The sequence below is a fragment of the Neolewinella aquimaris genome, assembly GCF_014197245.1.
Taxonomy (GTDB): Bacteria; Bacteroidota; Bacteroidia; order Chitinophagales; family Saprospiraceae; genus Neolewinella; species Neolewinella aquimaris.
Genome location: NZ_JACIFF010000009.1, coordinates 230,686 through 288,356, shown reverse-complemented (window position 1 = coordinate 288,356; position 57,671 = coordinate 230,686). Strand labels below are relative to the sequence as shown.

Sequence of the window (57,671 nt, the reverse complement as noted above, 5' to 3'; positions counted from 1 at the left end):
AAGGATCTATTTCTTCCGGTCAGTCTAGGATCAGCAACGAAGATCGATATCATCCACTCATAAAATTGCCAGCCGCACCAACGACTTTATCCATTCATCATCAATCATCATCCATCAATTTCAGCCGGATGGTTGTTGGGTGGCGAGAATGCCCGGCTGGCTGGCGCTGGCGTCAATCGGCAAAAATTCCCCTGCCCGGGGGGTTTTGCAGATGCCAGCCATCCCCACCCAGCCTTGCTGGTTACCGGATTGACTCTAGTGCCCAGAGGTGGCTCCATTCCAGATTTACCCATAGCTGCCGCAGTATGGATGCCACCGTCACAGATGACAGGGTAGAGGGGCCGGGATTATTTGTAAAGAACAAAACTGATATAGGTGCTTTCCCGCTTACCTTGGACGTTCGACCAGGATTAAGGATTTATCTAAAAGAAAGGCACATCCGCCAACACCGTGCATACGCCAACCCGGCGAGGGTGGGGGAGGGTTCTGTTTGGAGAAGGAGTGAGAGGTTATTGTTTCTTGGTGCTTATAGAGCTAGTTGGTGGTAGCCGGGCTGACGTCTGCACACCCGTTAGCGGCAATCAGCAACCAAACACCAAGCAGGACTCTCCGAAGCTAGCAACAAAGAATGAAATGATTTCAATGAAGTACGCATCCACTTTAAATCTATACTACTAATTTGAATTAAGCGATAGATATGACAAATAGTATTATCGAAAGAGATTGAATAAACAGTCGTTTGATATGGCTATTTATGAATTACTAAAATTTCACTCGTACTACATTGTATCAGTAAGTCTGTAACTTTACAGGATGGAAATAATGGTTATTATTCTTGGGTTGACTTTGACTTTGATAAAAGACCTATTTGATCTTTACGACAAAACTTCGCCTGAGTCCAAAACAAAGTCCTTGACACTGCCTGGTCGTATTGCGACTACATTAGGCATAATCATTGCTATTATTGGAATAGCACTTGCATATAGTAATAATAAAAGTGCAGAACTTGAAGTGCAGGCTAAAAACAATCTCATCCAATTAGACTCGTCAAGGCATAGAGAAATACTGGTTAGAGATTCAATAATAATTGAAAACGGTAAATCAGAGATTATTCTCAATGAGCGTTTATTGCAACTTAGCGACTCGATAAATGAGTTACTAGTTGATAAAATTTCTAATCAAGAAAGACAAATCGCTAATCTTCAAAACGACTTACGAGAGTCTTTGCTGCCTATACGGGATGATTTCGAATGTGATTTAGTCTTTGTACTTTCCAACGATGAATTGTCTAAAGTTATTAAAGAATATGCGCCCTCAGATTTTAATATGATGGGATACATACCAATCAATATTGGTTCAACTCAAATGGGATACAAAAACGAAAAATTAATTGCCGAAAAAGCAAGAGAATATTTTAGCGAGATACTTTTGTCAATAACTATAAGTCTTAACCCAAAATACAAAACAAGAGATGACTTGATTTTGCGTGGTGCAATGTATCCAGAAAGAGATCATATGCAAGTTGACTTCCAGACGGTGACACAGTTTTCTGAATTTACTACTTTTAGTTTGAGCTATGAAATTAAAGAGAATTTATTCAGAATACAAATCAACAATATGCCATTAAATATTTATAGAAGAACAGACAGCCATTCAACAATCAAAGACATTAAGGATTCTTATTTATCTCTTGGAATCCTTACTCCTAGATTCGACCCACAAAGCTATACAATTAAAGGGCCAGGAGACTCAGGATATTATGATTATACTGATATAGAACAAAGATTTTGGAACCTGGAGAAACTTGAAATCAGTTCAGGGCCAGTAGAAATAGGAATCTATTCATATTTTAAAGAAAAGGATGGAGCTTTACGCCCTACTCATATATTATTGTGGTAACCTCAATGAGAAAAATTATGCCGCTAACACTGCACCATCGTCAAGCCGGCAGTGGTGCGGATAGGTGTCGAGGATGCTTTGTCGGTTAGGAAATTTAGCTCTCGATCTGAAAGCTGGCTGGTGGAGCCGGCCTGCGGTGGCGCCCCCGTTCGGCGCAACCTGTACGGTCCATAGACATAGGTAACAGTTCATCATAGAGATGGGTAACACTTTTCCCCCCCGAAATTGGCTTATAAAAAAACCGAAGCCATGGGATGGAAAACTACTACGGAAATGAATGAGAAAATTGCCTTTATCAATGAGTTAGTGACCGGAGAATTCAGCATGACGGAGCTTTGCGGTAAGTACGGGATCAGTCGTAAAACGGGCTATGCTCTGAGAAATAGATGGCAGGAGGATCCGGTCACTTTTCACCTGGCGCGATCGAAGCGTCCGCACACCAGTCCGGGCTGTACGGATGAGGAAGTGATTGCTCGGATTCGCTACTGGAGACAAGGAGGAGATAGCCTGCAGCAAAAGAAGTGGGGCGCTCGCAAGATATGGGCGAAGTTACTTGGGGATTTTTCGGCCAGTCGGGTACCGTGCGAAACGACGATCCACAAGATTTTACGTCGTCAGGGGCTGATCGTTCCCCGTAAGAAAAGGCCCCGCCCGCTGGAGCCCTCCCGTCCCCGCTTCGAGACGGATCATAGTAATGAGATCTGGTCGGCCGACTACAAAGGTTATCGCCTGTTGGGCAATGGCCGCAAGTGTTATCCACTCACGATCTGCGATAACTATAGCCGCCACATCATGAAGATAGCGGCCGCTTACCGGGAAAGTCAACAAGACGTGATCACCGCCTTTCGGGCCCTGTTTCGGGAGTACGGTCAGCCGGAGCACGTGCTGACGGATAACGGTAGTGTTTTCAGCAGTGCTCAGAGTCCGTGCGGTTACGGCAGGTTTTCCTACTTTCTGATCGAACATGGGATTCGTCATCTGCTGAGCGATCCGGGCTGTCCGACCCAGAACGGGAAACACGAACGGATGCACCGGGAACTGGAAAGGGAGTGTTTCAGTCCCGCAGCAATTGATTTGCGGGTACAGAGTCAGCGCTTCGGTCAGTTCCGGTCTGACTACAATACGGTACGACCACACGAAGGACTGGATTTGCGCACCCCGAGTTCGGTGTATGAGCGTTCCGGTACGGTCTACGAAGAGCGGGTCCGCCCCTATGATTATCCCAGCGAGATGAAAGTCCGCAAAGTCTACGCTACGGGCTGCATCCGGTGGGGTAGCTACGAATGGGTGACGATTACGCGAGCATTAGCGGGTAGGTACATCGCCCACAAAACGATAGGGGAGCGATGCCACGAATTCTATTATCGGGAGGTATGTCTGGGATTCTTTCGGGAGGGGGAAGAGGTGATCAAGGAAAACTACTACCGGCTGATCTCCTCCCGGGACATGCCGGAGAAGTATCGGGACTGGGAGGCCCGCAAGAGAAAATAGGCCGCTGTGCTCCCCGCGCCCTTCCGGCCTACGGCCTCCGGGGCGCGGGGAGCACAGCGGGGACAGGATAAAAATGGTTACTTTTGAATAAATAGAAAGTGTTACCCATCTCTATGGAGAAGTGTTACCACTGTCTGCGGTACACATAAAATACCATCCTCCACCCTATATGTGTACCAAAAATTGTACTTTTGTCTCACAAATTAATCACATGGGACAATCTACACCACATCACTTACCCAAACTACCACCAAACCTTGCTGAGATTGAGACTAAGCGGGTTCTAAAGCAGGTTGCCAGATCATCCCTTGCAATCGCTGAACTTAAAGGAATAGCTGAGTCGATTCCAAGTCAGCAGATGTTGGTGAATGCCATAATTATAAAAGAAGCAAAGGATAGCTCGGAGATAGAGAATATTATCACCAGCACGGATGAGTTGTATGAGGCACTTTCAGTTAGTGACTTAGTAGTCCGTCCAGCGGCCAAGGAGGTTGTCAACTACCGACGATCCATCATGATGGGTTACGATATACTCACCAGGCAAGGCTTTATTAGGGTAAACGATATCATTAAAATTCAAAAGGATTTGATCAACAACGATGCGGGAATTCGGTCAACACCGGGCACCGTATTGAAAAATGACAAAACAGGGGAAGTCGTTTATACGCCCCCGCAGGATAAAATTGAGATAGAAGAGTTGCTATCCAACTTTATTCATTACTTCAATAATGAGGAACTACGAGAAGATGTCTCACCCCTAATTTGGTTAGGTATTCTTCATTATCAGTTCGAAAGTATTCATCCGTTTTACGATGGTAACGGACGGACTGGGAGAATATTGAATATACTTTTTCTTATTATGAATGGGCTTATCGATATTCCAATATTATACCTTAGTTCATACATAATAAAGAAAAAGGCAGATTATTATCGCTTGCTGAATGGGGTGAATAAAAAAGGGCACTGGGAAGATTGGATCATCTTTATGCTTAAAGCAGTCGAGAAAACTTCCATTGATACAATGCGCCAAATAAAGGATATCAGAGTTCTATTAAAACAAACTATTCAAAAGGTTAAAGCGGATGCCCCAAAAATATATTCTAAAGAACTGGTTGAATTGATTTTCGAGCAACCCTATTCAAAGATTGAATTTGTTGTTCAAAAGCTAGGTGTAGAACGCAAAGCAGCTTCCCGGTACTTACGGCAGCTGGAAGAGTTGGAAATTTTGAAAAGTAAGAAGTTTGGGAGGGAAGTGGTCTACGTTAACCAGCAACTCTTTGACCTTTTAAAAAGATAAACAACTGGACCCAACACTGTGCATACGTCAACCCGGTGAGGGTGGGGGAGGGCTCTGTAGGGTAAAGAATCCAGGGTTAGTGTATTCCGATGCCTATAGAGTTGGTCGGTGGTAGCCGGGTTGCGCCTGCACACCCGTTGGGCGACAGCCGCTTTAGGCGGCCGTACAAACGGTCCTGCAGTCATGTACTAACAGCATGGACTGTTTATCACCCATCACTCTTTTGCCCAATCATGATAACAGAGGAGGAAATCATAGATCTAGTCGAAGTCTCCAGCGGAGGCAAACTGGACGACCACCAAGACGTTTGGCGCTCTTCGCGAATGAGCGGGGATGACTGGCATGATTTTATCATTGAGTTTGCTCAGAGGTAACATGTCGATATGGATGGTTACAAATGGTACTACCATGGAGACGAAGAGGGATTAATTAATCCAGGTGGATGGTTTTATCCACTGCCCCAGAATCAAGTCAAGCGTATACCGCTCAGTGTCGCCGATCTAGCTCGTATTGCTACAAATGCAGTGTGGGATTTGGACTATCCATCAGAAGCGGTAGATTTGAGGAGACGCGACATGGTTATGAATCGGACTATATTTTATTTCGTGTTGACTGTAGCAAGCCTGATTCTAATAGGCAATCTATTAACCACCGCTTCGTAAGCAGATATTAACTAGATATTCGAGTAAAACTATATGGACGATATACACGCTCATCACGACCACCTAACGAAGGAGCGCATCACTTCGGATGTGAAAAAGTACGGGTGGCACATAGGATGGCTAACCAATTCAAATTATGTTCCTGATTATGCAATGACTATCGGACTCTACAAATCATTTGGTCATCCCGAGATAATAATTTTTGGCTTGAAACCGGAGGTTATGCACCATATACTTAATGACCTCGGGAATAAAATTAGGGATGGAGAAAACTTTAAGCCATATCGGGATTATAAAGACCTGATTGATAAATATTCCGTCCGTTTTGTAGAGGTGGCAAAAGACTATTATGGCGACTATCTTGGATATTGCAACTGGTTTAATGAAAAAAATATAGAATATCCTTGTTTACAGTTAGTCTGGCCAGATATAAACGGACACTTCCCTTGGGAAGAAGAGTTCAATGAAAGTTGGTATAGAATGCAGCCACTTTTAAATAGGGATCCAGGGTTCAAATTTTTAGAGAAGCCAAATTGGTGTGTGTATACTACTCAATCAGTGGTAGACGGTAAGGCAGTACTCAGAGTCTATCATAATTTGGATGGAGAGTGGCAGTTTCATCATGAGGAGTTTCCCACTGCTAGCGATGGCAGATTAGTACCAATCAAATCATTGGTCGATAAGGATACCACGCTTAATGATCTGATTCATCTTGAGAAAGGGAAATATGCTGAACGAAGGTCAGAGCATGGACCTTGGGCCGTTTTTATTGACGAGGAGGAGTAGTATAAAAAAGATTCGCCCAACATTGCGCCATCGTCAAGCCGGCGGTGAGCCATTTAGGTATCGAGGAGGCTCGAAAAAGCTATCTTAAATGTTGGTCGGTCCAGATGCTGGCCAGTGGAGCCGTCCTGCGTTGGCGCCCCCGTTGGGCGAAACGACAATGCTCAGCCTTATCTTAGAGAGTCCGGTACAAATTGAAGTAGATACCTTAAAATACCACAGAATGAGACTTATTAGTTTAATTAGTGCTTTATATCGAAAAGCACTTATCACGGTAATTCTATCATGCTCTTTTATTGCAACAGCATATGGTCATCAAGACCGATACTACAAGTTTAAAGAAGAGAATGTTTTGGTGCGAATTAGAACCGGCTATGAATACGAGGAAGTACAAAAAGCGGAGATGTTGGCAAGGATGATAAGTGACTTGGCTAAAAGTGTTACATATACGGACAATATTCTAATCGACTTCATCCATGACTATACTTATAATAGAAACACAAGCGATTTTTTTGTGAGCTATAAAAAGTCAAGAATTATTCAGAATTATGAGGATACTTATTTGTCAAAAAATATGAACAACGCAAACCTGATTATCCGTAATCTTAATACCGAAGTTAATTTTGAAGAAATTCTTAGATTGGTAGAAGCATCAATCCAGAATGAAAATTTTATTAAACGAAACCAAGATCGGCAGGAATACAAAGGCGGATATAACAGGTGGATTTTACATTCACTACCTCAAAGTCAAATCGATCAAATGCTTAATTTATCAACTTACACTTCCACAAGGGATGTATTAAACAATAGATACTATAGAAAGGGTAACGACACTATAACATACTACTATCAGAATGGATTGTTTAATTTTGTCTATGGGGAGAGAAGAGATCAAAATGTTTTTCTTCAAGCAGAGAAGCTGTTTCAATTAGAGGAAGCTGGCGATATAATTATTGTAGCTGAAACACCTTGTAATATTTACATAAGACATAATACAGAAGTAATTAAGATAGACAGTTTGAAATATTGTGAAGGTATATGGAGAAAAATGAATATTCTAACTTGCTCTGATAATGCAATGATATTGAATTATCGAACAGGAGTATCTGATACTTACAGTCACAGTACGGAAGGTATAAACGTAGAACTTAATTTTGGTCACTCGTCTACTAAAATTGTAGAGTCTTTCAATTGTAAAGAATAAATTATTCGCCCAACATTGCGCCATCGTCAAGCGGGAGTATTGCATAAAGTGTGTCAGGCGATAATTTCTTGATGGGAGTATTCTTTGCCCAAGCCCCGTATAAGATAAGGGGGATTGGGTAAAGAATACGGACGCTACCTCCCGACTCATAGGTCCAAGCGCAATCGGTCATCGTAGAGGATGGCCAGTTGAGAGAGGATCCGGTTCCAGTTGTGCATCGGCTTTTTCCACTTACTGGTCACGTCGCGCTGGACGAGGAAAAGCAACTTCATGAGTGCCGTGTCAGAGGTGAACGAGCCCTTGGTTTTGGTCACTTTGCGGAGTTGACGGTGGAACGCCTCGATAGAGTTAGTGGTGTACATCACCTTTCTGATCATGTAGCTGTAGTTGAACATGAGGCTCAGATTGTCCCAGTTGCGGCGCCAACTTTCGATCACCTTGGGGTAGCGTTTACCCCACCCCGATAGCTATCGGGGATCGAGGCGGTTGAGGGCGTGTTCGGCCTTCTCACGGGTAATGGCCTGGTAGATCGTTTTAAGGTCCGCCATGAAGTCTTTGCAGTCGGTATGGGCCAGGTACTTCTTGGAGTTGCGGATCTGGTGGACGATGCAGAGCTGTACATCCGTACGGGGATAGACCGCTGCAATGGCATCTACAAAGCCCGTCAGATTGTCTACTGAGGCGATCAACATATCCTCTAAACCTCTGCTTTGCAGGTCAGTCAATACCTGCATCCAGAACTTTGCCGATTCATGCTGTCCAATGTAGAGGCCCAGTACGTCGCGGTAACCTTCCTGATTGACTCCCAAAATACCGTAGACCGCTTTGGTAATTACGCGCCCTTTCTCGCGCACTTTGTAGTGGATGGCATCCATGAATACGAAGGGATAGACGCTCTCCAAGGGCCGCGTACGCCACTCCTCCAGTAGGGGAATGACTTTGTCGGTTACGCGGGAGATCATAGCGGGGCTCACTTCCACGTCATACATCTGTTCGAGAAAGTCGCGGATGTCGCCCAGGGAACTGCCGCGAGCGTAAAGCGTCATGATCTGGCGTTCGATGTCCCTAGGCAGGTTCTTCTGCCGTTTGGGAACCACTTTTGGCTGGAAGCTGCCGTTTCTATCACGAGGTGTAGAGAGCTCTACTTCGCCGAGGCTAGTGCGGATGACCTTCTTACCTCTGCCGTTTTTGCGATTGGATCGTTCCTCTTCCGCAATGTGAGCGTCGAGTTCGCCTTCCATGGCCTGCTCCAAAAAGGCTTTCAGTAAAGGTGTGAAGGCTCCGTCTTTACCCAGCAAGCCATCGCCGGCCTGTAGTTTGCTCACGGCCTCTTCACGGAAGGCTTCTAAATCAAATTCTGCGTCTTGCATGTCTAGTGTATTGAGATGAAAAAGTTAATGACTTCTCCCCGGACACACTTTTTGCAACGGTCTCGGCGAGGCTGCCCGGCTGGTTGGCGCTGGCGTCAATCTGCAAAAATTCCCCTCCTCGGGGGTTTTTGCAGATGCCAGCCACCCCCACCCAGCCACAATGGTAACCGGAATAACTCTAGTGCCCAAGGATGGCCCCATTCCTGATTACCCACAGCTACCGCCGCGAGGTCGGCCCGCGTCACAGATTACAGGACAGAGCGGTAGGGATTATTTGTAAGAATCAACATTGACGAAGGAACCTTTCCAGTTACCTTGGACAATCGACCAGAACGAGAGATTTATTGAAAAGACGCACATCCGCCAACATCGTGCATACGTCAACCCGGCGAGGGTGGGGGAGGGCTGTGTTTGGTGAAGGAGTGAGAGGTCAGTGTGTCTCGGTGCTTAGAGAGCTGGTCGGTGGTAGCCGGGCTTGCGTCTGCACACCCGTTGGGCGAGATGTGTGTCCTGAATACTAACCCATAACCGTTGATTAATTCAATAACTATGACGTAGTAATGCTATGAATAAGATGGTGGTAGGCCCACCGTCGACGATGTACAGGCAAGTCTACAAACCAGTCCAAGGTGCTGCGGGGGTGACCCTGGGGTACTGAGCGTTGGATGAAAAGGCCGAGCGAATCGGTCAGGTGAGAATAAAGAAGATGAACACAAGTGAACCCTCGATGAAGTGTCGAGAAAACGTACTCTCTGTCAGAACTGCCGGGTTATTTCGACCGGAGGAAGAGCATAGTGGCTACCTGTTTACTGGCTATGCGGCAGGCGTCATAAAGGGGGCATGATCTTTATTCAGGCTCATTCATGGAACAGGAGAAGTCAGGTCGGGATGATAAGGGAAAGTCGCAAGTCGGAGCAACGCCGGCAAGGACGAACACCGATGCCGGGCCTGATGGCGGATGTGGCCCTAGTAGTGTGGATGCAACTGTAATGGAAGCGGAGCGAAGGGCCACAGTTGAGCGATCCGGGAGGGTAGAGCCACCACCGCAACGGCGGAGTAAGAGCCTACCGTCCGGGATCAAGGTATTACCCATTTCATTTTCACAAGTAGTAAACGCGTATAAGAAAGTAAGGAAGAACCGGGGCGGAGCCGGGGTTGATGGACAGACACTGGAAGACTTTGCGCAAGATCTGCAAGGTAACCTGTACCGTCTGTGGAATCGTCTGACCTCGGGCAGCTATCACGCCAGCCCGGTGCGGGAAGTAGAGATCCCCAAATCGGACGGAGGCATCCGGAAGCTGAGCATACCGACGGTAGAGGACCGAATAGCGCAACAAGTCATCAAGAGCTACCTCGAACCGCGACTGGACCGACTATTCCACCCCTCGTCCTATGGGTACCGTAGTCAGAAGAACGCCCATCAGGCCCTGCGTCAGGTGCAGCGTCACTGCCGGCGGTATTTCTACTGCATCGACATGGACATCAAGAGCTTCTTCGACGAAGTGTCGCACGACCTGCTGATGAAGGCCCTGCGGAAGCACGTATCCGAAAGTTGGGTGCTCAGGCTCATCGAAACCTGGTTGCGCGCACCGATCCGGGAAGCGGATGGAAGTGAACGATTGCGCATCGGCCGGGGCACGCCGCAGGGCGGGGTGATCAGCCCTCTGCTGTCGAACCTGTTTTTGCACTACGTCCTGGACGAGTGGCTGAAGCGGACGTACAGTGGGGTGGAGCTGGTCCGCTACGCCGACGACGCGGTGGTATTCTGCCGCACGGCGCGGGAAGCCGAGTATGTTCTACGGTTGATCCGGGAGCGAATGCAGGCCTGCGAACTGCGCCTACATCCGGACAAGACCAAGATCGTGCACTGTAAGACGGAGATGAGTCAGGGACAGAATGACTATCCGGTCTACTTTGACTTTCTGGGTTACCGTTTTCAACCGCGGACGAAGCGGCGGCGTGACGGCAGTTTATTCCTTTCTTTTGACGGTGCCATCTTGCCGAAGAGCGAACGACGCATCACCGAGGAGTTGCGTCAGAGCAACTTCCAGCGGTGGGTCTTCGTAGGCATCGAGGTCATCGCGGCGAAGTTCAACGCGAAGTTGCGGGGCTGGCTGAACTACTACGGGGAGCTGGATCGGTTCAAGGTTCGCAGAATCTTCGAACGCTTTAACTTCCGCTTACTGAAATGGGCGATCAAAAAGTACGAACGGTTCAAGGGCAGCTTCCGCAAAGCCGGCAGGTGGTTGAGGAGTCTGGCGAAAAAGAAGCCGCACCTGTTCCATCACTGGAAATACGGAATAACCGCGAACCAGGGTATAGCCTAATGCTTAACAGGAGCCGTATGATGGGAGACTATCACGTACGGTTCTGTGAGAGGCTGGGGGTGAAAATCCCCCGGCCTACTCGACACAATACGCCAATGGATACCATCGTAATATTAAAAAGGCCTACTTTACATTCATCAAAGCCAGGATATTGACGGAGAGATCATTGTCATGCTTGGTAAAGACCGCTCAAGAACGGAGCAGAGAACCCGACCTATTCGACGACTTAAAACTTATACCCTTAATCAAGATTAATAATAGGAAATGATTAATTTGAAGATCTCGTGGAAAATTGATTTTGTGGAATGATCCCAATTTGATTGTAATTCAGTAGCGATCTTTTAGACTTAAAAGAAAGTTGTTATAATTCTAAAGGAAGACAAGTTGGCGAACGTTAAAGGATGATACGATTCAAATTTGCAGGTTGTATAATTTTTTTAGGGGCTCAGGTATTGCTTGCCACAATTCAATCCTGTTCCTATGAGTACATATATAAAGAATCAATTGTACTAGGCAATTTGAAAACCTATAGGGGATATATAAGAATTGAGAAGACTAAAGCGTCGCGAAATAAAACCTTGAAAATTATTGGAAGAGTTATTTCTGATGACAACTATGGCTTGCCACAAGCAAAAGTTATTGTAGGCAATGATACGGCGTTTGTAACCGATTTTGATGGGAGGTTTGATATTGAGCTAAAGTCATTGGAAGGGGAAGAAAAACTTGGAGTGGAATGTTTGGGATATAGATCAATTGAGGTGCCGATTTATCAAGTACATGGTCGAAGAATCGAAATAAAGTTGGCACCGGTGTACGTCCTGCACTAAGTAAAATAACCAAAATTAAAAATTCGCCCAACACCGCGACCACGTCAACCGGGGCAGGGTGGCCGAAGTGTTGGCTAGTTACTATCGGGGTTCGGGTTCGTCCCGTCGTCAATGGCCCGAAAGCTCCCGCTGGTCGGTTTCGGTCCATGCCGCCGTGCCGCTCCCTCGCGGGTGGGGTTAAAGTCACTACTTTCGAATTAGTGATGCCCCGGTTGCGTGGGCGCTCTCGTTCGGCGCAACCTGTACGGTCCATAGACATAGGTAACAGTTCTGCATAGAGATGGGTAGCACTTTTTCACCCCCGAAATTGGCTTTAAAAAAACCGAAGCCATGGGATGGAAAACTACTACGGAAATGAATGAGAAAATTGCTTTTATCAATGAGTTAGTGACCGGAGAATTCAGCATTGTACGGATCACGGACCTAATTTACAGTGGATAAGAGACCTGGTTGACACTTTCTAAACGAGGATATTAGGCTAAAAAGCTATGTCCTGGAAAGAGAGTTCAGCTATGAATGAAAAGATTGCCTTCATTAACGAGGTCCTGGAAGATCGGTACACTTTCAGCAGTCTGTGTGAATATTATGGCATATCCCGTCAGACTGGGTATGCAATTATGGGACGCTACCACCAGCAGGGGTACGAATGCTTGGTGGAACGCACGAGCCGGCCGCTGCACAGTCCGTCCCGGATTGCCGGGGACCTGGAAGCCCTGATTTTACACTGGCGGGACAAGTACCCGAAGAACACCTGGGGGGCGAAGAAGATTCGCCCCCAACTGGTGAGTAGTTTTCCCTTGCGGACTATTCCCAGTCTGACGACGATCACCAATGTCCTGCGTCGCAACGGGCGCATCAAGCCGGCCAAAGCACGTCGTAGGCCGAGCGAGAAGCACCATCCTAAATATTTGGCCGAGACGTGTAACGACATCTGGACAGTAGACTATAAGGGCCATTTTCGATTAGGTAACGGTAAGCGTTGTCACCCCCTAACGGTGTGTGACGCTAAGAGTCACTATGTTCTCCGGATCAAGGGGCAGTATCAGGAACGGTGGATGAATGTACGCTGAGAGCTCCGGGCGCTGTTTCGTGAGTACGGCCAACCCACTTACCTGCAGACGGACAACGGCAGTTGTTTTGCTAGCATTCAGAGTCCCTGCGGCTACGGGCGGCTATCGTTCTGGTTAATCGACCACGGGATCCATCCCCTGTTCAGCGATCCGGGCTGTCCGGGTCAGAACGGTAGTCATGAACGGATGCACCGGGACCTGAAGGTAGAGTGTTGTAAGCCGAGTTGTCAGGACCTACGGGCGCAGAACCGCTCGATGAACGATTTTGCGTATCGCTACAATCACATTCGCCCCCATGAGCAACTCGGCCAGCTTACTCCGGGGTCGGTCTACGTACCTTCTGATCACGAGTATCGAGAGCGGGTTAGTCGACCGGAGTACGACTCGACGATGGACGTTTACCAGGTATGCTCGAATGGAGCGATCCGTTGGGGTAGTAAGGAGTGGATAAGCGTTAGCCAGGCCCTGAAGGGTAAGGAGGTAGCCATCAGGCAGACGGGAGAGCGGCAGCGAGCATTGTACTACCGCCACTTCTGCCTGGGTAGTTTTGAGCTGGCTGATCGGGTGGAAGAGGGGCGCTATTACCGACTGATCTCCCCGCGCGATTCGCCACAGCGCTTTCTCGATCGCCACCAGCGTAGCCGTAAATCCAGCTAATTACTTGTCCGGACCGATTTTCCCTTACGGGCGGTCCGAACAAGTAACTAGTTTATTATATCTTTGGAATAAAAAAAAAGTGTAAGGCAGGTCTCTTATCCGCTGTCCAAACTGTCTGTTTCACTCAACGAAAACTGGCATTAGGCCGGCCCACAACAATCAAACCAAAAGTAACTTTAGGGAAAGGCAAAGTTAATACCTGCCTTAAACTTATAAAGTTATGCATTTATACAAGGCGGATGTAAGCAATAAATTCTGTTCATATCAGTTTAGAATATGTCAGAATGAGCAACCAAATGTTAATCTCTAGTACGCTAAATAATGAAAATGTAAAGCGGCTTTAATTTTATAATCTATTGTACATGTTTTCAATCTTGATAGAGATAAAGCACATTGTTGGTACAGCCTGCTTGGCATTTGGAATCTATAGCTTATTGAATCTCCGTAAAATTAAGAAGCGACAAAAAACTGCTTTCACACGTGACTATCTTTTTCCTAAAGCCATAGGAGGATTCATTTTGTTAGTTCTTGTGGGTCTATACCTCTTGTCGGTTGATTAGGACTGTAAGATTAATGCCGGCAGGCAAATGGTTCATCGCCGTAGCCTATACAAATTGATAAAATGATCGATTTAAGCAATATTGAAGATATCGTGATCACAGGGGTCGTTATAATACCTCGGCAAAATTGGACCACGAGCTAAGGTGAAAACTTAACTTGTAACATGAAGCGATCGAGAAGAAAATTAGCTCCGCTGCTGCCTTCGGCGGTCACCCCTGCCTTCAAAGCAAAAGTGGCGATTGAGGCCTTGAAAGAGAGACAGACGCTGGCCGAACTGGCGGAGAAATTCGAGCTGCACCCCAACCAGATCAGCCAGTGGAAGCAGGAGTTTATCGCCGGCTCCGAGCAGGTTTTTTAGACCGGTAAGAGCAAGTCGACCAGTGGCTCCGATGCGGTTACGGCCAGCGAAGCCGAACTCCAGCAACTCTACGCCAAATATTGGTCAGTTGCAGATGGAGCGCGACTTGTTAAAAAAAACTTAGCTAGATTGGATCACCTGCAGTAAGACGCTCCGGGGTGGAGATCCAGGCTTCCCTGTCTATTCGCCGGCAGTGCGACTTGCTTTCGGTGAGCCGTGGCAGCGTCTATTATGAGCCTAAGGGCGAGAGCGTGCAGAACCTGGCGATGATGCGGCTGATGGACGGACACATCCTGGAGGAGCCTACGGCGAGCGTGCTGACCATGCAGTCGATGCTCCGAGATAAAGGGTATTACGCGGGCTACGAACGGGTGCGTAGATTAATGCGCAAAGCCTGTATCCGAGCCATTTACCCCCGACGGCACCTGACGGTACTACGGCAGGCGAAGTACGTTCACCCTTACCTGCTGCGTGACCTGGAGATCAACCGACCGGGGCAGGTCTGGGCCATTGATATCACTCACGTCCCGATGCACAAAGGCTTCATGTATCTCACGGCCATCATTGACGTGTATTCGCGCTATATCGTAGGTTGGGGTTTGGCCAACACTCTGGCCGCCGAAGTCAGCCTGGGGGTGGTCCGACAAGCCATCGCCGAACACGGTGCTCCAGAGATCTTGAACTCCGACCAGGGTTGCCAATTTACCTGCTCCGAGTACGTCACCTACCTGCGGGAACAGGGCATCTCCATCAGCATGGACGGCAAGGGAAGAGCCCTGGACAACATCTATATCGAGCGCTTCTGGCGCACGATTAAGTATCAACACATTTATCTGAATCCCGCCGACGACGGCCGGCAACTGTACCGAGGAATCGAAGAGTGGCTGCATCGCTACCACCACCGGGATCACCAAGGGATGTGCCGAGTAAAACCTATTCAGCGGTACCGAAACGCCGCCTAACTTTCAACTAACTAACTTGGCTGCGTGGTCTGAAAACCCGAGGTATTATAGTCGGCTGGCCTGACCACGAGGAAGAACATGGAATGGGAAGCTCGACATCTTCAAGATCGGTGCTTCTCTACTTTTTACAAACAGTGCCTGCGCTATTGATATAATTTTGCACTGATGGGCTAAGTAAAGCAGCCAAGGCGGAGATTCCAAAATTGTTTCTAGTATGGCTATGATCGACTGTGCAGCTCATGGAAATCAATCAGTAGTTTTTGTTTTTTCAGAAGATGCGAAGCACTTTTTAACCCGTACCAACTTCGAAGATGCCGAAGATTGGACTGTTTACGTTATCCTTCTTGATGAGTTGATTGAGTGGCATGTTCTGATGAAGACAGACACATTTCATTTGTCCGCCAGTAGTTTAGGAACGCTCGGAGAAGAAATTATCGATCGAAGTATGCCTGTTTGTAAAGCTTGTGTAGAAAGTGTATTTGGTAATTTATGGACAAATCTCTCTATAAAACAATACAAATCGAGCAGCTAAACATACGCTGCCCGGCCTACTACGGGAGGTGGCTAGTGGAGTGGCATACTTCTCGGATAGATGTAATCCCACCCACAATACGAAGACCGGCAGGAGTTGGATCCGTAAGGGGCAGGAATGGGATAATTATTTTCTAGTCGAACCGAATGTAAACGCAGGAATAAAATATTGATCTGGCGTATGAAAGCAGGTATCCGCCGAAACTACTGCAATCCCGACGGGATAAACCTTGAATCAGTAGCCTTGCCACAGTGTGGAGATAAGGAGGTCCTGATCCGGGTAGTAGCTGCGACTGTAAATAGGACGGATTGCGCAAACCTCGCCGCCAAACCATTCCTCATGCGGTTTGTCCTGGGTTTCTTTAGACCAAAAGAGATAATACTAGGGACGGACTTTGCGGGTGAGATCGTATCAGTAGGAAAAAGCGTGTCATCCTGTAGCGTAGGAGATAGCGTATTTGGTTTCAATGATACGGGCTCAAGATCACACGCTGAATATACGGCAGTAGCTGAAGAAAACGTGTACGCTATTCCTGAAAACATTGACTATAGAAGGGCTGCCGCAAGTTTAGAAGGCGGTACCTACGCTTACTCCTTTCTTCGGAAGGTAAGTGTCCGTCCCCAGCAACGAATTCTGATCAATGGCGCAAGCGGTGCAATCGGTTCTGCCCTGTTGCAGTTTTTAAGAGAATATGATGTTCGCATAGCCGCGACTTGCAATGCAGAAAACATTGAACTTGTAAAGTCTCTGGGTGCCGACAGGGTCTATGATTATACCAAGGAAAACGTTCTACACGGTGGGGAGGTGTATGATCACATATTTGATGCGGTTGGTAAATGGACGTTTGGTAAGTGTAAACCCCTGCTGAAAAGAAACGGAACTTATACATCCTCGGAATTGGGTCCTTATTTCCAAAACGTGATCTACTCACTCCTTACCTCATCGGGTAGTAAAAAAGTCATATTCCCAATACCCTGTAGTCAGCGAGAATTTATGCCTTTCATCGAAAGTAAGTTAGTATCAGGAAGGTTCAGTCCCGTTATCGATAGAGAGTACTCCTTAAGCGATATTTCTAACGCTTATGCATACGTGATTACGGGGCAAAAAACGGGAAATGTTATGCTAAATATTTGGAGGTGAGTGCCCAACTTCGCGCCAGCATCCGCCAGTTATACCCACCATGAAAAGGTAAACTTCGTGGCTTGTACCAACATGGGTTGCCGAAGATTTACCTCGTTTAAAGGGTATTGCCGCTGCTTCGCTACCTCGAATGTTGACTGTCTGGAGCAAGTGCCAAGTTGAAATTTCACAGGCTAACGTCACGCAACGGGAAGTCTACGGGGACATCAACAATGCCAAAAATTACGCGCGCGATTTCAGAAGAGTTGAGACTGACTTACCCCCTTCGTTCGCTTGCCACCCCATGCCAGCCTCAACTGCTTGCAAAAAATTACCCTCTCATTCGCTTCCTTGGCGCTGATTCAATCACCTGAATGTACTGCCGGTTTGTCTTTTACGGGCAGCTGCGTCAAATAATATGGAGCCATCCGCTAAAAGAGGCGTATATTGTGGTTTGGTAGAGTTAGTAAGCTATTATCTCGCCTCTGTACAACGAATATGATTTTATAATGACCAACGGAACAGTCAAATTTTTCAATCAGAGCAAAGGATTCGGATTCATTACCCCAGACGATGGAGGTAAGGATGTTTTCGTCCACGCAAACGATTTGAATGGCGACACAATCACTGAGGGAGACAAAGTCTCTTACGAAGTTGAGGAAGGAAAGAAGGGACTGAATGCGGTGAACGTATCCTTGGTACAATAGGTACATTCCATTTCTTAAAAATAAAGTAGGCTCATCAACGCGTTGATGAGCCTACTTTATTTTTAACCGTATATACCCCGATACATCGAGGAAAAAATGCCACTGAATTTATCGTGGCCACTCGTTCAACGCAACGCAAAGCTACAGTACTTTGACCGAAACAGCTATCGGACCCTTCGGCCCCTTTCCTGTTTCAAAGCTTACGTTATCGCCATCTTTAATGGTGTCCTCGATATTGTCGACGTGGACAAAGTAGCTATCCTTGGTTTCGTTGTCTACGATAAAGCCGTAGCCTTTCTCAGAATTGAAAAATTTGACGACGCCCAATTTTTCAAACTTAGACTCTGATGATTTGCCCGTTTTGCGGGTACTGATATCAATTTCGTCGATGCTCACTTTCTTCCTACGCGCCGGATCGGGTGCCTCTGTGGTCAAATGACCGTCCTCGTCCAGGTACATGAACTCGGCGGGCTTGGTCGAACTCAGCTTCTTTTGCTCCCTCTTGTGTTCCTTGTCCCGCTTCTTCTTTTGCCGCTTCTTCTCCCTTTCTTTTTTGTTAAAACTATCTGCCATTGTAAATACTTGTGTGAAAAATTCGGTTTGTTGCCGATGAGAAGACTCTGCAATGCACTGATTACTAATGCAATATCCTGAACAATATTTCAGCAGAAAAGTTACACAGCCTTGCCCTGGCAACCTCCCCCACCTGCCGTTGTGAATCCTATTATGGGATCGGGTTTTGCTCAATCTAATTGACCCGCAATAGCGTCTTCCACGGCAATGGCGGTCTTCATTCTACCTGAGCCGTAGTTCCGCAGCCGCGTCAAAACCTCGCCTGATCATCAGGAAACGCATCTCCGACCTTCGGAAGTTAACGAGCAATCGGTTTTACGATAAAGCCTGCTTGGTTACCTTAGGCCAATATTCTGGACCGAAGCGGGGTACGTCCTAGTCGTTTTCATTTCGGAAGATTTCTAACAACACCCGGGTGTTGATCACTCCCTACTCAGTATAATGAATGAGACCGCCGAATTTGCACAGTTTGAAAAATTGCACGAGGAGCAGCTGCCGGTTGCTAAACACAAACTTCACGGCTGGACGCATTTTGCCGGACTCTACGCCGCGGAACACGTAGCAGCCACTGAATTTGTTATCGGTGCCACTTTCGTCGCGCTCGGGGCCAAGACGATGGACATTGTCCTGGGCCTCCTCATCGGAAATATACTGGCGGTGCTCAGTTGGACGCTGATCACCACGCCGATCGCCGTCGATACCCGCCTGAGCCTCTACACCTACCTCAACAAGATTGCGGGCAACTCCATGTCGAAACTCTACGACTGGGCGAACGTCATCATCTTCACGGTCATATCCGCAGCGATGGTAACCGTATCCGCAACGGCGGTGCGCTTTGCCTTTGACATTCCCGCACAGTTAGACTGGTACCCAACGAATCTTTGGTTCGTGTTGATCGTACTGGCCGTAGGTACGGTAGTGGTGTTCGTCGCCATGTACGGATTCAACGCCGTCTCCGACTTTTCCGGTATCTGTGCGCCCTGGTTGTTTACGATGTTTACGAGCGGCGCGCTCGTGCTACTACCGGTCTTATCGTTGGCAGTGTTGGGCGAAACGCTCCCCGGCAGCTGGGCGGATCTCGTTGCGATCGGGGATCAGTCCATTTGGACCGGGGTAGACAGTACGGGACAACCGGGAATCGGCCTCTGGGAGGTCGTCGGTTTTGGTTGGGCGGCAAATACGATCACCCACTTCGGACTGATCGACATGGCCCTGCTGCGCTTCGCTAAGAAGAAATCCTACGGCCTGGCAACCAGTACCGGAATGCTTTTCGGCCACTACGTCGCGTGGATTTCCGCGGGAATCATGGGGGCCGGTGCCGCCGTAATTCTGGGCAAAACAATCGTGGAACTCGATCCGGGCGATGTTGCCTACTATGCCCTTGGGCTATCCGGTTTCGTAATCGTGATTGTTGCGGGATGGACTACGGCAATCACAAATCTGTACCGAGCGGGTCTTGCCGCTCAGGCTATTTTCAGCAATAAGTCAAGAAGTACGACCACCCTGGCGGTCGGTATCGCCATGGTGGTCATCGGGTGCTTCCCCTTCGTGTTTTCCCAGATTCTACCCTTGCTCACCTACGCGGGTCTGTTGGTCGTACCCGTCGGAGCGATCGTGTTTGCGGAGCACCAAATCTTTCCCCGAATCGGCTTTACCAGATACTGGTCCCAGTACCAAAACTACGCCCATTCCGTGCCCGCGGTAGCATCCTGGGGGTTGGGCCTGGTCTTCGGTTTCGGACTGAATATGCTGAACCTGATGTCGTTCTACTACCTCTTCATCCCCACCTGGTTCTTCACAATTGCTGTTTACACCCTACTGGCCGGGCGATACGGTGCTAAGGAGAAGTACCCCGTGGAGGAAGCGAAGGAACAACGTCGCAACCGGGCAATTGAGGAGTATCAACAAGATCAAGCAAGCGAGGAACCCCTGGTAATAAAGGACACCTCCGCCTTCTCCAAATTACTTAGAACGGTTGCCCTTCTCGCTCTCGGAATCACCCTGGCACTCGCGGCAAACGTCCTGTTCGGAAGTGCGGATGAAAATAGTTATGACGCCAACCGGGAAACCTTCTACTTCTATGGCTTCATTTGCACCGTTACCTATTTCATTACCGCCTACTGGGCGATGAAAAGAGGGAAGGCAACCGCCGTCAACTAGTACATCAAAAAATACCATGGAACCCATTCAGTTAAATCACCGAAATCTCGGTCAGATTGCCTCGCGCATACCCTGTCCGACCTACGATCGACAGGAACTCAAGCTGGGAATCGTCCACATCGGCGTGGGTGGATTCCACCGATCCCACCAGGCATACTACATCCATCAGTTGCTAGAGCGTCACGGTGCAACGGAATGGGGCATCTGCGGTGTAGGCCTACGGGAGGCCGACCGAAACATAGCTGACGTCTTCGCAAAACAAGATTGCCTCTACACCCTCATCACCCAACACCCGGATGGGACGGAGGAAACCGAAGTCATCGGCTCCCTGAAGGAGTTCTTGCTGGCGGTCGACGATCCCGACCGGGTCATCGATCGCATGGCTCACCCCGCTACTAAGATCGTTTCACTGACCATCACCGAAGGCGGGTACAACTTCAACTCGGTTTCGGAAGCCTTCGACTTTGGGAACCCCGATATTCAGCACGAACTACAGCATCCGACCGAGCCCCGCACCGTATTTGGATACCTGACCGCGGCCCTGAGAAAACGACGGGATGCCGGACTGCCCCCCTTTACGCTGTTGTCCTGCGACAACATTCAGCACAATGGAGATATGGCCCGCAAAATGGTGCTGGCCTTCGCCCAAAAGCAAGACCCTGAGCTTGCCGAATGGATCGAAGAGAAGGTCCGCTTCCCCAACACCATGGTCGACCGCATCACTCCGGTAACGAAATCGCGGGACATCGAGCAACTGAAAAATAACCATGGCGTGATCGACGAATGGCCCGTCGTATGTGAGCCGTACCTACAGTGGGTAGTGGAAGATAAATTTTCGGGCGATCGGCCCCCACTGGAAAAGGTCGGCGTACAGTTCGTGCCGGACGTAGCCCCCTACGAAAGGATGAAAATCCGGTTGCTAAATGCCGGGCATTCCGTGCTGGGCATTCTGAGCGCGATTCACGGGCACCCCACCATCGATGCCTGTATGGGCGATCCCGTCTTCGCCGCATTTACCCGCGAGTTCATGGACCGGGAGGTAACCCCCGTTCTCGGTACCGTCGAGGGTGTCGATATAGAGCAGTACAAAGACAGTCTGGAGGAGCGTTTCGCCAACCCGAACATCAAGGATAGCGTAGGGCGTATATGCTCGGAAAGCTCCGCTAAGCTGCCCAAATTCTTGATCCCTACCATCAGGGAAAACCTGGCCGCAGACGGAAGCATCGAGTTTGCTACCCTGGTCCTGGCGGCATGGTGCTACTACAGCGACAAGCAGGTCAACGAAAATGGCGAACCCCTCGAAATTATCGATGCGATGCAGGCCGAACTGAAGGAAGCAGCGCAGGATACACCGGCAAACTCCCTGGCCTTCCTCCAACAACCCGCCATCTTCGGTAACCTGACTAACGATAAGCGCTTTACGCAGGAGTACGAGCGCATGGTCCGCACGATCTACCGGGGAGGACAGATCCGGCAACTGATGAGCGACCTGTTGTAACCGATTCATTTTTAGCATATATTCGGTAGCGGAGGGCGGCGGAGCGCAGGAGCTTTGTAAACCCATGAAGCTATACGACGAACTGGCTCACTGGTGGCACTTACTTTCTTCCCCGGACGATTACCGCGAGGAGGCGGAAGTTTACTGGCAAATCATTTCGAAGCACCAAAAGGATACCAAAACACTTCTCGAGCTGGGTTCGGGAGGCGGAAACAATGCGTTTCACCTAAAGAAGAAATGTACCCTCACGCTTACCGATCTTTCGCCGTCCATGCTTGAGGTGAGCAAAGCGATCAATCCGGAATGCGAACACCTTATCGCCGATATGCGGACGATGAATTTAGACCGGAAATTCGACCTGGTATTCATTCACGACGCCATCATGTCCATCACGAACGAAAGTGACCTGATCCGGGTCTTCCAGGTAGCAAAACGTCACCTGAATTCCCGGGGAATACTATTCGTCGTGCCGGATTTTTTCCGGGAAACCTACCGTCCTCGCACCAGCCACGGGGGCCACGATGCGGAAGACCGGAGCATCCGGTACCTGGAGTGGACGTACGATCCCGACCCCTCCGATTCCGTGGTATGGACAGACTACGCCTACCTGATGAAGGAGCGGGGACAGGAGACCGTCTGCATCAGCGACAGTACCGTCGACGGCATATTCCCGAAATCTGTTTGGGAAAGCCGGCTTGCCGAGGCGGGATTTTCCGTATCGTTCGAGGCCATTAGGCTCCACGGATTGGAAAGCGAAGACTACACCGGTATTGTCGGCAAGTTGCTTGCTTGAACTGTACTTCACTGCACCCGCGCGCCGCCGCCCCGGTGTGACGCTACTTAAGTTGGATGGTTTGGCCCGACGTTGCGCTCCGAACTGCGGCATCTAGTATTTCCATCACGATCATATTATTCTGTAGGGCGGAAAGGTCCGTGGGCTTCACTTCAACCCGTCCGTCGATCACGGCAGCGAGGTAGGAAAACGGGTCGTCGTAGGGGGTAGAGCGATCGTCCAGGGTGTATTCTTCTTCCGTAAAGCCATCGTATCCTACGGGCTTGCGGACCCGCAAATCCTGGCGGTTATCGGCATAAATTACTCCCTGCAGTCCGTATATTTCCATGTCCTTCCTGCCGATGGGCCAGTTCCACGACGCCTGAATCACGGCCACTGCTTCGGGGTAGGTAAGGATGATCAGGGCTTCGTCGTCGACCAGTGGATTATTCTCCGCCTGTTGCTGCTGGGTAACTGCCGTGACGGTCAGCGGGCGCTCGTTGTCCATCAACCAGGTCATCAGGTTGGCGCCGTAGCAGCCGAAGTCAGTGAGCGCCCCCCCGCCGTTTAGCTCGGGGTCGGTGAGCCACTCCAGAAATTCCGGATCGACGCCGATCTTCTTTGGGCCCCGGTGTCCGTCGCGGACGATCACCTTGCGTAACGCTCCGATGAGGCTGTCCTGTTTGAGCAACTCGTAGGCCCGGTGGTTCGTGGGGTACCAGGTGGTTTCGTAATTGGTAAGCAGGTGAATGTCGTGCTGCTCCGCCAATTCCTGCATACGGCGGGCGTGTTCGAGGCTTACGGCCAGCGGTTTTTCCACCATAACGTGAATGCCGAGGGGGGCACAAACTTCCACGATACCGAGGTGGTCATAGATCGTACCGAAGGCGGTCACGGCAGTAGGCTGTTGTGCCGCGAGCATCGTTTCCAGGGTAGGGTAGACCAACTCCTTGGCAAATCCGTACTGGTCGGCGTAGCGTTGGGCCAGCGTGTCATTCGGTTCGACGATGCCGACGATCTCGATGTCGCCCCGGCCCTCGCTGTTGAAGATGCCGTGCACGTGGGTGTGGGTCAGGCCTACCACTCCCACACGAAGGGGAGATGGTTGACCGCTGGCGGTAGGTAGCGTCATCGACAGGGTAATCAGGAGCAGAAGTAGATAGCGCATGGCGACCGGGTTAGCGCCCCGCTTAAAACTCACGGTAATCCCCTTCCAGGTATTGATTGGCATCGTTCTCCGCGAAGCGGGCCGTTTCGGCGTTCCAGTGCAGCGTTTGTCCGGGGAAGCGACCGGCGATCACACCCAGCAGAATTACTTCCGTCAGTCGCGCGGCGTAGCTGAAGGGGGCACTCGTCTGTCCCCTGCCGAGGCAGGCATCGACGAATTGGTGATAGTGCTTGGGACTCTCCGTTTCGTAGTTCCGGATCGGCGTACCGAGCTGGAGGGTCTCTGCGGCACTCGCCACCTCGGTATCGATGTTCTGGTAGGCACCGTCGACGATCAGGCGGGGCTCCTGCATGAAGTGGGGGAGGAGGAGGCGTCCGTTTTCACCGATGAAGACCGCGCCCTGGTCGGGCAATTCGTCGCCGTTGGGGAGCTCGAGATCGGGGTGGTCGGCCGGGGCGCCGGGGCCGTCGTACCACACCCACTTAAGGCGCTCGGCGGTGTGGGGAGTGCCGGGGAATTCGTAGGTGACCACGTTGTTTTCGGGGAAACCGTAGCCGGTGGGCGGACGACACTCGTTCACGATGGTGAGGGGCACGTCGAGTTCCAGGGCGTTGTAGGGGGTGTCGAAGATGTGGACGCCCATGTCGCCGAGGGTACCGCAGCCGTAGTCCAGGATTTGCCGCCAGTTGCTGGGGTGGTACCGACCCTCCACGTAGTCCCGCTGCGGTGCGGTGCCCTGCCAGAGGTTCCAGTCCAGCGTAGGCGGTACCGGATCGCTCGTCGTGGGTTCGGGGGCGTCGTAGCCCCAATTTTTCGGCGACCAGGCGCGCACGGTATGCACCTTGCCGATGATCCCCGACTGAATCAGCTGGGTAGCCAGTCTGTAGTCGTAAAAACTGTGTACCTGGATACCCATCTGAGTCACCAGTTTGCGTTCCCGGGCCACGCGGTCCATCTCCCGGGCCTCCGAAACGTGGTGGGTCAGGGGCTTCTGGCAGTATACGGGCTTGTCCATATTCATGGCCAGCAGGGAGGCCGGCGCGTGGGTATGGTCGGGGGTGGCCACGACCACGGCATCGATGTCGTCACCCATTTCGCGCAGCATCACCCGGTAGTCGGCGAAGGCGCGGGCGTCGGGATGCTTGGCCTGGGCGGCGGCGAGGAATTTGGTGTCGACGTCGCAGATTGCTACTACGTCCACCGATGCATGGGAAGCGATGGCTTTCATGTCTTCGGCCCCCTGGTAACCGAGTCCGATGTGGGCGGTGCGGAGGCGCTGCTTTCCGGCCGGCAACCGGACCGCGCAACCCGGTAAAAGGGCGGCTGCCGCCAGCGCCGTGCTGCTCTGAATGAATGTTCTTCTTTTCATGCTGATGATCTACTTAGGTGGGGGTTAAAGCTCCCGAATTTTAATGTTGCGGAACCAGAGGGGGCTGCCGTGGTCCTGCAGCGCAATATAGCCGCTGCGAAATTTGCCGTAGTCGGGAGCGTCCTTCCACTTGCCGGAATCACGCTTTTTTTGCCAGTCGTCGGAGTATGGTTCGAAGGAAAGGACAAGTTGACCGTTCAGCCAGTGCTCGACCCGTTCGGGGGTGTACACGATGCGGGTGGTGTTCCATTCGCCGGCGGGATTCAGCTTCTTCTTCGCGGGATCGGGGGTATGCATGGCATAGTTTGCCGCGGTGCTCTGCCAGTCCTGGAGTTGCTCCGGGTGCTCGGCACCGAATTGACTGTTGTAGCCCGTCAGGTCGTGTATTTCCGCATACCCTTCGTCGTCAATGAGCTGGTATTCGGGTGCGATCTCCGAGGGGGCTCCGTACCCTTCCTTCACGTGGTAGAACACCCCGCTGTTGCCGCCGGGTGGTATCTTCCAGTCCAGCGACAGCTCGAAGTTGTCGAATTCCCGCTCCCCGTAGATGATGTCGCGGCCGCCGGTGTAGTCCTGCTCCAGTTCGACTTCGGTATCGAAGTAGAGTACGCCATCCTGGGCCACCCAGCCGGGGGGCATTTCCTGGGCGTTGTAGCCCCGCCATCCTTCGGTTGTTTCTCCGTCGAAGAGGCTGATCCATCCGTCGTCCGTGGTTTGGTTGCGGGGTGCGCAGGAGCAAAGGAGGAGAAGAAAGAGCAAAGAGCTCAACAAGTGGTTCATGTATGATCGTTTGTGCGGTAGTGGGGGAAGCGCCCCGGATGGAAAGGTAATAAAACCACCGATAAGGGTGGGATTAGGTCGAGGCGTTGCACGCCGAGGGTATGGGGTGTGCGTGGAAGGTTCAACCGCGGATTACGCAGAACACGCAGATTACTTCGCAGATACAGCTCGAGCGGCCTCTGGTCCGAGACGGTCTCTACGGCATCCCCTCCAAGCCCTCCCAGCGCACCGCCCACCCCGCCGGAAAACCGTCGAGTACGGCCATCTGGGAGAGGGCGGTAAGGAAGCCACCGTTGCCGGGCAGGTACAGCCGCAGGTTGTCGCGCTGGTAGTTGTGGCCGTTTTTAAGGTACACGTTCTTCGGGACGTCCATGAGCAGGGCGGCGACGGCGCGTTCGGCCTGTCCGAGGCGGGTGGCGGTCAGGGCCGTCATGGGAAAATCCCAGCCCCAGGTGTCTTCCCAGTGCCAGACGCGCCAGATGGTGTCGAGGGTGCGGCGCATCGTCGCGGTGTCCAACCCCTCGGTGGCGGGCAGCAGCCCGTAGGCGGCCAACACGCTGGGGTGATCGGTGAGGTAGCGCGCGTTGGTGTAGGAGTCGGGGGAGGTTTCCGCAGCCAGGTAGATGCCATTGCGCTCGGGGAGGGGAGCGAGTTGGGTGAGTACCCGGTCCCAATCGGGTTGCCGCTCTTGTCCCAGCCGCTCGCGCCACTGCTGGGCGGTTTCCAGTCCCCACCGCCAGTAGGCCAGTTCGAAGGTGGTATTGACGGTGGTGTCGGCGCCGAAGCGTTCCTGGGCGGCAATGATGCCGGGGCCGAGTACCCGCTCCTGTCGGGTGGAGTCGTAGTAGGCGAAATCGGCCATGAACTCTGCGGTGGCTTCGATTAGGGGAGCATACTTTCGGAGCAGGGAGTCGTGGGGATTCAGCCGGTAAAGCAGCTCGGCAAAGTAGATTGGGTGGGGTTGCTGCCAGAGTAGGTAGGAGCCGATGGAGGAAGCCGTTTCGCCGCCGTCCGGGTCGGTCATTTTTTGCCAGCGCACGCCCGCAAAGCCCTGTCGTTCGGCGATCGCGCGGGCACCGGGCAGGGCGGTAAAGTACCAGTCGAGGTGCCGCGCCAGTACCTCCGGCTCGCCCCATAGCGCAAAGTGTACCCCGTGCCACCAGGCCATTTCTAGGTGGGGCTTTCCGTACCAGGAGTTGTAGGTGAGGCCCGTTTCCTGCGGCGGCATGCTGCCACTCGTATTGACGTGGGTGAGGTAGCGGGAAAGCACCATGCGGCGTTCCAGTTCTAAGGCGCGCGGGTCAGTAACCGCGCCGAAATCGATGATGCCGTGGTCGTTCCAGAAAGCGTGATACGCACCGGCTATTTCCTCAAAGGACTTGGGCGGGACCGCAGGTGCCGTGTCAATTCGGGAAGGAGCAAAGGCTACTCGGAAAAACCAGTCGTCCCCACCGCCACCCCCGGGTCGCCACCGGTAGCCGTGGGGTAGGGAGTCGATGCGGGTAAGGGGGCGGTCGGAGGTTAGGTCGGTGTAGTAAGTGGTAGTGTCAACTCGGCGAATGACTTCCCACCAGTCGTTACTGACGCGACGGGCAGCTAGCCGATCCTGCTCGTTGGCAGCGTAATCTGCGGCCTCGTCTAACCACGCGCCGGTAGGGTAGGGGTAGTTTATGGTGAGCGATAGGCGACCCGCTGCGATCAGCGGACTGGTCACACTAACCACTAAGGCATCGGTGGTCTGTTCCGCCGCGGTGCGTACCTCGACCTGAGTGCCCTCGACCGCAAAGGAGCTTACAATTGCCCCGTTCCACATATCGAGTTCCTGACGAATATCGGTAATATCACTGACCGTGATCGGTGAGCCGTCCCGCTTGCGAAGGTCCCAGCCCAACTGACCGAGGTGGAGGCGGTGAGGGTTCTGCCGGAGATAGTCGGCCGCCGCGCCCTGGGGCGTACCGCTCGGCCACTGCACGGCGTAGGGCACCTGGCGACCGTGGGAGCGCGTGTACCGTAAGGTCTGATCGATGGTGTAGGCGGAATCGGCCGGAAAGCTGTGCCAGCCCCACTCCGAGAGGGTGCCGAGCGGGATGCCGTGCTGGTAGTGTTCGGGGAAGGTCTGCAGTCCGGTGGCGTCTACCGTCACCGCGAAACGCCCGTTACCCACCGTCAGCGCGCTCATTGTATCCAGGCTATTTAATACCACCCGGTGGCGGTCGACGATGGGTTGGCGATCGATGGACTGGGCGGCTAACGGATGGGAACCAAAGAGGACAACCGTCAGGAAAAGGAGAGTGAAAGAGCCTGTCTGCATACCCGAATATACCCGATTTGGTTGCTCCTTTTTCCAAGTGGCCGGCTCCTGCGTCCCCGCCCAAGGAAGTGACGGCAAAAAGTTAGTTTCGGCATATTACCTTAACGGCAGCATAAACCAACGATCATGACCCACAGCCGCCGCGCCTTCGTGCGCAATGCCGCCCTGCTTCCCGCCGCCTTTGCCGGTAGCGTCGCCCTGCATTCCTCGCCCGCCCCAAAACCGGCCCACGTGCCGGAGCAACTCACGGTCCTCTTTCAGGGCGACTCAATCACCGACGCCGGTCGCAATCGTGAACGCACCCAGGCCAACGATTTCGGACACACCGGTACGGGCTACGTCCTGCTCGCCTCCGCCGCGCTACTCGGTACCCACCCCGAAACGGAACTGACGAGCTACAACCGCGGCGTCAGTGGCAACAAGGTGTACCAGCTGGCCGAACGCTGGCAGGAGGAAGCGCTGGACCTACAGCCCGACGTCATCAGCATCCTGATCGGCGTCAATGACTTCTGGCACATGCTGAACGGTAAGTACGACGGCACGGTCGATGTCTACCGTACCGACCTGAAGAACCTGCTCCAGCGCACTAAAGATGAGTTGCCCGACGTGAAGTTCATGCTCGGCGAGCCCTTCATCATCCGGGGAGGCAAGGCCGTAGAGGACGCCCGCTGGGCCAACGAATTCCCCGCCTACCAGGAAGCCGCCCGGGAAGTGGCCGACGAGTTCGATACGGGGTGGGTGCCCTACCAGCGGGTGTTCGACGATGCGCTGGAGGAAGCCCCCGCCGCCTACTGGGGAGCCGACGGCGTCCACCCCAGCCTGGCCGGGAGTTACCGGATGGCACAGGCGTGGATGGAGACCTTCGATAAGCTGTGGTAGGCTAGGCGCTAGCCGGTGAAGTAGCCGTAAGCGATCAGGATCAGGACGACCACCAGGACCGACACGACGATGTCGGCGGTACGGACGCTGGCCCGGGTTTCGGCCCGCTGCTCGTCGGATACCGTCGACATCGTTAAGCCGCGAACCTTCTCCAGCGGGGGCGCTTCCGTAGCGTAGCTGACGACGACCATCGTGAGGGCTGAGATCAGGAAGATCAGCAAGCTGTAGTACTGGAAGAAGGTATTGTTGATGATCCAGAAAAACGAGCCTTCTTCGTACGCAAATCCTTCGTTGAGCATCACCGGGGTGTCGATCATGAGCCGGAAGAGGCCCAGGGTAAAGCCCACGAGCATGGCCGCCAGGGCTCCCTTGGCGTTCAGTCGTTTATTGAATACCCCAAAGAAGAAGACGACAAAGATGGGCGGCGCCAGGTAGCCCTGAACGCTCTGCAAGTAGTCGTAAAGGCCCCGACTGCCCTGGATCACCGGAATCCACAGCAGGCCGATGACCACCATCACCGCCGTAGCGATGCGGCCGACGCGCACCAGCTGCCGTTCACTCACGTTGGGCCGGAACTTGGAGTAGAGGTCCATCGTGAAGAGGGTCGAGGAGGCGTTGAATACGCCGGCCAGGGAGGACATGAGGGCGGCCAGCAGACCGGCCACGACCAGTCCGCGAATACCGGCGGGCAGCACCTTGGCGACGAGCAGGGGAAAGACCTGCTGAGCGTTGGCGTTGATGATGTTGCCGTCCGCGTCGAGCAGGGTTTCGGCCAGTTCGGGCATCTTGCCGCTCGCGGCCAGGGCGAAGGTGATGATGCCGGGAATGATGAAGATGAAGACGGGCAGCAGCTTGAACAGGGCCGCGGCGATTGTGCCCCGGCGGGCCTCCGTCAGGTTAGCGGCTCCCAGCATGCGCTGCACGATGTACTGGTCGGTACACCAGTACCACAGGCCGATGATCGGGGCGCAGAAAAGCATGCCGATCCAGGGGTAATTGCTGTTGAAGTACCAGGCCATGCGTGTTTCGGTCAGTACCGGTTCCCAGGTGCCCTCCACGCCCTCGGGTACGAGGGGTTTCCAGAGGTTAAACATTTCGGAGCCCGCGATGCGCTTCAGTTCGCCCCAGCCGCCGAGGGCATCGAGACCGTAGACCGTGACGGTGACGGCCCCGAAGATCAGGATCACCGTCTGGATGGCCTCGGTGTACGCCACGGCCTTGAGTCCGCCCATGATGGTGTAGGCACCCGTCAGCAGGATCATAAGAATCGAGCCGACCCAGAAGCTGTCGAGCCCCATAAAGCTCACCTCCGGCAGCAACACGCCGAACACGATGCCCCCCGCGAAGATGCCGACGGCCACCTTGGTGAGCACGTAGGCGATCAGGGAGATGATCGACAGCACGTAGCGGGAAGCAGCACTAAACCGTTTCTCCAGGAACTCCGGCATCGTATAGATCTTGGAGCGCATGTAGAAGGGGGCGAGCACCCACCCCAGCACCAGCAGGCACCAGGCGTGGAGTTCGTAGTGGGCCATCGCCACACCGTCGGTCGCCCCGGAGCCGGCCAGACCGACGATGTGTTCGGAGCCGATGTTGGAGGCGAAGATGGACGAGCCGATGACGAACCAGCCGAGGTTGCGCCCCGCCAGGAAGTAGTCGTCGGAGGTGTCGTTTTTCTGCCGGATCACCCACCAGGCGATACCGAGAATGATGACGAAGTACAGGGCAATGATCACCCAGTCGAGGGTAGCGAGTACGGACATTGCAGTCGGCAGTTACTTAGTGGAGAACTTGTAGGTCGTAGTGGTCGCGTAGGTTTCTCCGGGCCGCAGCACGACGGAGGGGAAGGCCGCCTGGTTGGGCGAGTCGGGGTAGTGCTGGGTTTCCAGGCAGAGGCCGGTCCGCCGGCCGTAGGTGCCGCCACCCAATGCGGGCAGCGTACCGTCGAGGAAGTTGCCGGTGTAGAACTGGATCGCGGGCTCGTCGGTAAACACCTCCATGTACCGACCGGTGGCGGGGTGGTAGACTGTCGCTACGGCGTTCCCCCCACCGGGGGAATTGAGTATCCAGCAGTGATCGAATCCTTTGCCCTTGGTCAGCTGATCGTCGGACTGCCCGATGTCGCGGCCGATGGGTTTGGGCTTGGTGAAGTCGAAGGGGGTGCCGGCAACCGGCTGTAATTCGCCGGTGGGGATCAGGGTGGCGTCGACGGGGAGGAACCGGTCGGCGTCGATCTCCACCACGTGGTCGAGGATGTCGCGGGAGAAATCACCCGAGAGGTTGAAGTAGGCGTGCTGCGTCAGGTTGACGACGGTCGGCTGGTCGGTCGTCGCTTCGTAGCTTACTTCCAGGCTGTTGTCGTCCCGGAGGGTATACACGACCGTTGTGCTCAGGTTGCCGGGGTAGCCGCCCTCACCGTCGGGGCTCAGGTAGGTAAGGCGCAGGCCGGGCTCGGTGTCCGAAGGCACTTCGCTGGCTTCCCAGACGACCTTGTCGAATCCGGTGACCCCGCCGTGAAGGTGGTTAGGCCCGTTGTTGGCTTCCAGGGTGTACTCCTTACCGTCCAAGGTGAATTTGGCGCCGGCAATGCGGTTGCCGTAGCGACCGATGAGGGCACCGAAGTAGGGATTATTGGCCTGGTAACCTTCCAGGTCATCAAAACCCAGGGTAACGTTCGCGAAGTTACCGGCCGAGTCGGGGGCGGTGAGCGAGGTGATGATGCCGCCGTAGGTGATCACCTCCACTTCCATGCCCCGGGCGTTCCGGAGGGTGTACTTATCGACCGCCCCGCCGGCGCTCGTGGTGCCGTAACCAGTTTTGGTGATCGAGGCGGTGGTTGCGGCGGGTGTGGAATCCGCTTCCGTGGCCGGCGGGGTTTCGCTGCTGCCACAGTGTGCGAAGCAGAGGGAAATGACCAGAAGGCAGAAGAGGGGGAGGCCCGTAACTGTTGGGTAGCGCATGATGGTAGATTTTTCAGCTTAGTAGCCGTGTTGGAAAAGGTGGTAGTAAGCCTCATTGGCGTTGAGGTCGTCCTTGAAGTCGCGTACGCGGGTGCGTTCGTCGATCACCAGCAACTCGATACCGGCAATGTCGGCCAGGTCTTCCAGGTATTCCGTAGTGAGCGATTGGGTGTAGACGGTATGGTGCGCCCCCCCGGCCAGGATCCAGGAAGTAGCGGCCACATCCAGGTTAGGCTTGGGATCCCAGAGCACCCGGGCGACGGGCAGTTTGGGGAGGGGGTGTTGGGGAGCGATGCTTTCGACCTCGTTGACCAGCAGGCGGAAGCGGTTGCCCATATCGATGAGGGAGGCGTTGAGGGCACTGCCGGGCTTGCCGTCGAAAACCAGGCGGACGGGGTCGCTCTTTCCCCCGATGCCGAGCGGATGGATCTCGCAGGAGGGCTGACCGCTGGCGATGGACGGGCAAATTTCCAGCATGTGGGAACCGAGGACGTAGGACCGCTCGGGGGTAAAGTGGTAGGTGTAATCCTCCATGAAGGAGGTGCCGCCCTCCAGTCCTTCACCCATCACCTTCATACACCGAAGCAGGGCGGCGGTTTTCCAGTCTCCCTCGCCGCCGAAGCCGTAGCCCTGTTGCATGAGGCGCTGTACCGCGATGCCCGGCAGTTGCTTGAATTCGCCGAGGTTCTCGAAGGTGTCGGTGAAGGCACCGAAATTGTTCTCTTCGAGGAAAGACTTCAGGATCAGCTCAATGCGGGCCGCTTCGAGCAACGACTCCCGCTGCGCACCACCGGACACCAGGGCGGGGGGGAGGTCGTAGGCGCTTTCGTATTCTTCCACGAGTTGGGTCGTGGCGGCGTCGGATGCGGCTTCCCGGTGGGCCATCACGTCCGCGACGGAGTAGCCGTTCACCCCGAAACCGAAGCGCATTTCGGCCGAGACTTTATTGCCCTCCGTCACGGCCACCTGCCGCATGTTGTCGCCGATGCGGGCGACCTGGAGATTTTGGAATTCCGACCACCCGAGAGCGACGCGCGACCACACATTGAGCTTGCGCTGTACGGCGGGGCTCTGCCAGTGACCGACGATCACCTTCCGTTTCTTGCGCATTCGCGACATGAGGAAGCCGAACTCCCGATCGCCGTGGGCCGACTGGTTGAGGTTCATGAAGTCCATGTCGATGCTCTCCCAGGGGATCTCGGCGTTAAACTGGGTGTGGAGGTGGCAAAGCGGTTTGCTGAGACAGGTGAGTCCGCGGATCCACATCTTGGCCGGGGAAAACGTGTGCATCCAGACCACTACGCCGATACAATTGCGATCAGCGTTGGCTTCCAAACAGACCTGCAGGATTTCCTCCGAGGTGGTGACCACCGGCTTTTGCCGAAGAGCGACCGGCAGTTTGGCCTGGTCGTTAATTCCATTTACTACCGTAGTGGTATGGTTGGCCACCTGCTCCAGGGCGGCGGCACCGTAAAGGTGTTGACTTCCGGTGATGAACCAGAGTTCTTTATTATTTATCATGATGTGCTGGGTTACTGGCCGTAGTAAGCGTTTTGGCCGTGCTTTCTTTCGTAATGTTTGCGGATGAGGGCATCCTTGAGGCGGGGTGCGGCCGGATTGATCTGGCGGGCGAGGTAGGCCATACGGGCGACTTCCTCCAGGACCCGGCTGTGGTACACCGCCTGAGCGGCATCCTTGCCCCAGGCGAAGGGACCGTGGTTGCCCAGGAGCACCATGGGCACTTCCCGGTAATCTAGTCCCCGCTCCCGGAAGCAGTCGGTGATCTGGATGCCCGTGTTGTGCTCGTAGTTGCCCGCGATCAGTTCGTCGCTCATGGGGGGGGCACAGGGCACGTCTTCGGTGAGGTGATCGGCATGGGTGGTGCCCATGATCGGTATGTCCATTTGCGCCTGGGCCCAGGCTACGGAGTAGGTGGCGTGGGTGTGGGCGATCCCGCCGATGTCCTCCCAGTTCTTGTACAGCCAGGCGTGGGTCTTGGTGTCCGAGGAGGGGCGCAGCTTGCCTTCCACGACCTGGTTTTCGAAGTCAACGATGACGATGTCCTCCGGCGCGAGTTGCTCGTAGGCTACCCCGCTGGGCTTGATGGCGAAGGTGCTGGTGGAGCGGTCGACGGCGCTGACGTTGCCGAAGGTGTAGATGACCAGGCCGAGGGCATTGAGCCCCATATTGGCCTCGTAGCACGCTCGTTTCAGTTCTTTATAGGAGGGCATGGGTGGGGGTTTGTGCTTCGACGAAGTGACCGAGCGCCACGTAGCGTTCGAAAAGCGGGCGGAACTGCCGCACCTGCTCCGGGTCGGGACGGTATTCGGCTTCGTAGTCGCTCGCGAGTTTGGCGCTGGCGGTTAGGATATCGGGATAGAGTCCGGCGGCGACGGCGGCGTAGATGGCCGCGCCGAGGGCGGGAGCGTAGTCGGAGGTTGCGACGACGATCGGGCGGTCGAGCACGTTGGCCAGCGTCTGCATGATGTAACCGGATTTGCGGGCCACCCCGCCGATACCGATCACCTTGTCGATCCGGATGCCCTCGTCCTCGAAGCGCTCCACGATCTTGCGGGAGCCGAAGCAGATGGCGTGCACCAGGGCCTTGAAGAGCTCGGGTGCGCCGGTGCCCAGGGAGATGTTGGTGATGGCACTCTTCAGCGACTGGTCCGCATCGGGGGTGCGGCGACCGTTGATCCAGTCCAGGGCCGTGGGCAGTTGGTCGGAAAGGGGGAGCGCTTCGGCGCGCTCGGTGAGTAGGCGGAGTAGGTTGCGGTCCATTTCCTCGCTCAGTGCCTCCTTTAGTTCATCGGTCAGGAAGGCGCTTCTGGAGAGCAGCTCGCGGGTGGGGCCCATGATGACCCCTTTGAACCAGGCCAGTACGTCACCGAAGGCCGACTGACCGGCTTCGAGGCCGACCATGCCCGGCAGGATGGAGCCGTCGACCTGTCCGCAGATACCGCGTACCGCATGATCCTCAACCACCTCCCGGGAGGCAACCATCATGTCGCAGGTGGAGGTGCCCATCACCCGCACCAGGCAGTGCTCGGTGATTCCCGCACCGATGGCTCCCGCGTGGGCATCGAAGGTGCCGACGGACACTACGGTCGCGGTGGTCAGTCCGAGTTTTTTCGCCCATTCCTCGCTGAGTTTGCCGGCCACCGCGTCGGAGGTGTAGGTATTCTGGTATAGTCTAGCGCGGAGCTCAGCAAGGTAGGGGTGGAGCTGGGCGAGGAATTCGGTGGGCGGCAGACCGTCCCATTCCTCGTGCCACATGGCCTTGTGGCCGGCGGCGCAGCGACTCCGCTTCAGCTGGTCGATGTGCTTACCGCCCGTGAGCAGGTGGGTCATCAGGTCGCAGTGCTCGACCCAGGAATAGGCTTGCTCCCGCACGGCGCTGTCCTCCCGAATCACGTGCAGGATCTTGGCCCAGAACCACTCTGAGGAGTAGATGCCGCCCGCGTACTTGGTGTAGTCGGGGCCGCCCCAGTTGCGGGCCAGCTCGTTGATCTCCTCCGCTTCGGCGATGGCCGTGTGGTCCTTCCAGAGCACCATCATGGCATTGGGGTTCTCCTCCAGGCCGGGGGAGAAGCACAGCGGCATCCCCGCCGCGTCGACGGGTACGGGAGAGCTGCCGGTGGTATCCACGCAAATCCCCCTGACGCTTGCGGGAGCGACGCCGGATGTGGTGACCACGCCCCGAATCGTGCGTTCCAGTCCTTCGAGGTGATCGAGGGGATGCTGGCGAAACTGGTTACGCGCCGGGTCACAGTATTTACCGGCCTTCCAGCGGGGGTACCAATAGACCTCGGAGGCCATCTCCCGGCCGGTTGCGGCGTCGATGAGCACCGCCCGCACGGAGTCGGAGCCGTAGTCGAGGCCGATGACGTAGTTGTTCGTGTCGGTCATGTTCGGAGGACTATAATTGGATGGTGTACACCACGAAAGCGTGGGCCGGAACCTCGACCCGAAGTTCGTTCTTCTGTAGATTGACGCTGCTTTCGATCGGGCTAAGTTTCATCGGCTCGGCGAAGGAGTTGACGGCTTCGAGATCGTCGGAGGCCATGGTCAGGACGGTGGCCGTAGTGGACGGTTCTGCTCCGGCGATGCGGATGTTGAGCGACTGCGGCTCGGCGCCGGTGTTGGCGACTTTGATGTACAGCTCATTGGTGGTAGCATCCTTAGCGGCCGTAGCGTAGAATGCTTGCTGACCCGTTAGCGGCTCACCTCCCTCGGTGATTCGGAGCAGGTCGGTACCGGCGTGGGTGGCGTAGAGTTTTTGGACGTAGTAGTTGGCGGTGCCGTAGGACTGCAAATTATTAAACCAGATCATGTCGGGCGTCCACTGCCAGCCTTCTTCGTGGGCCATGAGCGGGGCGTAGGAGGTCATGACGACCACGTCGGCGTTGCGTTCCATGCCGGTCATGTAGGCGGCTTCGGAGAGGGCGCAGTTCCAGTTGTTCTTGTTCTCGGGACTGGCGATGGCAACGCTCTGGGCGGCGTATTCTCCGGCGAAAATCTTGGGTCCGTTGCGGTCGTAGCTGTCGTAGCGGGTGGCGTTTTCGCGGAACCATTCGGGGGAGCGGTAGTAGTGCTCATCAACGAGTTCCGTGCCGAGTTCGGTCAGCTGCTGCATGCCGTAGTCGAAGAATTCCCCGTCGGGGAAGGGTCCGCTGCCGGAAACGATCACGATGTCGGGGTACTGTGCCGTAATGGCCTCGTTGAATACTTTGTAGCGCTCGATGTACTCCGGCCCCCACTGTTCGTTGCCGACGCCGATGTACTTGAGGTTGAAGGGTTCGGGGTGGCCCATGTCGCGACGCACCTTGCCCCAGGCAGTGGTGACGTCACCGTTGGCAAATTCGATCAGGTCCAGGGCATCCTGTACGTAGGGGTCGAGCTCGTCCATCGGCACGAGTTCGCCGGTATTGAACTGGCAGGCCATGCCGCAGCTGAGGATGGGGAGGGGTTCGGCGCCCATGTCCTCCGATAGTTGGAAGTACTCGAAAAAGCCGAGTCCGAAACTCTGGTAGTAATCGGGTGCCGGCCGGTGGTCAAATTCGGTGTTCCAGCGGTTGATGAGGTATTCCCTTTCGGCGATGGGGCCCACGGTTTTCTTCCACTGGTAGCGTTGGGCCAGGGTTCGTCCCTCCACGATACAGCCGCCGGGGAAGCGGAGGAAGCCCGGATTCATGTCGTCGAGCAACTGCACAAGGTCCTTACGCAGACCCTTTTTGCGTCCCTTCCAGGTGTCCTGAGGAAAGAGGGAGATCATGTCGAGGTCAACCGTACCAGTGCCCGTAAAGGTGAGCTTCAGCTGCGCCTTGTCGAGGGTCCGCTCGGCCGTGAGGGTGGCGGCGTAATTCTTCCAGTCGCTTCCGTTGAGGTCGATGGTGGCCTCGCCGAGGGCGGCACCGTCCGGGTCGATCAGCTGCACCTGGATCCGGCTGATGTTGCCTTCGCCGACTGCCGCAGCGAGGGTGAGGTCGTAGCGGTCCCCTTCCTTCACGCCCATGCCGCGGAAACCTTCGTTGATCAGGACGTAGTCGGGGCCCATGACCGTCACGCGCAAGTAGTTGGAGTTGGCCCGGTCCTCGCCGATCTTGATCACGTCGCTCTTGCCGGAGCTTTCGTTGAGTGAAAACTTGTCGGTGCCGGGTTCCAGCCACCCGGTCTTGGGGAGGGTGAATTCGAAGCTGCGGTTCTTGACCAGCTCGGCGTAGAGCCCCCCGTCGGCGGCGAAGTTGATGTCTTCGAAAAAGAGGCCGTACATGGTGGGCTGAATGGTCGCCACGCTCGTGCTTGCGTCCAGGTTCAGGGTCCGGGTGCCGTCGGCGGTAGACTGTGCCGTAAGGACTTTCGGGCTACACCCGCTCAGCAGGAGCAAAGCCAGGCAGGCGGTAAGGATCGGTTTCATAATCTGTTGCTTTAAATCTGTTCTGCAATTACTGACTTTCCGTGGCACGGGGCAGCCATACGTTCATTTTTCCCACGCCCCGGTTCGACCAGGCGTAGTAGGGGATGGCGGTCAGGTTTTTGTTGGTCACCACCCGAATTCCGTCCAGTAGATCGGGCCGGTCTTCGACGACGAATTCATCCGCCGTACCGAGGCGAATGTCGCCGAAAGCCCGCGGATTATCTACCTCCTCCACGGCGTAAACCAGGGGCCCCCGCTCCAGGGCCAGTTTGCCCCGGTCGTCCGCGACCCGCTCGTCGGCTCCGACCTTGCGCACGGGCATTGGGAAATCCAATTCGATACGGTCGCCGGCCCGCCAGGCGCGGTCGATGGTGAAGTAGCCGTCCGCCGGGGTAAGGTCGAGGAGCTCCCCGTTCAGGCGGATGGTCGGGGCGTCGTTCAGCTGCCGGGCATACTGGTACAGTCCGCCGGGCATGGGCTCGTTGCGCGCCCAGGAGGGTATCCGCAGTTTAAGGGTGGCCCGGGTAGTTTTACCGGGATCGACGTTTAGGGTTACCCGCCCTTCCCAGGGGTAGGCCGTCTGCTGACGTAGGGTAAAGTTGACGCCGTTCAGGTCGATGTCCGCCGTGCTGGCGGCGTAGAGGTTGGTGTAGATGGTCCGGCCGCTCTTCGAGTACAGCAGCCCTGGAATGGCGGGGATGAAGCGAATCAGGTTGGTCGGACAGCAGGAGCAGTCAAACCAGCTCTGGCGGGTACAGGCGCCCCGGTTGAACTCATAGACGCCGTCTGACTCCAGGGCATTGGGGTAGAAAAACTTCGTCCCGTCCAGCGAGAGGCCGGAGATCAGGCCATTATACAGTGTGCGCTCCAGCACGTCGAGGTACTTTACCTCGCCACTCTGGCGGTGCAGCCGGTGGTTCCAATACACGCTGCCGATGGCGGCGCAGGTTTCGTTGTAGGCCGTCAGGTTGGGGAGTTCGTAGTTATCCCCGAAGGCTTCCCCCTCGTGGCGGGCGCCGATGCCTCCCGTGAGGTAGGTTTTTTTCTCCACCATGTTGTCCCACAGGGCGTGTACCGCACGGTCGTAAGCGGCATCCTGCATCAGCACGGCGATGTCGGTCATGGCGGCGTACATGTACACGGCGCGTACGGCGTGGCCGACCACCTCGTCCTGTTGGGTGACCGGCACGTGATCCTGGGAGTAGGGCCCGTAGAGGGGATGATTGTCGGGATTGCCGCGGTTGTCGAGGAAGTAGCGGGCCAGGTCCAGGTAGTCCTTCCGGGCCGTTAGTTCATACAGCTTCAGCAGGCCGGTTTCGACGATCTGGTGGCCGGGCACGTTGTGGATCTTTCCCGGACCGTTGCCGAAGGTGGACACCACGAGGTCCGCGTTCTTCAGGGCGATGTCGAGGAAGTTGCGCTTGCCCGTCGCCAGGTGGTGGGTGTAGGCGGCTTCGTAGAGGTGACCGGCGTTGTAGAGTTCGTGGCTGGCACCGAGGGATTCCCAGCGTACGCCTTCCTTCACTTCCACCCAGGGAGCCGGGGGCGCGGCGGGGTCGATGGTGCGCCAGGTGGTGAGGTAGCCGTCCGCTTCCTGGCCGACCGCGATGATGTCGATCAAGGTATCCAGCAGGCGACTCAATTGGGGATTGGGGGCACTGATGAGGGAGTTGGAAGCGCCCTCGATAATCTTGTACACGTCCGTATCGTCGAAGGGGAAGTCCCCCCTCACCTTACCCTCCAGTTGCTTGCCGGCGATGAGGAAATTGTCCATCCGTCCCTCCTCCTCGCACTTTTGGATGGCGTACTCGATGGTCTTTTCCTGCACCCGCCGGATGATGGGCAGCCAGAAATCGTCTTCCATTTTGACGTGGCGGATGTCCACCGGCGTAATCGGGTAACCCATGGCTGCCGCCGTAGCTTTTTCGGGCGGGGACGCGGGAGCCGTACCGGAACAGGAAATGAGCCATGCGCTCAGGCACAGCAGGCAGGCGGTTATCGGGCGACTCATGTGTATCAGTTTAGGGGTTCTACCTGGGGCCAACCGTCGGCGGTCCAGCTGATCGGACTCATGCCCAGTTTAGGTCGGGCATTATCCGAAGCGTCGTAGGCGTGGAAAAACATGTAGTCCGTCCCGTCGAATGTGTAGACGCTGCAGTGACCGGCACCGTACCAGTTTTTGTTGCCCTGTAGAACGAGGGTGCCGCCTCCGTAGAATAGATTCTTTCCCTCCCGGTCGAAGTAGGGGCCCTCCACGCGGCTGGAACGGCCCACGACGACTTTGTAGGTGCTGTTCTCGCCGCGGCAGCAGAGGTCCCAGGACAGGAACTGATAGTACCAGTCTCCCTTCTTGAAGATGAAGGGGGCTTCCAGGGCCGCATCGCCGGGATTGTAATCGCCGAGCTCGAAACTGCGTTCCCGGCGCGCGATGGTGTGCCATTCCTGGTCGTCGGCCAGGCGGGTGAGGGAGCCGTCCAGCTTGGTTAGTTTTAATCCGTTCCAGAAGGAGCCGAAGGACATCCAGGGGGTGCCCGCTTCGTCGAAGATGACGTTCGGGTCGATGGCGTTCCAGAGGTCGCGGTTGGGGTAGGAGCGGATAACGATGCCGTGGTCCGTCCACCCATAGTCGGCCGCGTCGGGATCGAGCGTTTTGCCGGTCGCCACCCCGATGGCCGAGGTGTTCTTGGCGAAGGCGGAAACGGAATAGAAGAGGTAGTACAGCCCGTTGTGTAGCAGCACGTCGGGTGCCCAGATGTGGTTGCCGAAGTCGGGGACGACGGTATCGGTCCACGTCGGCTTTTCCGGGAAGACGGGTGCGGCTTCGGTCCAGTTCTCCAGGTCGGGAGAGGTAAAGTGAGCTATTCCCCGACCGGTGCAGAACAGGTGGTAGGTATTGCCTTCCCGGATGACGACCGGGTCATGGACGCGGATATCGGCGATGTTCTGCGCTCCTGCGTTCCCGCCCCAGAGAAGTGCGAGCAGCAGGCAGCAGCCGAAAAGGGTATGCATTTTTGTACGCACGTCAGGGTTGTTTTTGAATGCCTTCCGAGGTCATGATGACCCGTTGCAGGGTGCCGTCGGAATTGTAGTGCAGGCGATCGATGCTGACGGAGCGCCGAAAGCTGCCGCCGTGGGGAGAAATGCCGCCGGTGTGGTAGATGAAGTAGGGTACGCCCCGGTACTCGATGATCGACTGGTGGTTGGTGTTGGAGTTGCCGGCCAGCTCGTTGAGGATGCCGCCGTACTGCCAGGGGCCCTGAATGGAACGGGACATGGCGTAGGCCGTCTTTTCCGGAAACTGCTGGGCGTAGGAGAGGTAGTACCAGTCGCCCCGCTTGTGGATCCAGGGTGCTTCGGTGAAGTGGGGCAGTCCTTCCACGACCTTGATCTCGCCGGCGAGTTCGATCATATTGTCTTTGAGGGGGGCGTAGTAGCAGACGGTGTTGCCCCAGAAGAGGTAGGCCTGCCCGTCGTCGTCGGTGAAGACGGTGGGGTCGATGTCGTCCCAGCTGATGTCGGTGGCCGTAGTCATGTCGTTGGTGACGAGGGCCTCGCCGAGGGCATCGCGGAAGGGTCCGGTAGGCTGATCGGCGACGGCAACTCCGATGGCCTTGCCGGGTACCGTGGCGTGCTCGACCGTGACGTAGAAGTAAAATTTGCCGTCGCGTTCAATCGTCTGCGCCGCCCAGGCGTCGGCCTTCGCCCAGCTGAAGTCGCTCACCCGCAAGGGGACGGGGTGTTCCTCCCAGTGGACCATGTCGGTGGAGGAAAAGACCAACCACTCGTTCATCTTGTAGAAGTGGAAGTCGAGCGGGGCCTCGTCGTGGCCGGTGTAGAGAAACACCGTGTCGTGGTACACCAGGGCGGCCGGGTCGGCGGTGTACTTGTCCTGAATGATGGGGTTGTTAAAGGTGGGGGTAGCAACATCCTGACCCTGAACCACTGGGGACAGCAACGACAAACCGAGGGAGAGAAGAAGTACTTGCTTCATCACTCGCCGGCTTTGAGTACGACCAGGGTGAAGGGGGCAAGTTCGAGGGAAATCTTACCGTTCTGCAAGGTGGCTCCGGTGAAGGGGGCGGTCTTTACGTGATCGGGGCGCTCGAAGGTATTGTGATCCTGGAGGGCGGCGGAGGTCAGAATCTCCCCCGTCAGACTGCCCAGATTGAGGGCGGCAACGTCGAGCTCGACGGTGTGGGCTTTGCTGGCGTCGATGTTTACCAGGGAGATGTGCACGTTCCCCGAAGAATCACGGGAGGCCGAGGCGGAGATGGCCGGCAGGGATTCGCCGTCGTGGGTGTAGGTGGGGGATTCGAATTCCAGTGGGATGAGGGTCGCATCGTGGTGGACGGCGTACATCTTCATCACGTGGTAGGTGGGCGTGAGCAACATTTTCTCCCCTTCGGTCAGGATCACGGCCTGGAGGACGTTCACGGCCTGGGCCAGATTGGCCATTTTGACGCGGTCGGCGTGATTGTTGAAGATGTTGAGGGTAGTGCCGGCGATCATGGCGTCGCGCATGGTGTTCTGCTGGTACAGAAAGCCTTCGTTGGTGCCGGGTTCCACGTCGTACCAGCCGCCCCACTCGTCGACGAAGAGGTCGACCTTCTTTTCGGGGTCGAATTCGTCCATGATGGCCACGTGCTTTGCAACGAACTCTTCCATTTTGAGCGCTTCGGCCATGGTGGCGAAGTACTGGTCTTCGGTGAATTCCTTAGCTGAGCCCTTGTTGCCCCAGTCGATCACTGAATAATGGTGGAGCGCGATGGCATCGATCAGATTTTTGGGGATGTTCTCCATGAGCACTTTGGTCCAGTTGTAGTCCCCGCCGCTGGCGCCCGAGGCGATTTTGTAGATGCCGTCGGTGTTGTTCCAGTCGCTGGCGTAGGTGGCGAAGCGCCGGTAGAGGTCGGCGTAGTATTCCGGGCGCATGTTGCCGCCGCAGCCCCAGGCCTCGTTGCCGATGCCCCAGTACTTGACCTTCCAGGGTTCTTCCCGGCCGTACTCCGCACGCAGACTGGGCATCGGGCTGGTGCCGGCGGGGTGATTAGTGTATTTGATCCAGTCGGCAAACTCCTGAGGCGTGCCGCTACCCACGTTGGCGGAGAGGTAGGGCTCGGTGTCGAGGAGCTCGCACATGTTCAGGAATTCGTTGGTACCGAAACTGTTGTCTTCCTTCACGTTGCCCCACCAGACGTTGAGGATGGACGGCCGGTCTTCCTTCGGGCCGATGCCGTCCTTCCAGTGGTAGGTGTCGGCGAAGCAGCCGCCCGGCCAGCGCAGGTTGGGAATTTTGAGGTCGCGTAAGGCCTCTACTACGTCAAGTCGTACGCCCTCCCGGTTAGGGATATTGCTGGTGTCTCCAACGTAGAAACCGCCGTAGATGCAGCGTCCGAGGTGTTCGGCGAAGTGGCCGTAGATGTGGCGGCTGATGGTCGGCGCGTCGTCCTGGGGAGCGGCACGCATGGTGACCGTCTGAGCGAAGGAAGTCCCGCCGAGCAGCAAGAGAAGGAGAGTAGGGTAAAAGATTTTGTGCATTGCAGGGATCGATTTACGGTTTAGATTTTTTGCCCCAGAGGGTAGTGTGGCTGTCGTTGAGGCCGGTGAAGAGGATCGTCTCGACGACCTCATTTTCCCAGTCGCGGCCGCGTTCGACCCGGAGTCGGGCGCGGTGGTTCTCGTATTCGAGGGTGAGCCACGGCGCGGCGTAGCTCCAGGTGCCGGTTAGGGTGCCCGACAGGTTGCCGCCGTCTTCGAGAATAATGGCTTGCGCGGTGCTGAAATCCGCCGCCGTTTGTTCCTCGGCGTATCCGGGCACGACGCGGTAATCGAAAACGATCGCTTCCCACGGGCCGGTGAGTTCACTGGCCGTCACCGGGCTTTCCGCCTCTGCGGCAAAGCGTTGGGGACTGACCAGCGGCCATCCGTCCTCCGTCCAGAAGAGCTGGCGTACGTGCATGACCATAAAGAACGAATTTACTCCGGGGCGGCCCTGGTGACCGATGTAGAAGGTATCGCCTTTTTTGAATACCCCGGGATGGGATACGCCCTGCCACCCGCCGTGGCCGTCGAAGCGGTAGGGGGCCAGGATCATCGGCAGGTCGTCGGCTTCCTCGTTCATGTTTCTCCCGGTGATGTCGAAGAAGGGGCCTTCGGCGTGGTCCGATCTTCCGACCCTTACGTTGTACTTGGTCTGTAGCCAGTCGTAGGAAAGAAAGAGGTAGTACTGATCAAACTCGGGGTTATAGATGATCTCGGGCCCTTCGATGTTTCCGTTTACCCGGTTGCCGGTGAAGCCACGCTGGGCCACGCGGACGCCCTTGTCGTTTGCCCGCTTAGCGAGCCCGGTTGCGGGGTCGAGCTCGAGGCGGTAGATTCCGTCCCAGGCCGAGCCGTAGTACATATAGTGAGCGCCGGATTTATCCACGATCACGGTGGGATCGATAGCGTTGGTCTGCACCGTAGCATCGTCGAGGGAGGTGACCGCCAGTCCCTGCTCTACGAAGGGGCCCCGGGGAGAATTTGCGGTGGCCAGGCCGATCACGCTGAGCCGCGGGGTGGAGGAGGAAAGGGAGTAGTAAAGCCGGTACTCCTCGCCTACCTTCAAGATGTAGGGTGCCCACAGGGAGTTGAAGGGTTCGCCGCCGTTGCGCCGGATGAAGTTGGCCCCCTGAGTCGGCAGGCCGGGGAAGGCCCAGCCGACGAATTCCCATTCGACCAGATTTATGCTCCGGCGAATCTGGATGCCCGGGCGGATCTCGTGGCCGAAGGCTACGTCGGTGTTGTAGCAGTACGTGAATTCCCCGTCGACCAAGTAACTGGGGTCGTGTACGTTGTAGTGGGCCCACTGCCCGGTCTGATCGGCGGAGGCGAGGTGACCGTAAGTATCCGGCAGGGCGGAAAAATCGATCGGGCCGTTGCCCAGCGTAGTCGTGTCTACGGGGGTAGGCACGGGTGGGGTAGTGAGTACCACGGACTCTTCCTTGGCACAGCCGGAGAGGAGTCCTACTACGACTGAGCAGGAAAAGAGAAATCGGCGAGTGGTCGGCGTGTGCCTCATGTTCATCGGCTCAGTTGGTGGGGGGATAAATCGATTGTCCGGACGGCTCGTCCGGCAGCGTCGTAGAAGGTGACGGACCGCGCACCCACGGGAATGCGGATCGTCCCGGAAGTTTGGCTCAGGTAGCCGCCGCCGTGAGAATGCTCCACTTTTCTGGCCCGCCCGTCCGCGAACTGCAGGGTGGCGGAAATTTCTCCCGGCCGAAAGGCTTCCAGTACTACTGCCGGGGAGGTGCCGATGGTGTAGCACTCCGGTGCCGCCTGGTTGTTGGTGAGGACGATCATGTCCCCCCGCTTGCCCCGGGACAGGCGCACGGCCGCTCGGTTATTGCCAGTGGTATGCAGCCCCGTGACCGAGGATGGGACGACGCGAAAGTTCAGCCCGCCGGTATTTTCGAGCACGGTTCCTGTGGGAGCGTCCAGGCTGCCGCAGATGACCTCGCGTTCGCGGTCGTTGCCGACGAGCAGGAGATCCAAGTCGCCGTCCTCGTCGAGGTCCTCGGCGATCACGCCCAGCACGGGCCCGGCCTGGGCCCCTAACGGAAGCGGATGTATGGCGAATTTTTCTCCACCGAGATTTTCCAGCAGGACGGAAGATTGCACCGCGCAGGTGAGGGTTTGCATCCCGGTAGTGTCGAGCAGGGCGAGGATGTCGCCGGTCGTTGCCCTAGCGTATTCGTGGTAGTAGAGAATGTCCTTTTTGATGCGCGGGAGCTGCTCCGCCAGCAGATCGAAGGGTGCGGTGGGATAATACTTTCCTTCCTCAAAATGCGAGAAAATCGGGTCGGTGGTACCGTTTCGGTCGAAGTCGGCGTAGTGGAGCTGCAGGGGGTAATCGGGAGATGCGTCGAAGGGGGTATTGCGTCCGATGTTCCCAACGACGTAATCGGTGTCCCCGTCGTGGTCGAAATCGCCGGCGGTGAGACTGTTCCACATGCCGGAAGATTGGGACAGCCCAAACTGGTCGGTCACCTCCGTCAGCCGTGCACCATCATTGCGAAACACCCGGATGCGCATAAATTCTCCCACCACGACCAGGTCCGGTAGGTGGTCGTTGTTGTAGTCGGTCCAGAGGGCGGAAGTGACCATGCCCGGAAACTGTAGGGCCGGACACACCCGGGCGGTCACGTCCTCAAAACCAGCGCCGGTGTTGCGGAGCAAGTAGCTACGGGGTGCCGTGGGGTACTGACCGGGAACCACCCGTCCGCCGACGAACAGATCCGTCCGGCCGTCCCGGTCGAAGTCTCCCCCCGTGACGGTAGCGGTGCTGGTCAGTAGAGTAGGGAGTTGCCCTTCCGCTAGCGTGAAATTACCCTTGCCGTCGTTGCGGTAGATCCGGTCCTGGTAGTTGGGGTGATCGGCGTAGCGCTCTGTACCGCCGCTGGTGACGTAGAGGTCCAGGTCGCCGTCGGCGTCCACATCCAGGAAGAGGGCACCGAGGTCTTCGTAGTCTTCGGTGGGAAGCGATCTTTCCTCAAAGGAGCCCTCCGGAGTTTGCAGCAGTAATCCGGCAGGGCTACCGTACGCTCCCCCAAGGAAGAGGTCATCGAGTCCGTCGCCGTTGACGTCGCCGACGGTCACGCCCGGACCCTGAGTGGTCAGGCCGTGTTGTAGCAGGGGCTGGTTGCTGAAGTCGCTCGGGGCGATCACTTCCCGGTGTGCGAAAGCCAGCGGCGGCAGGGATTGAAGCAGCGTCGGAGGCCGGTCTGCTCTGACCCGGGGCGGGGATGCGGTGGCGTAGTCTACGGTGACCAGACGGTCGGCCGGAATGCTATAGAGCACGTTTTCCCGCTCGTCCGGCCAGACAACGCGGAGGCTGTCGATGATTGAATCCCTGCCTAAGCCCAGATGTAGCCGGGTGGACCCCGTGCTCTGGTAGCCGCTGGCCGGCTGCTGGTAGCGGTGCTGCTGGGTGGCTCCGGCGTATACGATGACCCGTGCTCCGAGACCGGCGGCATTCGCCGGTGGACCGTTTAATTCCACCTGTACGTAGTGTCCGTTTTCGCTAGCCTGCTCCCGCAGGGTGTTGCGGTACACGAATGCCGCCGCGTTGAGGTTGTTGGTTACGATTTCAAGATCCCCGTCCAGATCCAGGTCGACGTACACCGCCCCATTGGAGATGGAGGGTTGGTTGAGTCCCCATGCAGCGGTGGCATTGTCGAAGGTGGCGTGTCCCGTATTGCGGTAGGCGTAGTTGGGCAGGACGATCGCCGGTAATTGTTCCAGGCTGCGCAGCAGCAGCTTCTGGACATCTTCCGGGCTGGAGAACGGGTCGACGGCATCCTGGCGAAACTTGACGAAATCCAGGTCGGTGATGTTCTTGCCGTAGCCGTTGGTGATGTAGAGATCCTGGAGGCCGTCGTTGTCGAAGTCTGCGAGCAGTGGGGCCCAACTCCAGTCCGTGCGATCGATACCGGCCAGTTGACCGACTTCCCGGAAGCGGCCCGTGGGTTCCCCCAGCTGCAGCATGTTGCGCATGTACTGGTGGCCGTACCCGTAATCGACGGCCCGCCGGAACCGGGCGTGCTGGTTGGGACCGAACATGGTCATGCGGCGGAAGTGATCCTCCGGCAGCATGTCCAGGGTGATGAGGTCGAAGTTGCCGTCGTTATCGACATCCCCGACGCAGTTGCCCATGGAGAAAAAACTGGTGTGGGCGAAGTAGCGGTCGGCCGCTTCACTAAAGGTCCTGTCCTGATTATTGAGGTAAAGCAGGTCACGGGAGAGGTAATCGTTCGAGACGTACACGTCCGGCCACCGATCGTGATTGGCATCGATGATGCCGACTCCCAGGCCGAAGCCCTCGAAGGATATCCCCGCCCGGCGCGATACGTCCGTAAATACCGGATGGCCGAGCGAATCACTGTAGATGTTCTCGTAGAGCACGTCGGTATTGCGGGCCGACCCATCGGTCAGAATTGGTTTGATGGTGACCGCCGACCGCTCAAACCCGCCGCCGTTGAGGAGGTACATATCCAGGTCGCCGTCGCGGTCGTAGTCGAAGAATACTGCATGATTGGATTCACCGGGGTTGGCCAGGCCGTATTCCGCGGCGGCTTCCCGGAAGGTGGCATCTCCCCGATTGACGTACAGTAGGTTGGGGTAAATGCTTCGCCGGGCCGGTCCGCCTACGCTGACGTAAATATCGTCGAATCCGTCGTTGTTGATGTCTACTACGGTTACGCCGGTGCACCAGGTTCCGGCAGTACTGATCCCGGATTCTATGGTGACGTCCGTGAACCGTAAGTCCCCCTCGTTAAGGTACAAGTTGCTGCCGGTGACGTTGCCCGTGAAGAACAAGTCGGGCCGGCCGTCGCGATTGAAGTCGCCCACGCCCACGCCGCCTCCGTTGTACAGGTATTCAAAGCTCAGGAGATTCATGCTGTCGTCGGCGATCACGGTGTTTTGAAAGTTGATGCCGGTGTGGGTGGCATCCAATAATTGGAAGAGGGGCGGAGAGGAATCCCGTGAGCCGCAGGATCCCCAGCACATCATGGCCACGCCGAGTCCGAATAGCAGGACGAGGGGTGGAAATAGATCGGGCCGGGGGAGGTGACTCACGGGAGGGAAGCTCAGTTGGCGGCGTTGCCCACCAGATTGGGGTTGCGGTCGATCTCGGTTTGCGGAATGGGCAGGTACTCGTCCTCGCCGGGCGTGAAGGTGTTGAACTCGAAATCGTGGGATTTAAGCTCCTCAAGTTTTGTGCCCTGGAGGTAGTCCCACCGCTTCAGGTCGTACCACCGTTTGCCTTCGATGGCCAGTTCCATGATTCGCTCGTGTTCGAGCTGGTCCATAAACTGCTCGGGGCTGTAGGCGGCGAACTCAGCTTCCCGGTCCGGAAGGTTGGCGCGGTTCCTGACCTGCTGTACGTAAGCGGCCGCCGCGGCGATGTCCCCGGTTTTGGCCAGGCTTTCGGCGTACATCAGCAGTACGTCGGCGTAACGAATGATGTGGTAATCGAAGCCCGCCGAGAAGGCGTCCGATCCGGTCGCGGCGTTGGTGTACTTCTTGATGAAGTAGTCGTTCTCCCCGTAGCCGCGTTCGAACCAGTCCTGGCCGTAGGCGGTCGTGTAGCCTTCATCGGGCTCGTACGACAGCAGGGTGGCGTGGTAGCGGGGGTCGAGCTTGCCGTCGACGGTCCGCTCCTTGCGCATCTCGGTGTAGAGGAAGTTGGTGGGGTAAAAATCGAAGAAGTCGCCCACGGAGTAGGTGGGGGTCAGAGCCAGAAACTGCCGCCAGTTGACGTTGGGGTCACCGCCCCAGTTGAATTCGGAGCTCGTGCTGGTCGTGAAATCAGCCCAGAAAATCTTGCCCGGATTGGCATTTTCCACGCCAGGATCCTGGGAAAACAGATCCGCGTAGTTTGCGGCCAGGGCATATTCGCCGGAATTGATCACGGCGGCAAACAGGGGCAGGGCTTCCGCGTAATTCCCTTCGTAAAGGTATACCTGACCGAGCAGCGCCTGGGCGGCCCCCTTCGCGGCGCGACCTTCCTGGCCCTGATCGGTGCCGCTTACGTTGTCGTAGTTGACCGGCAGGCGGGAGATGGCGCTTTCCAGGTCGGATTTAACCTGGGCGTAGACCATTTCGTGGGTAACGGTTTCGTTGCTGGGGTAGAATGACTCGACCCCGTCGGGCGTTTGGAGGACCAGGGGTACGTTGTCGAGGGCATTGGTCAGATTAAAGTACGCCAGTGCGCGGAGGAAGTAGGCCTGTCCCATCAGGCGCTCCCGCAATTCGGTGTCGACGTCGTCAATGTTTGGAATGTTTTCCAGCGCCTGGTTGGCCCGGGAAACCATGATGTAGTGGCCCGCCCAATAAATTTCCAGCGCGCCGTCCGTACCCGGAACGACGAACGAACTGAGGCCGGTCAGGAACGGCCACGGGCTCCGGCTCGAGATTTCGTCGCCCCGGCCGTCGGCGTAGATGGGCGTCATCCGTTGGTACATGCCATCGATGATGAGGGCGTTGTAGATGGCATCCACCGCCGCAACCGCCTGGGTTTCGTTCTGGTAATACTGGCCGGTGGATAAGCGGTTGGGGTCGACGACATCCAACTGGTCGGTGCAGGCGGTGATGCCGAGGAGCAGGGCCGCCAGGGTGCCGAGGGTGATATTCTTGATTTGCATGACTTAGAATTTGAGTTGAACACCGAGCATGGTGGTTTTGGGCCGGGGGAAGGTGCCAAAGTCGAAGCCCGGGTTCAGGATGCCCGCCTGGAAGTCCGGATTGTAGCCCTTGTAGGCGGCGAAGGTGTGCACGTTCTGCAGGGTGACGTAGATGCGCGCGCTCTGCATATTGGCCCTGCGGAGGAGATCGCCCGCGAAGGTGTAGCCCAGGGAGACGGTGTTGATGCGGAAGTAGTCCCCGCTCTGCAGCCAGCCGGGCCGGTCGGAGTTGCGCTGGTTGTTGTTGGGATCGTTGATGACCACCCGGGGAATGTCGGTATCGGTGTTGGTGAGCGTCCAGCGATCCAGGATGTCCTCGTGCCAGTTGGTATAACCCGAGGTGGGCATCAGGCCGCGGTACAGGTTGCTGTTGATGAGGTTGCCGCCGCTGCCCTGACCGAAGACGGTGAAATCGAAGCTCCGGTATTCCGCCACGAAGTTCAGGCCGTAATAGTAGGTAGGCATACCGGAGCCGAGGTACTGCCGGTCCTCGTCGTTGACGACGCCGTCGCCGGTCAGGTCGGCAAAGCGGATGTCGCCGGGGGCCGTGTTGGCATTCTGGAACGGCGCCTCGGCGATCTCCTGGGCACTCTGAAAAATGCCTTCGTACACCCAGCCATAGTGCTGCCCGATGGGCTCACCGACCTCCGTTCTGGAACCGGCGCCCGAGATCAGATCGAGGGTGCCGATCTCCAGCACCTTGTTCTTGACGGTATAGAAGTTGGGAGCAATACTCAGTCGAACGTTCCCGATGGTGGGGCGCCAGATACCCGAAAGCTCGATGCCGGAGTTCTCGATGGAGCCGGCGTTGGTGGTCAGACCGGCCAGGGAGCCGTTGGAGAGGGGGATGGGCAGGTCGATGAGGACGTCCTTCGAGGTGTTGGAGTAGTACTCGGCCGTAAATTCTACCTGTCCGTCCAGTAATTCCAGGTCCAGTCCGACGCTGCGGGTAACCCGCGTTTCCCAGGTGATGGCCGGGTCGACGAGGATGGTGGTGGCGGCTCCGAAGACCCGTCCCGTGGAATACTCGTAGGGAATGGCCCGGTTGATGGTGGCCTGGTAGCGGAAGTTGCCGATCTCCTGGTTGCCGAGCTCTCCGTATCCGCCGCGCAGTTTCAGACTGGTGATGGTTTCCGGCAGAGCGAAGGTCTTGTGGAGTTTCCAACCGAGACCAATGGAGGGAAAGATGGCGAAGCGGTCCGCTTCCCGGAAGCGGGAGGAGCCGTCTCTGCGGACGTTGAGAGTAAGCAGGTAGGTATCGTCGTATGCGTAGGCCACGCGACCGAGGAAGGAGGCCAGGGTGGCCGGCTGCTGGTTGTCGGTAACGCTGAAGGTAGCGGCGTTGGAGAGGCTGCGGATGTAGGGCTTCTCCAGTCCCGAACCGATGGCGGTGAACTGGCGGAAATTGAACTCCTGGAAACTCTGGCCGGCCAGGACGGTGAGGTCGTGCTTGCCGATGACGTTCTTGTAGGTCAGCGTATTCTCCACGAGGAAGGAGTTGCTTGAGCGGTCGCCGACCTGGAGTTCGGCCAGGGGCCGGGGGAAGAAGTAGCCGAGATCGTACTGGGGCGCGAAGAGCTCGTCGGAAATGTCGGTGTTGTCGTACTGCAGGCTGGTCTTGAAGGTGAGTGATCTGGCCAGGTCCAGTTCTCCATAGACGTTAGCCAGAAGGCGATTGACCTTACTGGAGTTGGTAACCAGGGTATTGAAGCCCGGCACGTTGAGCGTGATCGACTGGTGGATCACCGCGTCGGCCCCACCGAAACTGCCCTCGCGGTTGGGGTCCTCGACGGGAATGGTCGGGATCGCCTGGAGCAGGTCGTTGACGAGGGTAGGGCGGCCACCGGGAATGAAGAGGGAGAACGCACCGTTGTAGAAGAGCGGATTTTCATCCGAGCGCATGGCGTAGATGTTTTCGCCGATCCGGACCTTGCCGAGGTTGATCTCAGAATTGACGCGGGCGGAGTACCGCTTGTAATCCGGTCCGGAGCCCACCAGCGTACCGCGGTTGTCGAGGTAGTCGAGGGAGACGAAGTAGTTGAGCAGCTCGGTACCGCCGCTGAGGCCGAGATTGTAGTTCTGGATCGAGCCATCCTTGTAGCCCGCGTCCTGCCAGTCGGTATCGATGTTACTGATGAAACTAGGGGAGGCGGGGTCGTTGCCGGGTACGGCTGCCTGACCGCCGTTCGTCAGGAGTTCGTTGCTGATGGTTTGGTAACCCACCCGGTCGAGGACGGGCAGCCGCTGGGGCACGGTCTGCCGGCCGGCGTAGGCGGAAAAGTCGACGTTGAAGCCTTTGTTCTTACTGCCGGATTTGGTGGTAATGATGACCACTCCGTTGGCGGCGCGGTTGCCGTAGATGGCCCCCGAGGTGGCATCCTTCAGGATCTGGATCGACTCGATGTCGTTGGGGTTGATGTCGCGGATGCCGCCCGCCAGCGGAAAGCCGTCGACGACGTACAGTGGTTCGGCGCCCGCGCCGAGGCCGAAGGTGCTCACGCCCCGGATTCTTACGTTCGGCGCCGCCCCCGGCTGACCGTCGCTCGTGATCGATACGCCCGCCACCCGGCCCTGGAGCATCTGGGTGACGTCGTTGGAGGCTTGCTTGGTCAGCTCTTCGGCATTTACCACGCTAACTGCTCCCGTGAGATCCTCCTTGCGTTGCGTGCCGTAACCCACCACAACCACTTCGTCGAGCAGCGCTACGTCGGTTTCCATGGTCACATCGATTTGGCTGCGATTGTTGATGGCTACTTCTACCCGGCGGTATCCGGTGTAGGAGAAGACAAGCGTCTCGTCGGGAGGTACGGAGAGCCGGTAGCTGCCATCGAGGTCCGTAACCGTACCGCCGGTTTGGCCCGGTACCGTAATACTCACGCCGATCAGTGGCTCTCCTTCCGTGGAAGTCACCGTTCCGGTTACTGCCTGCGCCCGGGCTGCCGAGGTGAACTGCAGCAGGCAGATGGTTAGGGTGGGCACCAGCCACCTCGGGTGAAGGACCCCCGGAGCTTCGGCCGTCCCAAATAGTTTGCATATCGACATAGGAGACAGGTTATAATTATAAGTGTGTAAAGTACACTTACAAATGTATGCCCTGAATCCTAGGAATGCAAATATTAATTCTGTTAAAGTTTATAAATCTTATAAATAGTCTGATTAAGGTGAATATTCAGAAGAAGATTTTTTGTGTTTGTATCACACTTATTTATCTTCCGTGATCCCCGCGAAAATCTCTAGGTTTGTGGATATAAAAACATCCAGCAACAAGATTCTAGGTGGCCATGTACGAAGACTCGGATAAGGAAAGGCTACTACTGGCAGTCGATTGCATCGTTTTCGGCTTCGACGGCGAGAAGTTGAAAATCCTGCTCATCAAGCGGGGATTTGAACCGGAGCGGGGCAAGTGGTCGCTGGTCGGCGGATTCCTGAAACAGAACGAGGTGCTCCAGGCGGCGGCAATCCGGATTCTCCACCGCTACACCGGCCTCGACAATATTTACATGGAGCAGGTCGGCACCTTCAGCGACATCGATCGGGATCCGCAGGAGCGAACCGTATCGACCGCGTACTACGCGCTGATCAACATCGAAAACCACAGCAGGAACCTCGATCACCAGTTCTCCGCCCAGTGGTTCAGCGTAGAGGAAGCCCCGCGGCTGATCTTCGACCACGATCGAATGGTCCGTCACGCCCTCAAAAGACTGAAGGTCAAGGCAGAAACGGAACCCATCGGATTCGAACTACTCCCGGAAAAGTTCACGATGCTGCAGCTGCAAAAGCTGTACGAAGCGATCTACAACGTGTCGCTCGACAAGCGCAACTTCATCAACAAAGTGCGCTCGCTGGATATCCTGGAGAAGCTCGATGAGAAGGACAAAACCTCCTCCCGCAAGGGCTCTTTCCTGTACCGCTTCGATGCCGACAAATACCACCGCGCGGAACGAAGCCGGCTGATGCTAAACCTCTAAATCATACCGCAGGCGGCCTACCGCTTCGTGGCTTCCAGCCGCGGTCACTGTATCGGTTCGTGGCCTCTGGCCGCGGTATCGGTTCGTGGCCTCTGGCCGCGGTATCGGTTCGTAGCTTCTAGCCGCGGTCACCGTACCGGTTCGTGGCCTCTGGCCGCGGTCACTTTCGGCACCGTCAGCCTCGGAACCCATACCATTGTTTATTTTACCCTTCCATCCGGAAAAGCGGACCACCCATGGAAAAACCGATCGTAATCATCACCGGCGCGGGCCAGGGCATCGGCCGGGCCACCGCCGGCTACCTGGCCGAGCGAAATTACCGCGTTGCCCTCCTAGAACGGGACGCGGAAGCCGGCCGGGAAGCCCTGGCAGAAGTCGAACAACTGGGCGAGGCCATGTTCGTGGAAACCGACGTAGCGCGCGAAGAGGAGGTACGGCGGGCCGTATCCAAAGTAGCCGAACGGTGGGGTGGCGTAAATTATCTGGTCAACAACGCGGGATTTGCAATCAACAAACCCCTGGAAGAGCTCTCGCTGGAGGAATGGAATGCGGTGATCGGGACCAACCTGACGGGTGCGTTTCTTTGCTCTAAATATTGTGCTTCGCACCTGCGTCCCCGCCACGGTGCTATCGTGAATCTGTCTTCCGTCCGCCGCATGATGGCCGAACCACACATTGAGGCCTACGCGGCCGCGAAGGGCGGTGTCCACTCCCTTACCCAGGCAATGGCCATAAGCCTCGGTCCGGAAGTGCGGGTCAACAGCGTCAGCCCCGGCTGGATCGACGTGACCCCCTGGCAGAAGGAAAGCGCGCGCCAACCCGCCGAACTCCGCCCCGCCGACCACGCCCAACATCCCGTCGGCCGAGTCGGCGTACCCCAGGATATTGCCGCCATGATCCACTACCTGCTCTCGGACCGGAGCGGCTTCATCACCGGCCAGGATTTTGTGATCGACGGGGGCATGCTGCGCAAAATGATCTACGTATAAATTCTCCACCCCGATGACTCCGAAAGCCGTTATTTTCTTACTCCTGCTCCTGCCTTTCCTGATGCACGCGCAATCTCCATCCTACTCCGATGTTGTACTGACCGATATCTTCGACGAGCCCGTTACGGCGAGCTGTCACGCGTCGACGATCGTGGAGCTCGGACCGGACCACCTCCTCGCCGCCTGGTTCGGAGGCACCCAGGAAGGGGCTAAGGACGTGGCCATCTACGCCAGCGATCGGGAGGGAGAAGAGTGGTCCCGACCCCGGCAACTGGTGGCGCCGCTCGTCACCGACGGGGATACCCTGCCGTGCTGGAATCCGGTGCTCTTCCGCAGCGCGCGCGGACGGCTGTACTTGTTCTATAAGGTAGGCAAGAACCCCCGGGAATGGTTTGGCGCCCTGCTGACTTCTGACGACGACGGCCGGCACTGGAGCGACCCCCGGTACCTGCCGGACGGCATTCTCGGTCCCATCCGTAACAAACCCATCGAAACCGAAGCGGGCATCCTCCTCTGCGGCAGCAGTACGGAAGATCCCGCAACCGACGCTTGGCGCGTCCACCTCGAACGCTATTACGAAGCCGACGACCGCTGGGAAACGGTAGCCGTACCCAATCCGCGGGAGTTCGAGATCATCCAACCCACCTTCCTGGAGCACGGCGGCGATACGCTACAGATCCTCTGCCGGAGCAAGCACGACCGCCTGGTAGGTAGCTGGTCCTACGACCGCGGAGACAGCTGGACGGAAGCGGACACCCTCGCCATCCCCAATTCAAACTCAGGCGTCGATGCCGTTACCCTGAACACCGGCGATTTCCTCCTGGTCAATAACCCCCTCCCCCGCGGCAAAAATTGGTGGAACGGACGTAATGTGCTGGATGTAGAATACTCCGCCGACGGCCGGCAGTGGGAACCGCTCTTCGACCTGGAACGTCACCCGGAAGGGGAGTACAGCTATCCGGCCATTATTCAGGCGACCGACGGAACTATCCACGTGGTATATACCTTCGATCGCCGGATAATCCGTCACGCGAGCTTCCAGATTTCCCCGGCTAAACGGTAGCACACTGCACCTGCGTCCCCACCATGGGAACCTCCACGTAGTGGGTCATGGCGGCTCGCTAGTCGGTTACTTTAAGCTCCTGGCGCAGCTCCCGCAGTTCGGTTTGCAACCGTTCCTTTTCCGCCACCAGTTCAGGGTCATTGATCCGGTTCTCCATCTCCTGGGGATCTTCCTGCAGGTCGTAGAGCTCGTAGCCCTCGAAACCCGGCTCGGTGAAGTGAATGAGCTTGTAGCGATCGCCGCGGACCCCCTCGTGGCGGGCCACCCGGTGGAAGCTGTTCATTTCCTGGTAATAGCGGTAATAGATGTGGTCGCGCCAGTCGTCGGGGGTAACACCGTTGAACAGCGGCGTCAGGCTGTTACCCTGCAGATCGGCGGGTGCTGCGACTCCGGCGAGCTCCAGTAGGGTGGGGGCCAGGTCGATGTTCATTACCAGCGCGTCCGAAGTGGTGCCGCCCGCGATGCGTGCGGGGTACTTTACCATGAGGGGGGTGCGGTGACTTTCCTCGTACATGAATCGCTTGTCGTACCAGCCGTGCTCGCCCAGATAAAAGCCCTGGTCGCTGGTGTAGATGACGATGGTGTTCTCGGCCAGTCCGCTCTCCTCGAGGTAGTCCAGCACCCGGCCCACGTTGTCGTCGACGCTCTTTACGCTGGCCAGGTAGTCTTGCATGTAGCGCTGGTAGCGCCAGCCGAGCTCTTCGTCCGTGCCCTTGACGGACTGCCACTCCTCGCCGACCCGCTTGAGGAAGGGTTCGTAGGCGGCCCGCTGGGCAGGGGTGAGGCGGTCGATCTCCCGGTAAAAGTACTCGGCCATGTATTTCGTGCCGTCCGGCCAAAAGGTCGCTCCTCCGGTACCGGGGTCGTTGGGCTCATACTCCTTGAGCACCTTGAGGTCCTGGCTGACGAACATGTCGGCGATGCGCATATCGGCGTTGGCTGCGGCGGGCCGGCCGGCGTAGTCGTCGCGTAGATTGGAGGGTTCGGGGTAGCGCTTATCGAGTAAGCCGGGCAGGTCACCGGTATCGGGCATCCAGTTGCGGTGGGGAGCCTTGTGCCAGTACAGCATCATGAAGGGCTGGTCGCTCTCCGCGTTGCGCTGGAGTTCTTCGAGGGCGTAGTCGGTGATCAGGCTGGTGGTGTAGCCTTCCGTAGGTGCCAGGGTGTCGCCGTTGTGGATGAACGTGGGGTTGTAGTAGTCTCCCTGCCCG

42 protein-coding genes and 1 pseudogene (1 of these 43 running past the window's edge) are annotated in these 57,671 nt (G+C 56.1%); 22 read left to right on the top strand and 21 right to left on the bottom strand.

Going from position 1 to position 57,671, the window contains the following annotated elements; genetic code table 11:
* Positions 1-813 precede the first annotated feature (813 nt).
* From GGR28_RS16915 to GGR28_RS16890, 6 genes are all read left to right on the top strand, one after another.
* A complete protein-coding gene (locus GGR28_RS16915) occupies positions 814-1,899 on the top strand; it encodes a hypothetical protein (protein ID WP_183497005.1) in 1,086 nt (361 codons plus the stop codon).
* Positions 1,900-2,148: 249 nt separating this feature from the next.
* On the top strand, positions 2,149-3,390 hold the full coding sequence (locus tag GGR28_RS16910) for a DDE-type integrase/transposase/recombinase (RefSeq protein ID WP_183497004.1): 1,242 nt from the start codon (positions 2,149-2,151) through the stop codon (positions 3,388-3,390).
* 211 nt (positions 3,391-3,601) lie between these two features.
* Positions 3,602-4,687, top strand: a complete 1,086-nt coding sequence (locus tag GGR28_RS16905) for a Fic family protein (RefSeq protein WP_183497003.1) — start codon at positions 3,602-3,604, stop codon at positions 4,685-4,687.
* 383 nt (positions 4,688-5,070) lie between these two features.
* Entirely contained in the window at positions 5,071-5,349 is a 279-nt protein-coding gene (locus tag GGR28_RS16900) for a hypothetical protein (protein ID WP_183497002.1), read from the top strand.
* A gap of 33 nt (positions 5,350-5,382) precedes the next feature.
* A complete protein-coding gene (locus GGR28_RS16895) occupies positions 5,383-6,135 on the top strand; it encodes a DUF4262 domain-containing protein (protein WP_183497001.1) in 753 nt (250 codons plus the stop codon).
* Positions 6,136-6,223: 88 nt separating this feature from the next.
* Positions 6,224-7,336: a hypothetical protein gene (locus GGR28_RS16890; RefSeq protein ID WP_183497000.1), complete on the top strand. Its 1,113-nt coding sequence runs from the start codon at positions 6,224-6,226 to the stop codon at positions 7,334-7,336.
* Positions 7,337-7,482: 146 nt separating this feature from the next.
* On the opposite strand, the pseudogene GGR28_RS16885 reads toward GGR28_RS16890, so the two are convergent.
* A pseudogene (locus tag GGR28_RS16885) lies at positions 7,483-8,706 on the bottom strand (IS256 family transposase).
* A gap of 863 nt (positions 8,707-9,569) precedes the next feature.
* Between GGR28_RS16885 and ltrA the strand changes: the two are divergent.
* The 9 genes from ltrA (at position 9,570) to GGR28_RS16840 (ending at position 17,826) form a co-directional block, all read left to right on the top strand.
* Positions 9,570-11,033, top strand: coding sequence for a group II intron reverse transcriptase/maturase (ltrA, locus tag GGR28_RS16880; RefSeq protein WP_319936744.1), 1,464 nt, complete (start codon positions 9,570-9,572; stop codon positions 11,031-11,033).
* A 401-nt stretch (positions 11,034-11,434) separates the two neighbouring features.
* A complete protein-coding gene (locus GGR28_RS16875; RefSeq protein WP_183496998.1) occupies positions 11,435-11,860 on the top strand; it encodes a peptidase associated/transthyretin-like domain-containing protein in 426 nt (141 codons plus the stop codon).
* Between the two features lie 512 nt (positions 11,861-12,372).
* Positions 12,373-12,930 carry a helix-turn-helix domain-containing protein gene (locus tag GGR28_RS16870; RefSeq protein WP_183496997.1) on the top strand — a complete coding sequence of 186 codons (558 nt, stop codon included), beginning with the start codon at positions 12,373-12,375 and terminating at the stop codon, positions 12,928-12,930.
* 12 nt (positions 12,931-12,942) lie between these two features.
* Positions 12,943-13,587: an integrase core domain-containing protein gene (locus GGR28_RS16865; protein WP_183497041.1), complete on the top strand. Its 645-nt coding sequence runs from the start codon at positions 12,943-12,945 to the stop codon at positions 13,585-13,587.
* Positions 13,588-14,311: 724 nt separating this feature from the next.
* Entirely contained in the window at positions 14,312-14,506 is a 195-nt protein-coding gene (locus tag GGR28_RS16860) for a transposase (protein ID WP_183496996.1), read from the top strand.
* Between the two features lie 158 nt (positions 14,507-14,664).
* Entirely contained in the window at positions 14,665-15,468 is an 804-nt protein-coding gene (locus GGR28_RS16855; protein ID WP_183496995.1) for an IS3 family transposase, read from the top strand.
* Positions 15,469-15,682: 214 nt separating this feature from the next.
* Positions 15,683-16,000, top strand: a complete 318-nt coding sequence (locus tag GGR28_RS16850; protein WP_183496994.1) for a hypothetical protein — start codon at positions 15,683-15,685, stop codon at positions 15,998-16,000.
* A gap of 180 nt (positions 16,001-16,180) precedes the next feature.
* Positions 16,181-17,140 carry an NAD(P)-dependent alcohol dehydrogenase gene (locus GGR28_RS16845; RefSeq protein ID WP_183496993.1) on the top strand — a complete coding sequence of 320 codons (960 nt, stop codon included), beginning with the start codon at positions 16,181-16,183 and terminating at the stop codon, positions 17,138-17,140.
* 488 nt (positions 17,141-17,628) lie between these two features.
* Entirely contained in the window at positions 17,629-17,826 is a 198-nt protein-coding gene (locus tag GGR28_RS16840; RefSeq protein WP_183496992.1) for a cold-shock protein, read from the top strand.
* A 141-nt stretch (positions 17,827-17,967) separates the two neighbouring features.
* Here the strand turns inward: GGR28_RS16840 and GGR28_RS19395 are convergent, their stop codons facing one another.
* Positions 17,968-18,399: a cold-shock protein gene (locus GGR28_RS19395; protein ID WP_183496991.1), complete on the bottom strand. Its 432-nt coding sequence runs from the start codon at positions 18,397-18,399 to the stop codon at positions 17,968-17,970.
* 441 nt (positions 18,400-18,840) lie between these two features.
* Here GGR28_RS19395 and GGR28_RS16830 point away from each other — a divergent pair, with 441 nt between their 5' ends.
* From GGR28_RS16830 to GGR28_RS16820, 3 genes are all read left to right on the top strand, one after another.
* Complete coding sequence (locus GGR28_RS16830) at positions 18,841-20,559, top strand: purine-cytosine permease family protein (protein ID WP_183496990.1); 1,719 nt, start codon at positions 18,841-18,843, stop codon at positions 20,557-20,559.
* 16 nt (positions 20,560-20,575) lie between these two features.
* Positions 20,576-22,057 (top strand): mannitol dehydrogenase family protein, encoded by a 1,482-nt coding sequence (locus tag GGR28_RS16825; protein WP_183496989.1) that lies wholly within the window; start codon positions 20,576-20,578, stop codon positions 22,055-22,057.
* Positions 22,058-22,121: 64 nt separating this feature from the next.
* Positions 22,122-22,850, top strand: coding sequence for a class I SAM-dependent methyltransferase (locus GGR28_RS16820; RefSeq protein WP_183496988.1), 729 nt, complete (start codon positions 22,122-22,124; stop codon positions 22,848-22,850).
* Between the two features lie 43 nt (positions 22,851-22,893).
* Here the strand turns inward: GGR28_RS16820 and GGR28_RS16815 are convergent, their stop codons facing one another.
* The 4 genes from GGR28_RS16815 to GGR28_RS16800 form a co-directional block, all read right to left on the bottom strand.
* A complete protein-coding gene (locus GGR28_RS16815) occupies positions 22,894-23,997 on the bottom strand; it encodes a Gfo/Idh/MocA family protein (RefSeq protein WP_183496987.1) in 1,104 nt (367 codons plus the stop codon).
* 22 nt (positions 23,998-24,019) lie between these two features.
* Positions 24,020-25,366, bottom strand: a complete 1,347-nt coding sequence (locus tag GGR28_RS16810) for a Gfo/Idh/MocA family protein (RefSeq protein WP_183496986.1) — start codon at positions 25,364-25,366, stop codon at positions 24,020-24,022.
* A gap of 24 nt (positions 25,367-25,390) precedes the next feature.
* Positions 25,391-26,146 carry a 3-keto-disaccharide hydrolase gene (locus GGR28_RS16805; RefSeq protein ID WP_183496985.1) on the bottom strand — a complete coding sequence of 252 codons (756 nt, stop codon included), beginning with the start codon at positions 26,144-26,146 and terminating at the stop codon, positions 25,391-25,393.
* A 196-nt stretch (positions 26,147-26,342) separates the two neighbouring features.
* Entirely contained in the window at positions 26,343-28,457 is a 2,115-nt protein-coding gene (locus GGR28_RS16800; RefSeq protein ID WP_183496984.1) for a hypothetical protein, read from the bottom strand.
* A 126-nt stretch (positions 28,458-28,583) separates the two neighbouring features.
* Here GGR28_RS16800 and GGR28_RS16795 point away from each other — a divergent pair, with 126 nt between their 5' ends.
* On the top strand, positions 28,584-29,336 hold the full coding sequence (locus tag GGR28_RS16795; protein WP_183496983.1) for an SGNH/GDSL hydrolase family protein: 753 nt from the start codon (positions 28,584-28,586) through the stop codon (positions 29,334-29,336).
* An 8-nt stretch (positions 29,337-29,344) separates the two neighbouring features.
* On the opposite strand, the gene GGR28_RS16790 is transcribed toward GGR28_RS16795, so the two are convergent.
* Genes GGR28_RS16790 through GGR28_RS16725 form a run of 14 tightly spaced genes read right to left on the bottom strand, consistent with a single transcriptional unit; the run spans position 29,345 to position 53,482 of the window.
* Positions 29,345-31,099: a sodium:solute symporter gene (locus GGR28_RS16790; RefSeq protein ID WP_183496982.1), complete on the bottom strand. Its 1,755-nt coding sequence runs from the start codon at positions 31,097-31,099 to the stop codon at positions 29,345-29,347.
* Between the two features lie 12 nt (positions 31,100-31,111).
* Positions 31,112-32,296 carry an aldose epimerase family protein gene (locus GGR28_RS16785; protein WP_183496981.1) on the bottom strand — a complete coding sequence of 395 codons (1,185 nt, stop codon included), beginning with the start codon at positions 32,294-32,296 and terminating at the stop codon, positions 31,112-31,114.
* 18 nt (positions 32,297-32,314) lie between these two features.
* A complete protein-coding gene (gene araA / locus GGR28_RS16780; RefSeq protein ID WP_183496980.1) occupies positions 32,315-33,817 on the bottom strand; it encodes an L-arabinose isomerase in 1,503 nt (500 codons plus the stop codon).
* An 11-nt stretch (positions 33,818-33,828) separates the two neighbouring features.
* Positions 33,829-34,527 (bottom strand): L-ribulose-5-phosphate 4-epimerase, encoded by a 699-nt coding sequence (locus GGR28_RS16775; RefSeq protein ID WP_183496979.1) that lies wholly within the window; start codon positions 34,525-34,527, stop codon positions 33,829-33,831.
* Positions 34,514-36,205, bottom strand: coding sequence for a ribulokinase (locus GGR28_RS16770; protein WP_183496978.1), 1,692 nt, complete (start codon positions 36,203-36,205; stop codon positions 34,514-34,516). Before GGR28_RS16770 ends, GGR28_RS16775 begins: the two co-directional genes overlap by 14 nt.
* 10 nt (positions 36,206-36,215) lie before the next feature.
* A complete protein-coding gene (locus GGR28_RS16765) occupies positions 36,216-38,213 on the bottom strand; it encodes an alpha-L-arabinofuranosidase C-terminal domain-containing protein (protein ID WP_183496977.1) in 1,998 nt (665 codons plus the stop codon).
* Between the two features lie 28 nt (positions 38,214-38,241).
* Positions 38,242-40,224, bottom strand: coding sequence for a glycoside hydrolase family 127 protein (locus tag GGR28_RS16760; RefSeq protein WP_183496976.1), 1,983 nt, complete (start codon positions 40,222-40,224; stop codon positions 38,242-38,244).
* Between the two features lie 5 nt (positions 40,225-40,229).
* Positions 40,230-41,222: an arabinan endo-1,5-alpha-L-arabinosidase gene (locus GGR28_RS16755; RefSeq protein WP_183497040.1), complete on the bottom strand. Its 993-nt coding sequence runs from the start codon at positions 41,220-41,222 to the stop codon at positions 40,230-40,232.
* A gap of 13 nt (positions 41,223-41,235) precedes the next feature.
* Positions 41,236-42,204 (bottom strand): glycoside hydrolase family 43 protein, encoded by a 969-nt coding sequence (locus GGR28_RS16750; RefSeq protein WP_183496975.1) that lies wholly within the window; start codon positions 42,202-42,204, stop codon positions 41,236-41,238.
* On the bottom strand, positions 42,204-43,751 hold the full coding sequence (locus GGR28_RS16745; protein WP_183496974.1) for an alpha-N-arabinofuranosidase: 1,548 nt from the start codon (positions 43,749-43,751) through the stop codon (positions 42,204-42,206). Before GGR28_RS16745 ends, GGR28_RS16750 begins: the two co-directional genes overlap by 1 nt.
* A gap of 13 nt (positions 43,752-43,764) precedes the next feature.
* On the bottom strand, positions 43,765-45,279 hold the full coding sequence (locus GGR28_RS16740; RefSeq protein WP_183496973.1) for an arabinan endo-1,5-alpha-L-arabinosidase: 1,515 nt from the start codon (positions 45,277-45,279) through the stop codon (positions 43,765-43,767).
* On the bottom strand, positions 45,276-48,833 hold the full coding sequence (locus GGR28_RS16735; protein ID WP_183496972.1) for a VCBS repeat-containing protein: 3,558 nt from the start codon (positions 48,831-48,833) through the stop codon (positions 45,276-45,278). The genes GGR28_RS16740 and GGR28_RS16735 overlap by 4 nt, the downstream gene beginning before the upstream one ends.
* Positions 48,834-48,844: 11 nt before the next feature.
* Entirely contained in the window at positions 48,845-50,401 is a 1,557-nt protein-coding gene (locus GGR28_RS16730; RefSeq protein WP_183496971.1) for a RagB/SusD family nutrient uptake outer membrane protein, read from the bottom strand.
* A gap of 3 nt (positions 50,402-50,404) precedes the next feature.
* Positions 50,405-53,482 (bottom strand): SusC/RagA family TonB-linked outer membrane protein, encoded by a 3,078-nt coding sequence (locus GGR28_RS16725; RefSeq protein ID WP_183496970.1) that lies wholly within the window; start codon positions 53,480-53,482, stop codon positions 50,405-50,407.
* A gap of 239 nt (positions 53,483-53,721) precedes the next feature.
* Here GGR28_RS16725 and GGR28_RS16720 point away from each other — a divergent pair, with 239 nt between their 5' ends.
* From GGR28_RS16720 to GGR28_RS16710, 3 genes are all read left to right on the top strand, one after another.
* Positions 53,722-54,408, top strand: a complete 687-nt coding sequence (locus tag GGR28_RS16720) for an NUDIX hydrolase (protein ID WP_183496969.1) — start codon at positions 53,722-53,724, stop codon at positions 54,406-54,408.
* A 236-nt stretch (positions 54,409-54,644) separates the two neighbouring features.
* Positions 54,645-55,397, top strand: a complete 753-nt coding sequence (locus GGR28_RS16715) for an SDR family NAD(P)-dependent oxidoreductase (RefSeq protein WP_183496968.1) — start codon at positions 54,645-54,647, stop codon at positions 55,395-55,397.
* Positions 55,398-55,410: 13 nt separating this feature from the next.
* Positions 55,411-56,460: a sialidase family protein gene (locus tag GGR28_RS16710; protein ID WP_183496967.1), complete on the top strand. Its 1,050-nt coding sequence runs from the start codon at positions 55,411-55,413 to the stop codon at positions 56,458-56,460.
* Between the two features lie 58 nt (positions 56,461-56,518).
* Here GGR28_RS16710 and GGR28_RS16705 read toward each other — a convergent pair whose 3' ends face one another.
* Positions 56,519-57,671 carry the 3' portion of a sulfatase family protein gene (locus GGR28_RS16705; protein ID WP_183496966.1) on the bottom strand. It continues 446 nt past the right edge of the window, so the window shows 1,153 of its 1,599 coding nt (coding positions 447-1,599); the start codon falls outside the window, past its right edge; the stop codon is at positions 56,519-56,521.

Bases quoted from the DNA above. Each gene is read 5' to 3' on its own strand.
- GGR28_RS16860 (WP_183496996.1), top strand. From the start codon at position 14,312: ATGAAGCGATCGAGAAGAAAATTAGCTCCGCTGCTGCCTTCGGCGGTC.
- GGR28_RS16725 (WP_183496970.1), bottom strand. From the start codon at position 53,482: ATGTCGATATGCAAACTATTTGGGACGGCCGAAGCTCCGGGGGTCCTT.
- GGR28_RS16900 (WP_183497002.1), top strand. From the start codon at position 5,071: ATGGATGGTTACAAATGGTACTACCATGGAGACGAAGAGGGATTAATT.
- GGR28_RS16715 (WP_183496968.1), top strand. From the start codon at position 54,645: ATGGAAAAACCGATCGTAATCATCACCGGCGCGGGCCAGGGCATCGGC.
- GGR28_RS16805 (WP_183496985.1), bottom strand. From the start codon at position 26,146: ATGAACCACTTGTTGAGCTCTTTGCTCTTTCTTCTCCTCCTTTGCTCC.
- GGR28_RS16800 (WP_183496984.1), bottom strand. From the start codon at position 28,457: ATGCAGACAGGCTCTTTCACTCTCCTTTTCCTGACGGTTGTCCTCTTT.
- GGR28_RS16820 (WP_183496988.1), top strand. From the start codon at position 22,122: ATGAAGCTATACGACGAACTGGCTCACTGGTGGCACTTACTTTCTTCC.
- GGR28_RS16750 (WP_183496975.1), bottom strand. From the start codon at position 42,204: ATGAAGCAAGTACTTCTTCTCTCCCTCGGTTTGTCGTTGCTGTCCCCA.
- GGR28_RS16875 (WP_183496998.1), top strand. From the start codon at position 11,435: ATGATACGATTCAAATTTGCAGGTTGTATAATTTTTTTAGGGGCTCAG.
- GGR28_RS16720 (WP_183496969.1), top strand. From the start codon at position 53,722: ATGTACGAAGACTCGGATAAGGAAAGGCTACTACTGGCAGTCGATTGC.
- GGR28_RS16785 (WP_183496981.1), bottom strand. From the start codon at position 32,296: ATGCGCTACCCAACAGTTACGGGCCTCCCCCTCTTCTGCCTTCTGGTC.
- GGR28_RS16765 (WP_183496977.1), bottom strand. From the start codon at position 38,213: ATGAAACCGATCCTTACCGCCTGCCTGGCTTTGCTCCTGCTGAGCGGG.
- GGR28_RS16790 (WP_183496982.1), bottom strand. From the start codon at position 31,099: ATGTCCGTACTCGCTACCCTCGACTGGGTGATCATTGCCCTGTACTTC.
- GGR28_RS19395 (WP_183496991.1), bottom strand. From the start codon at position 18,399: ATGGCAGATAGTTTTAACAAAAAAGAAAGGGAGAAGAAGCGGCAAAAG.
- GGR28_RS16905 (WP_183497003.1), top strand. From the start codon at position 3,602: ATGGGACAATCTACACCACATCACTTACCCAAACTACCACCAAACCTT.
- GGR28_RS16775 (WP_183496979.1), bottom strand. From the start codon at position 34,527: ATGCCCTCCTATAAAGAACTGAAACGAGCGTGCTACGAGGCCAATATG.
- ltrA (WP_319936744.1), top strand. From the start codon at position 9,570: ATGGAACAGGAGAAGTCAGGTCGGGATGATAAGGGAAAGTCGCAAGTC.
- GGR28_RS16745 (WP_183496974.1), bottom strand. From the start codon at position 43,751: ATGCACAAAATCTTTTACCCTACTCTCCTTCTCTTGCTGCTCGGCGGG.
- GGR28_RS16890 (WP_183497000.1), top strand. From the start codon at position 6,224: ATGTTGGTCGGTCCAGATGCTGGCCAGTGGAGCCGTCCTGCGTTGGCG.
- GGR28_RS16830 (WP_183496990.1), top strand. From the start codon at position 18,841: ATGAATGAGACCGCCGAATTTGCACAGTTTGAAAAATTGCACGAGGAG.
- GGR28_RS16815 (WP_183496987.1), bottom strand. From the start codon at position 23,997: ATGCGCTATCTACTTCTGCTCCTGATTACCCTGTCGATGACGCTACCT.
- GGR28_RS16910 (WP_183497004.1), top strand. From the start codon at position 2,149: ATGGGATGGAAAACTACTACGGAAATGAATGAGAAAATTGCCTTTATC.
- GGR28_RS16770 (WP_183496978.1), bottom strand. From the start codon at position 36,205: ATGACCGACACGAACAACTACGTCATCGGCCTCGACTACGGCTCCGAC.
- GGR28_RS16810 (WP_183496986.1), bottom strand. From the start codon at position 25,366: ATGAAAAGAAGAACATTCATTCAGAGCAGCACGGCGCTGGCGGCAGCC.
- GGR28_RS16840 (WP_183496992.1), top strand. From the start codon at position 17,629: ATGACCAACGGAACAGTCAAATTTTTCAATCAGAGCAAAGGATTCGGA.
- GGR28_RS16915 (WP_183497005.1), top strand. From the start codon at position 814: ATGGAAATAATGGTTATTATTCTTGGGTTGACTTTGACTTTGATAAAA.
- GGR28_RS16895 (WP_183497001.1), top strand. From the start codon at position 5,383: ATGGACGATATACACGCTCATCACGACCACCTAACGAAGGAGCGCATC.
- GGR28_RS16740 (WP_183496973.1), bottom strand. From the start codon at position 45,279: ATGAACATGAGGCACACGCCGACCACTCGCCGATTTCTCTTTTCCTGC.
- GGR28_RS16845 (WP_183496993.1), top strand. From the start codon at position 16,181: ATGAAAGCAGGTATCCGCCGAAACTACTGCAATCCCGACGGGATAAAC.
- GGR28_RS16795 (WP_183496983.1), top strand. From the start codon at position 28,584: ATGACCCACAGCCGCCGCGCCTTCGTGCGCAATGCCGCCCTGCTTCCC.
- GGR28_RS16710 (WP_183496967.1), top strand. From the start codon at position 55,411: ATGACTCCGAAAGCCGTTATTTTCTTACTCCTGCTCCTGCCTTTCCTG.
- araA (WP_183496980.1), bottom strand. From the start codon at position 33,817: ATGATAAATAATAAAGAACTCTGGTTCATCACCGGAAGTCAACACCTT.
- GGR28_RS16825 (WP_183496989.1), top strand. From the start codon at position 20,576: ATGGAACCCATTCAGTTAAATCACCGAAATCTCGGTCAGATTGCCTCG.
- GGR28_RS16870 (WP_183496997.1), top strand. From the start codon at position 12,373: ATGAATGAAAAGATTGCCTTCATTAACGAGGTCCTGGAAGATCGGTAC.
- GGR28_RS16760 (WP_183496976.1), bottom strand. From the start codon at position 40,224: ATGAGTCGCCCGATAACCGCCTGCCTGCTGTGCCTGAGCGCATGGCTC.
- GGR28_RS16755 (WP_183497040.1), bottom strand. From the start codon at position 41,222: ATGCATACCCTTTTCGGCTGCTGCCTGCTGCTCGCACTTCTCTGGGGC.
- GGR28_RS16730 (WP_183496971.1), bottom strand. From the start codon at position 50,401: ATGCAAATCAAGAATATCACCCTCGGCACCCTGGCGGCCCTGCTCCTC.
- GGR28_RS16850 (WP_183496994.1), top strand. From the start codon at position 15,683: ATGGCTATGATCGACTGTGCAGCTCATGGAAATCAATCAGTAGTTTTT.